General features: G+C 45.0%; 72 protein-coding genes and 2 tRNA genes (2 of these 74 only partly in view). 28 read left to right on the top strand and 46 right to left on the bottom strand.

What is annotated here, in order from left to right:
* The 41 genes from AACT42_RS04135 to AACT42_RS03935 all read right to left on the bottom strand — a co-directional run.
* Positions 1 to 946 carry the 5' portion of a hypothetical protein gene (locus tag AACT42_RS04135; RefSeq protein WP_094133594.1) on the bottom strand. It extends 413 nt beyond the left edge of the window, so the window shows 946 of its 1359 coding nt (coding positions 1-946); its start codon is at positions 944 to 946; its stop codon lies off the left edge, out of view.
* An 8-nt stretch (positions 947 to 954) separates the two neighbouring features.
* Entirely contained in the window at positions 955 to 4482 is a 3528-nt protein-coding gene (gpJ, locus tag AACT42_RS04130; RefSeq protein ID WP_094133595.1) for a TipJ family phage tail tip protein, read from the bottom strand.
* A gap of 7 nt (positions 4483 to 4489) precedes the next feature.
* The gene (locus AACT42_RS04125; RefSeq protein ID WP_094133596.1) at positions 4490 to 5059 is read right to left on the bottom strand and encodes a tail assembly protein; all 570 of its coding nucleotides are present in this window, start codon (positions 5057 to 5059) and stop codon (positions 4490 to 4492) included.
* Complete coding sequence (locus AACT42_RS04120; protein WP_094133597.1) at positions 5049 to 5822, bottom strand: C40 family peptidase; 774 nt, start codon at positions 5820 to 5822, stop codon at positions 5049 to 5051. Before AACT42_RS04120 ends, AACT42_RS04125 begins: the two co-directional genes overlap by 11 nt.
* Positions 5822 to 6556 carry a phage minor tail protein L gene (locus AACT42_RS04115; RefSeq protein ID WP_094133598.1) on the bottom strand — a complete coding sequence of 245 codons (735 nt, stop codon included), beginning with the start codon at positions 6554 to 6556 and terminating at the stop codon, positions 5822 to 5824. Before AACT42_RS04115 ends, AACT42_RS04120 begins: the two co-directional genes overlap by 1 nt.
* Positions 6553 to 6909 (bottom strand): phage tail protein, encoded by a 357-nt coding sequence (locus AACT42_RS04110; protein ID WP_094133599.1) that lies wholly within the window; start codon positions 6907 to 6909, stop codon positions 6553 to 6555. Before AACT42_RS04110 ends, AACT42_RS04115 begins: the two co-directional genes overlap by 4 nt.
* 8 nt (positions 6910 to 6917) lie before the next feature.
* Entirely contained in the window at positions 6918 to 7328 is a 411-nt protein-coding gene (locus tag AACT42_RS04105; RefSeq protein ID WP_094133600.1) for a hypothetical protein, read from the bottom strand.
* Positions 7328 to 10300 (bottom strand): tape measure protein, encoded by a 2973-nt coding sequence (locus tag AACT42_RS04100; protein ID WP_094168069.1) that lies wholly within the window; start codon positions 10298 to 10300, stop codon positions 7328 to 7330. The genes AACT42_RS04105 and AACT42_RS04100 overlap by 1 nt, the downstream gene beginning before the upstream one ends.
* Positions 10301 to 10364: 64 nt before the next feature.
* A complete protein-coding gene (locus AACT42_RS04095) occupies positions 10365 to 10691 on the bottom strand; it encodes a hypothetical protein (protein WP_094183098.1) in 327 nt (108 codons plus the stop codon).
* A 10-nt stretch (positions 10692 to 10701) separates the two neighbouring features.
* Entirely contained in the window at positions 10702 to 11403 is a 702-nt protein-coding gene (locus AACT42_RS04090) for a phage antirepressor KilAC domain-containing protein (RefSeq protein WP_094134062.1), read from the bottom strand.
* Positions 11404 to 11714: 311 nt separating this feature from the next.
* On the bottom strand, positions 11715 to 12314 hold the full coding sequence (locus AACT42_RS04085) for a DUF6246 family protein (protein ID WP_094134061.1): 600 nt from the start codon (positions 12312 to 12314) through the stop codon (positions 11715 to 11717).
* 36 nt (positions 12315 to 12350) lie between these two features.
* Positions 12351 to 13088, bottom strand: a complete 738-nt coding sequence (locus AACT42_RS04080; RefSeq protein ID WP_094134060.1) for a phage tail protein — start codon at positions 13086 to 13088, stop codon at positions 12351 to 12353.
* Between the two features lie 9 nt (positions 13089 to 13097).
* Entirely contained in the window at positions 13098 to 13460 is a 363-nt protein-coding gene (locus AACT42_RS04075; RefSeq protein WP_094134059.1) for a phage tail termination protein, read from the bottom strand.
* Positions 13453 to 13914, bottom strand: coding sequence for a hypothetical protein (locus AACT42_RS04070; RefSeq protein ID WP_094134058.1), 462 nt, complete (start codon positions 13912 to 13914; stop codon positions 13453 to 13455). Before AACT42_RS04070 ends, AACT42_RS04075 begins: the two co-directional genes overlap by 8 nt.
* Positions 13915 to 13922: 8 nt before the next feature.
* The gene (locus AACT42_RS04065) at positions 13923 to 14189 is read right to left on the bottom strand and encodes a hypothetical protein (protein WP_094134057.1); all 267 of its coding nucleotides are present in this window, start codon (positions 14187 to 14189) and stop codon (positions 13923 to 13925) included.
* Entirely contained in the window at positions 14189 to 14509 is a 321-nt protein-coding gene (locus tag AACT42_RS04060; RefSeq protein ID WP_094134056.1) for a hypothetical protein, read from the bottom strand. The genes AACT42_RS04065 and AACT42_RS04060 overlap by 1 nt, the downstream gene beginning before the upstream one ends.
* A 3-nt stretch (positions 14510 to 14512) precedes the next feature.
* Entirely contained in the window at positions 14513 to 14917 is a 405-nt protein-coding gene (locus AACT42_RS04055; protein WP_094134055.1) for a DUF7370 family protein, read from the bottom strand.
* A 66-nt stretch (positions 14918 to 14983) separates the two neighbouring features.
* Positions 14984 to 15292, bottom strand: a complete 309-nt coding sequence (locus AACT42_RS04050) for a hypothetical protein (protein WP_176429105.1) — start codon at positions 15290 to 15292, stop codon at positions 14984 to 14986.
* A gap of 10 nt (positions 15293 to 15302) precedes the next feature.
* Positions 15303 to 16382 carry a major capsid protein gene (locus AACT42_RS04045; protein ID WP_094134054.1) on the bottom strand — a complete coding sequence of 360 codons (1080 nt, stop codon included), beginning with the start codon at positions 16380 to 16382 and terminating at the stop codon, positions 15303 to 15305.
* A gap of 14 nt (positions 16383 to 16396) precedes the next feature.
* On the bottom strand, positions 16397 to 16825 hold the full coding sequence (locus AACT42_RS04040; RefSeq protein WP_094134053.1) for a hypothetical protein: 429 nt from the start codon (positions 16823 to 16825) through the stop codon (positions 16397 to 16399).
* An 11-nt stretch (positions 16826 to 16836) separates the two neighbouring features.
* Positions 16837 to 18159 (bottom strand): hypothetical protein, encoded by a 1323-nt coding sequence (locus AACT42_RS04035; protein ID WP_094134052.1) that lies wholly within the window; start codon positions 18157 to 18159, stop codon positions 16837 to 16839.
* Positions 18160 to 18177: 18 nt separating this feature from the next.
* Complete coding sequence (locus tag AACT42_RS04030; RefSeq protein ID WP_202599519.1) at positions 18178 to 19107, bottom strand: phage head morphogenesis protein; 930 nt, start codon at positions 19105 to 19107, stop codon at positions 18178 to 18180.
* On the bottom strand, positions 19073 to 20452 hold the full coding sequence (locus AACT42_RS04025; protein ID WP_094134051.1) for an anti-CBASS protein Acb1 family protein: 1380 nt from the start codon (positions 20450 to 20452) through the stop codon (positions 19073 to 19075). The genes AACT42_RS04030 and AACT42_RS04025 overlap by 35 nt, the downstream gene beginning before the upstream one ends.
* Positions 20452 to 20679: a hypothetical protein gene (locus tag AACT42_RS04020; RefSeq protein WP_094134050.1), complete on the bottom strand. Its 228-nt coding sequence runs from the start codon at positions 20677 to 20679 to the stop codon at positions 20452 to 20454. Before AACT42_RS04020 ends, AACT42_RS04025 begins: the two co-directional genes overlap by 1 nt.
* 3 nt (positions 20680 to 20682) lie before the next feature.
* On the bottom strand, positions 20683 to 22119 hold the full coding sequence (terL, locus tag AACT42_RS04015; protein WP_094134049.1) for a phage terminase large subunit: 1437 nt from the start codon (positions 22117 to 22119) through the stop codon (positions 20683 to 20685).
* On the bottom strand, positions 22094 to 22585 hold the full coding sequence (locus tag AACT42_RS04010) for a DUF2280 domain-containing protein (protein ID WP_094134048.1): 492 nt from the start codon (positions 22583 to 22585) through the stop codon (positions 22094 to 22096). Before AACT42_RS04010 ends, terL begins: the two co-directional genes overlap by 26 nt.
* Positions 22586 to 22616: 31 nt before the next feature.
* Positions 22617 to 23228, bottom strand: coding sequence for a putative metallopeptidase (locus tag AACT42_RS04005; protein WP_094134047.1), 612 nt, complete (start codon positions 23226 to 23228; stop codon positions 22617 to 22619).
* Positions 23229 to 23551: 323 nt separating this feature from the next.
* Positions 23552 to 24022, bottom strand: a complete 471-nt coding sequence (locus tag AACT42_RS04000) for a lysis protein (protein WP_161441948.1) — start codon at positions 24020 to 24022, stop codon at positions 23552 to 23554.
* Positions 23970 to 24560, bottom strand: coding sequence for a lysozyme (locus AACT42_RS03995; protein ID WP_303396165.1), 591 nt, complete (start codon positions 24558 to 24560; stop codon positions 23970 to 23972). The genes AACT42_RS04000 and AACT42_RS03995 overlap by 53 nt, the downstream gene beginning before the upstream one ends.
* On the bottom strand, positions 24547 to 24738 hold the full coding sequence (locus AACT42_RS03990) for a hypothetical protein (RefSeq protein ID WP_094134045.1): 192 nt from the start codon (positions 24736 to 24738) through the stop codon (positions 24547 to 24549). Before AACT42_RS03990 ends, AACT42_RS03995 begins: the two co-directional genes overlap by 14 nt.
* A gap of 181 nt (positions 24739 to 24919) precedes the next feature.
* Positions 24920 to 25330: an antiterminator Q family protein gene (locus AACT42_RS03985; RefSeq protein WP_094134044.1), complete on the bottom strand. Its 411-nt coding sequence runs from the start codon at positions 25328 to 25330 to the stop codon at positions 24920 to 24922.
* Entirely contained in the window at positions 25327 to 25632 is a 306-nt protein-coding gene (locus AACT42_RS03980) for a nuclease domain-containing protein (RefSeq protein WP_094134043.1), read from the bottom strand. Before AACT42_RS03980 ends, AACT42_RS03985 begins: the two co-directional genes overlap by 4 nt.
* Complete coding sequence (locus AACT42_RS03975) at positions 25629 to 26108, bottom strand: hypothetical protein (RefSeq protein WP_094134042.1); 480 nt, start codon at positions 26106 to 26108, stop codon at positions 25629 to 25631. Before AACT42_RS03975 ends, AACT42_RS03980 begins: the two co-directional genes overlap by 4 nt.
* Positions 26109 to 26115: 7 nt before the next feature.
* The gene (locus AACT42_RS03970; RefSeq protein WP_094134041.1) at positions 26116 to 26577 is read right to left on the bottom strand and encodes a DUF1367 family protein; all 462 of its coding nucleotides are present in this window, start codon (positions 26575 to 26577) and stop codon (positions 26116 to 26118) included.
* Positions 26555 to 26917: a hypothetical protein gene (locus tag AACT42_RS03965; RefSeq protein ID WP_094134040.1), complete on the bottom strand. Its 363-nt coding sequence runs from the start codon at positions 26915 to 26917 to the stop codon at positions 26555 to 26557. Before AACT42_RS03965 ends, AACT42_RS03970 begins: the two co-directional genes overlap by 23 nt.
* Before the next feature lie 20 nt (positions 26918 to 26937).
* The gene (locus tag AACT42_RS03960; RefSeq protein ID WP_141193271.1) at positions 26938 to 27213 is read right to left on the bottom strand and encodes a hypothetical protein; all 276 of its coding nucleotides are present in this window, start codon (positions 27211 to 27213) and stop codon (positions 26938 to 26940) included.
* Between the two features lie 5 nt (positions 27214 to 27218).
* A complete protein-coding gene (locus AACT42_RS03955; protein WP_094134038.1) occupies positions 27219 to 27425 on the bottom strand; it encodes a hypothetical protein in 207 nt (68 codons plus the stop codon).
* Positions 27422 to 27946 carry a hypothetical protein gene (locus AACT42_RS03950; RefSeq protein WP_141192823.1) on the bottom strand — a complete coding sequence of 175 codons (525 nt, stop codon included), beginning with the start codon at positions 27944 to 27946 and terminating at the stop codon, positions 27422 to 27424. Before AACT42_RS03950 ends, AACT42_RS03955 begins: the two co-directional genes overlap by 4 nt.
* Positions 27894 to 28793, bottom strand: coding sequence for a hypothetical protein (locus AACT42_RS03945; protein ID WP_094134036.1), 900 nt, complete (start codon positions 28791 to 28793; stop codon positions 27894 to 27896). Before AACT42_RS03945 ends, AACT42_RS03950 begins: the two co-directional genes overlap by 53 nt.
* 6 nt (positions 28794 to 28799) lie before the next feature.
* The gene (locus AACT42_RS03940) at positions 28800 to 29261 is read right to left on the bottom strand and encodes a YmfL family putative regulatory protein (RefSeq protein WP_094134035.1); all 462 of its coding nucleotides are present in this window, start codon (positions 29259 to 29261) and stop codon (positions 28800 to 28802) included.
* A gap of 19 nt (positions 29262 to 29280) precedes the next feature.
* Complete coding sequence (locus AACT42_RS03935) at positions 29281 to 29541, bottom strand: helix-turn-helix transcriptional regulator (protein WP_094134034.1); 261 nt, start codon at positions 29539 to 29541, stop codon at positions 29281 to 29283.
* Positions 29542 to 29657: 116 nt separating this feature from the next.
* Here AACT42_RS03935 and AACT42_RS03930 point away from each other — a divergent pair, with 116 nt between their 5' ends.
* The 3 genes from AACT42_RS03930 (at position 29658) to AACT42_RS03920 (ending at position 31499) form a co-directional block, all read left to right on the top strand.
* Positions 29658 to 30320: a LexA family protein gene (locus AACT42_RS03930; RefSeq protein ID WP_337247233.1), complete on the top strand. Its 663-nt coding sequence runs from the start codon at positions 29658 to 29660 to the stop codon at positions 30318 to 30320.
* 63 nt (positions 30321 to 30383) lie between these two features.
* Positions 30384 to 30902, top strand: a complete 519-nt coding sequence (locus AACT42_RS03925) for an Ail/Lom family outer membrane beta-barrel protein (protein ID WP_094134032.1) — start codon at positions 30384 to 30386, stop codon at positions 30900 to 30902.
* A 408-nt stretch (positions 30903 to 31310) separates the two neighbouring features.
* A complete protein-coding gene (locus tag AACT42_RS03920; RefSeq protein WP_094134031.1) occupies positions 31311 to 31499 on the top strand; it encodes a hypothetical protein in 189 nt (62 codons plus the stop codon).
* A gap of 12 nt (positions 31500 to 31511) precedes the next feature.
* Here AACT42_RS03920 and AACT42_RS03915 read toward each other — a convergent pair whose 3' ends face one another.
* Positions 31512 to 31730: a hypothetical protein gene (locus AACT42_RS03915; RefSeq protein WP_094134030.1), complete on the bottom strand. Its 219-nt coding sequence runs from the start codon at positions 31728 to 31730 to the stop codon at positions 31512 to 31514.
* Positions 31731 to 32468: 738 nt separating this feature from the next.
* Here AACT42_RS03915 and AACT42_RS03910 point away from each other — a divergent pair.
* The 23 genes from AACT42_RS03910 to AACT42_RS03800 all read left to right on the top strand — a co-directional run bounded on the left by AACT42_RS03910 (position 32469) and on the right by AACT42_RS03800 (position 44354).
* Positions 32469 to 32915, top strand: coding sequence for a hypothetical protein (locus AACT42_RS03910; protein ID WP_094134029.1), 447 nt, complete (start codon positions 32469 to 32471; stop codon positions 32913 to 32915).
* A gap of 308 nt (positions 32916 to 33223) precedes the next feature.
* Positions 33224 to 33298: transfer RNA gene (locus AACT42_RS03905), tRNA-Lys, on the top strand.
* A 4-nt stretch (positions 33299 to 33302) separates the two neighbouring features.
* A tRNA-Arg gene (locus AACT42_RS03900) sits at positions 33303 to 33379 on the top strand.
* 66 nt (positions 33380 to 33445) lie between these two features.
* A complete protein-coding gene (locus AACT42_RS03895) occupies positions 33446 to 33772 on the top strand; it encodes a hypothetical protein (RefSeq protein ID WP_141192822.1) in 327 nt (108 codons plus the stop codon).
* A 139-nt stretch (positions 33773 to 33911) separates the two neighbouring features.
* The gene (locus AACT42_RS03890; RefSeq protein ID WP_094134027.1) at positions 33912 to 34298 is read left to right on the top strand and encodes a hypothetical protein; all 387 of its coding nucleotides are present in this window, start codon (positions 33912 to 33914) and stop codon (positions 34296 to 34298) included.
* 11 nt (positions 34299 to 34309) lie between these two features.
* Positions 34310 to 35128, top strand: coding sequence for a phage recombination protein Bet (gene bet, locus AACT42_RS03885; protein WP_094134026.1), 819 nt, complete (start codon positions 34310 to 34312; stop codon positions 35126 to 35128).
* A gap of 2 nt (positions 35129 to 35130) precedes the next feature.
* The gene (locus AACT42_RS03880; protein ID WP_161441949.1) at positions 35131 to 36873 is read left to right on the top strand and encodes a lambda-exonuclease family protein; all 1743 of its coding nucleotides are present in this window, start codon (positions 35131 to 35133) and stop codon (positions 36871 to 36873) included.
* A 39-nt stretch (positions 36874 to 36912) separates the two neighbouring features.
* Positions 36913 to 37173 carry a hypothetical protein gene (locus tag AACT42_RS03875; protein WP_094134024.1) on the top strand — a complete coding sequence of 87 codons (261 nt, stop codon included), beginning with the start codon at positions 36913 to 36915 and terminating at the stop codon, positions 37171 to 37173.
* Entirely contained in the window at positions 37163 to 37357 is a 195-nt protein-coding gene (locus AACT42_RS03870; protein ID WP_094134023.1) for a hypothetical protein, read from the top strand. Before AACT42_RS03875 ends, AACT42_RS03870 begins: the two co-directional genes overlap by 11 nt.
* Complete coding sequence (locus AACT42_RS03865; protein ID WP_161441950.1) at positions 37354 to 37518, top strand: hypothetical protein; 165 nt, start codon at positions 37354 to 37356, stop codon at positions 37516 to 37518. The genes AACT42_RS03870 and AACT42_RS03865 overlap by 4 nt, the downstream gene beginning before the upstream one ends.
* Positions 37511 to 37720: a hypothetical protein gene (locus AACT42_RS03860; protein ID WP_094134022.1), complete on the top strand. Its 210-nt coding sequence runs from the start codon at positions 37511 to 37513 to the stop codon at positions 37718 to 37720. Before AACT42_RS03865 ends, AACT42_RS03860 begins: the two co-directional genes overlap by 8 nt.
* 14 nt (positions 37721 to 37734) lie before the next feature.
* Complete coding sequence (locus AACT42_RS03855) at positions 37735 to 38346, top strand: hypothetical protein (RefSeq protein ID WP_094168046.1); 612 nt, start codon at positions 37735 to 37737, stop codon at positions 38344 to 38346.
* Between the two features lie 33 nt (positions 38347 to 38379).
* A complete protein-coding gene (locus AACT42_RS03850; RefSeq protein WP_094168045.1) occupies positions 38380 to 38673 on the top strand; it encodes a hypothetical protein in 294 nt (97 codons plus the stop codon).
* Between the two features lie 11 nt (positions 38674 to 38684).
* Entirely contained in the window at positions 38685 to 39335 is a 651-nt protein-coding gene (locus AACT42_RS03845) for a phage N-6-adenine-methyltransferase (protein ID WP_094168044.1), read from the top strand.
* Positions 39332 to 40156 (top strand): DNA adenine methylase, encoded by an 825-nt coding sequence (locus AACT42_RS03840; RefSeq protein ID WP_094133466.1) that lies wholly within the window; start codon positions 39332 to 39334, stop codon positions 40154 to 40156. The genes AACT42_RS03845 and AACT42_RS03840 overlap by 4 nt, the downstream gene beginning before the upstream one ends.
* A complete protein-coding gene (locus AACT42_RS03835; RefSeq protein WP_094133467.1) occupies positions 40153 to 40578 on the top strand; it encodes a hypothetical protein in 426 nt (141 codons plus the stop codon). Before AACT42_RS03840 ends, AACT42_RS03835 begins: the two co-directional genes overlap by 4 nt.
* The gene (locus AACT42_RS03830) at positions 40575 to 40913 is read left to right on the top strand and encodes a hypothetical protein (RefSeq protein WP_094133468.1); all 339 of its coding nucleotides are present in this window, start codon (positions 40575 to 40577) and stop codon (positions 40911 to 40913) included. Before AACT42_RS03835 ends, AACT42_RS03830 begins: the two co-directional genes overlap by 4 nt.
* Entirely contained in the window at positions 40910 to 41503 is a 594-nt protein-coding gene (locus AACT42_RS03825; RefSeq protein ID WP_094133469.1) for a hypothetical protein, read from the top strand. The genes AACT42_RS03830 and AACT42_RS03825 overlap by 4 nt, the downstream gene beginning before the upstream one ends.
* Entirely contained in the window at positions 41500 to 41703 is a 204-nt protein-coding gene (locus tag AACT42_RS03820; RefSeq protein ID WP_094133470.1) for a hypothetical protein, read from the top strand. Before AACT42_RS03825 ends, AACT42_RS03820 begins: the two co-directional genes overlap by 4 nt.
* A gap of 11 nt (positions 41704 to 41714) precedes the next feature.
* On the top strand, positions 41715 to 42485 hold the full coding sequence (locus AACT42_RS03815; RefSeq protein ID WP_094133471.1) for an MmcB family DNA repair protein: 771 nt from the start codon (positions 41715 to 41717) through the stop codon (positions 42483 to 42485).
* Complete coding sequence (locus tag AACT42_RS03810; protein WP_094133472.1) at positions 42482 to 42796, top strand: hypothetical protein; 315 nt, start codon at positions 42482 to 42484, stop codon at positions 42794 to 42796. Before AACT42_RS03815 ends, AACT42_RS03810 begins: the two co-directional genes overlap by 4 nt.
* A 189-nt stretch (positions 42797 to 42985) precedes the next feature.
* On the top strand, positions 42986 to 43210 hold the full coding sequence (locus AACT42_RS03805; RefSeq protein WP_094133473.1) for an excisionase: 225 nt from the start codon (positions 42986 to 42988) through the stop codon (positions 43208 to 43210).
* Positions 43200 to 44354 carry a phage integrase Arm DNA-binding domain-containing protein gene (locus AACT42_RS03800; RefSeq protein ID WP_094133474.1) on the top strand — a complete coding sequence of 385 codons (1155 nt, stop codon included), beginning with the start codon at positions 43200 to 43202 and terminating at the stop codon, positions 44352 to 44354. Before AACT42_RS03805 ends, AACT42_RS03800 begins: the two co-directional genes overlap by 11 nt.
* A gap of 179 nt (positions 44355 to 44533) precedes the next feature.
* Here AACT42_RS03800 and AACT42_RS03795 read toward each other — a convergent pair whose 3' ends face one another.
* The 3 genes from AACT42_RS03795 to AACT42_RS03785 form a co-directional block, all read right to left on the bottom strand.
* Entirely contained in the window at positions 44534 to 44734 is a 201-nt protein-coding gene (locus tag AACT42_RS03795; RefSeq protein ID WP_010316942.1) for a DUF4250 domain-containing protein, read from the bottom strand.
* Between the two features lie 69 nt (positions 44735 to 44803).
* The gene (locus AACT42_RS03790; RefSeq protein ID WP_088721129.1) at positions 44804 to 45484 is read right to left on the bottom strand and encodes a hypothetical protein; all 681 of its coding nucleotides are present in this window, start codon (positions 45482 to 45484) and stop codon (positions 44804 to 44806) included.
* A gap of 70 nt (positions 45485 to 45554) precedes the next feature.
* Entirely contained in the window at positions 45555 to 48029 is a 2475-nt protein-coding gene (locus tag AACT42_RS03785; protein WP_094168043.1) for a sensor domain-containing phosphodiesterase, read from the bottom strand.
* Positions 48030 to 48409: 380 nt separating this feature from the next.
* Between AACT42_RS03785 and AACT42_RS03780 the strand changes: the two genes are divergently transcribed.
* A complete protein-coding gene (locus AACT42_RS03780; RefSeq protein WP_237666848.1) occupies positions 48410 to 50044 on the top strand; it encodes a S1 family peptidase in 1635 nt (544 codons plus the stop codon).
* Between the two features lie 213 nt (positions 50045 to 50257).
* Positions 50258 to 52564 carry a YgiQ family radical SAM protein gene (locus tag AACT42_RS03775; protein WP_094132089.1) on the top strand — a complete coding sequence of 769 codons (2307 nt, stop codon included), beginning with the start codon at positions 50258 to 50260 and terminating at the stop codon, positions 52562 to 52564.
* A 44-nt stretch (positions 52565 to 52608) separates the two neighbouring features.
* Here the strand turns inward: AACT42_RS03775 and AACT42_RS03770 are convergent, their stop codons facing one another.
* Positions 52609 to 52947, bottom strand: partial view of a DUF3833 domain-containing protein gene (locus tag AACT42_RS03770; protein ID WP_094132082.1) — the 3' portion only. Its footprint extends 189 nt past the window's final position; 339 of the gene's 528 nt are visible here — the last part of the coding sequence; the start codon falls outside the window, past its right edge; the stop codon is at positions 52609 to 52611.

The following is a 52947-nucleotide window of genomic DNA, read 5'->3' as shown; positions in this document are numbered from 1 at the left end:
GCGCGTTTTGTTCGGTCTGCGATGATAGCTGCTCAACGAGGATAGATTTCTCTGAGACAAGCTGTGCATTTTCATCAACGCTCAATTTTGCTGCCGAAACTACTGTTCGATCTTGTGATGTTGCAAGCGCATCTTGCTCAGTCTGCTCGGCTTTCTGCGTTGCTGTCTGAGCCGCTTGCTGTGCAAGCAGTTTATCTTCGCTAGCTGATTGAGCATTTAAAGACACTTGCTGCGCTAGCTCGGAAACTGCTGTTCGATCTTGTGATGTTGCAAGCGCATCTTGCGCAGTCTGATCAGCTTTCTGCGTTGCTGTTTGGGCTGCGGTCTGAGCCACTTGCTTATCTTCGATAACGGTTTGAGCGTTAGATGATACTTGCTGAGCTAACTCTGATACTGCCGTTCGATCTTGTGACGTCGCTAAAGCATCTTGCTCAGTCTGCTCCGCTTTCTGCGTTGCCGTCTGAGCCGCTTGCTGTGCTAACTGCTTATCTTCGCTAACAGTTTGGGCGTTAGACGATACTTGCCCTGCGTATACCTCAACATCCTCCTTCATTTCTTGCGTATAGTTAGCACTGGATAGAGCGCTAGCTGCGCTTTGCGATGCTTCTTTTGCTATTTGTTGAAGTTGAGTTACTAGGACCGGGTCAGGGTCAGTTGACGATGTAGCAAGCAATGTGACTAAGTCGATTGTTTCAGGCAGTTCATTACTGACAGAAACCGTCCCTAGTTGTGAAAATGCACTATCGTTCTCATATCTTACCGATATAAGATGCTTGCCGAACACTAGTCGAAAGTCGTAACTTCCGTCAGGCAGCGTTCTTTCTGATGCTTTTGCATTTTTTGTCGTGTTACCGTAGTTTATTTTTGAAATTATCATAAATTCAGAGTTGGGCTGAATTATGTCTGAAGGGCCAACAGAGATACCCTTTATTTGTATTGATGACATTTTATCTCCTAAATCGCCAGTCCACTTACAGAAGCACCCGTGCGAAATACAGTTACCGAAAAGTCATAGGCAAAATCTTCATTTGAGCCCAAGGGTGATGAAGTGAAAATGACACTTGACCCAGAGCCAGAGTTAACAAATCCAATATTAAATCCAATGGTGAAATCCCCACTCGCTCCCGCAGGTATCTGAAATGATGCGCCTTGGGGCAAAATAGTCCTACTCACGTTGCCGGGGTAAATTTTTAACCCGTTCATCAAGCAAATGTATCTATCAATGAGGTTTCCGTTATTGTCTCTAATGTACGTCTCTCCATTGAATTGTGCCGTTGTTGATTCTGATATCCTTATATTTCCATCAACCCTGCAAGTTCTATCAAATGGCATTGCTTTGGGAATATTTACTTTTATAAGCGGATAATCTCTATAGGCGACAACCGTTGCGGTTTTCTTTGGGAACTTAAATGTGTCGGATGAAGTAATATCCCCTTCGAGCTGTTCAACATAAACTTTTCCATGAAACTCACCACCAGAGGCATATACAACCCCGCGAACCGTAACATTGTTTAACTCAGCATTACCGTTTTTGCCAAATAGCCAGCCATCAAGCCCTTGCTGATAGTCTGTTGACTGCAAAGTGTCAGTTATCTTTGCGAAATCAATAGTTGCATCGCCGATTATCGCGCTGTTAAGAATTGCGGTGTCGTTAACAGTGTCGAAAATGAAAGGGGCATGTAATTCGCCGTTTAGCTTGGTCAGGAAAGCGATAGTGTCAGCCATGAGAAGAATCTCAGATCGACTCGTTCCGTCTGCATTTATCGCAGCGCCAAGCCCGATACCGGACTGAACGACCCTTTCGTCCTGTCTTACTTGGGTTTTTACTTGCCAATTTGCCCTTATTGAGCCATCCAGTTCCTCGACCGTCTCTTGACTTTGCTCTACTTGAGCGCCTAGGCCGTCAAGTTCTTTAGCTAAACTCTGAGCAAGCTGCCCTCTTGTTATCTGCTCCTCAAGATAATCAAGGATGCTAGATGCGTCACTTGACGTTCTTCCGTACACGCCAAGTTGAGTTGACAGAGGATACCAGCCGCCAGATTCGCCATTTTTATCTATAAGTCTCGCCCAGAACCATCTTTCAGTCCCGTAACCAAGCCCGTTCAGTGTGAATGATGTCGCAGGATATGGCACTGAAGCAATGACACTGCTTGAAGAAAACCCCGCAACGGTTCCCGATCTGATTTCTACGTGTGAAATAATGTTCGGAGTCGAGGGGTATTTCCAATTAAGCGTTATGGCCATAACTTCGCTTTTTGTTGTAAGCGAGATTAGTGACGGTGGACTTCCAACCAAACCACTTAATACTGTTTCGTCCGAATAGGCCCAAAGAGATGGCACATCGAGAGAGTTTAGCGCCCTTACTCTGACTAAGTATTTTCCTGAGTAAATATCACTTATTTGTACTGTTCTTGTGCCTGATCTCGGGATAGCGACCCAATCGCCATTGTCGCGCTTCCACTGAGCATCGTACTGAACTGCGTACTCAGGGGCATCCCAGCTTATCTCTGCGTTCTGCCTAGTTGTTCCCTGCTTAAATACATTAAACTGAGTTATTTCTATATTACTTGGCGCGGTTTGAGTTCGGGGAGGTACCACAGAAACAGGAAGCGGTTCAAGCCTTACACCCGAATCAATTGCAGCAAATTTACCGGGATGATGAAAGACGCACGAAACGCTAAACGTAATATCATCGGCTTCCTGCACTGCAATAACACGCGCTTGCTGAGTAACAAGATCATCCGCATCAATCGACCAAACGGATTGACTTGCTGGTATCTCAGAAAAGTTAGGTGAAACCGTGATCTTACGCTCATCAATCGCCGATATTGATCTGGTTTCTGATTTTCCGCTGGGCAAGTTAACAGTTAGATTGTCCCCGACTTTGGCAGGGTTATCACGGTCTGCAACAATGGCGTTAATCTCTGCTGAGCGAATGCGGCCACCGATGTGACGACCCGCTCTATTTCTATCAGCAACTTTAATGATTGATCCCGGCTGAGGAATAACCCCATCCAAACCAACGCTAAAAGCAGCGCCTCCCGTTTCCATGCGTGATGTGTAGAGCAAATAGAGCCCAATGCGCTGAGCCTGTCCGCGAGAAGAGCAACCGAAAGCAATCACTTCGGTTTTACGAATGCCGTATCTTGCTATGCCGTCAGAATCTTCAACAACTTCTACTTTTGATTTGTAGAAATTGTCCGGATCATTGTAAGAAACAAGGGCAACTGTTTTGCGAGTGTTTAAGTCAGAACCTGAATACTCAAACAGCCCATCTATGACGTTAGCGTTGGTGTATGTATAAACCGGATCGCTTGGCATATCAGCAACTGGAACGACTTGACTATCAGCGTAGTAAGCCATGCCACGGAACACGCTTGATAAATCGTTAATCACGCGCATCGCATCTTGAGCTGACTGGATAAAACAGTTACATACAAAACGAGGCTCTAATCCGCCCATGCCGTCGTCAACCATCTGATCGCAATAGGCCGCTATTTGATAAAGCGCATAGCGATCAACAGTACTTACATTGATATACTCTCCAAGCCCATAAAGGTTGTTGGTTAGCATGTCAAAAAATACCCATGCAGGATTATTGCTGTATGCGTTTTTAAACGAGCCGTCCCAAGTTCCGTTGTAAGTGCGAGTTTCGGGATCGTAGTTAGAAGGAACGCGAATGACGCGCCCTTTCCAATGATAAGCACGAGTTGGGATGCTCTGGAATTGCTCGGCGTCAATCTTTAAGCCGATCAGCGCGGTCATTGGGTGCCTGAATTTGCCGTCAATCACCTCTGCATATGAATTAACGTAGATTGCGTCTTGAATCGTAGTGCTTGATGCTTCTGGTGTTAATCGTCGCACCCTTACTCGCCAAGCGTTACCGTCTGGCAAATCAATTCTGTGCGTTCTTGTATAACCATTGACAGTCTTACCGTCAAAACTTGCGTTAACTACGGTTTCAAACGAGCCACCACCAATCGCCAAGTCAATAGCGTAATCGACTTTGTAGCCAACTCGGTCACCTGCGTTATCACCAGAGTCGAGCGTTGCGAGTAGCGTAGGAACATTAACGCTAACTCTTACCGCAGAAAGCTCAGATCCTGTAACTTGCTGAATCCAAGGCATTGGTGTTGTCACTTCGGTTCCAACGGATACAACATTGACAGACGCAGGGAATCCAGCGATGTGATCTTGGTCAATCGTGCCGACTCGATAATCCGTTTCTACGCGACTGAAGTTTAGCGAGCCGTCCTCGTTTTGAATCGGTGTGCCATCAAGGTAAATATCACGAAGCGGCTGATCTGGATGTAACGGGCCAACTACTTCACCGTTACTGATCACGTCTAAAATCGCGGCATAAGAAGTATTATGCAAGCTATCTGGTGACTCAACCGGAGTGCGGGAGTTGCTTCCGCCCTTGCCACCACCGCCAGATCCAACGACTTTAAAGCCGCCTTTTCTTTGTTCGATTTTTATCATGATGCGCCTACTGTTGATCTTCCGAATACATATCGCCTGAAACGGTTATGGAACCGACGATCATCTCGCCGTACAGCACTGGAATAGGGTTGCCTTGTGCTGTTAAATTAACGGGGCCATTGAAGTTATAAGACGCGCCGTTATCTACTTCAGTACCTGTGTTGCCCTCGGGGATCTTGGTTAAATACTGAGCCGCACCACCGACAGCCAAAGCAAGCCCTGCAGCAAATACTTGTGCTGCGTAAGGCCCAGACCAGTAAGAAGCCACCATGAGAGCAACACCAGCTACAACTTGAAAGCCTCTGCCAGACCCCGCAATGACCGGAGCGATTCGAATATCTTTATTTCCGGCTAGTGCACCTAACGCTTCTTCACTAATGTTTTCTTTGCCGATAAAGATGGCATACTCAATGCCTTTATCTTTACTCTCCATCATTTCTTGTTTAAAGCCGGGAACCATAGCGCAAAGCGCGGATGCTGCCTCTCTTGGGCTGTTGCAAACAAACTTATGAACACGGCCAAACTTAGCACCTAGCTTTCCGTATAATCGGATTGTTCTTGGTTTTTCATTTTGCATCTTTATGTCTCACTATCATTCGAGTTATGTCTTGCCAGTAGCCAGCGTAAACGGCTCTCTCTGAGAGCCTGGGCATCGGGTGATGTAGTAAAGCATTTAGCACCGGATGGAGATCCGGCTGAGTTTTTAGCTGTGCATCACCGAGATATATCCCTCCGTGATTAGTTCTCTCACTGCGATACTGCATCAAGATGAGATCGCCATATTTCGGTTCATCAACTTGGTAAAAACCTGCCTTGTCTAAGTTGTCTAGATAAAGCTCTTGATTACCCCCTTTCTGCCACCAAAAATCCTCTCTCTCAAATTCAGGCAGTTCAATGCCTAACTCTCTTGAGTAAAAGTCTTTGACTAGCCCGTAGCAGTCCAATGAGCCGTGGAAGAACTCACGCCCAACTAGCGGGGCAACATAGCCTGATGGTTCAAAGCTGTGCCATTGCCTGACGCAGGGCTCTAAATCTCCGGCATCAAGCCCAACAGCAACGATATGCCAAGGCAATTGCGTTTGCTCGCAGCTAACTAAGTCCGCTTCTGACGGGTAAGCGTCACGGTCAATGTGCGAGTGAACAACCGAAAGGATTTGGCCCTCATCTTCTGCTAGCGCGTAATCCTCCGCAGACATGCGAAAATCAAGATTGTGATCGGCGATGTTTCGACATGGGATATATTTTTGCTTCCCACCAACGGCAATAATCAACCCGCAGCACTCTCGCGGGTAATCTTTCAGCGCGTGTTTCTCGATAGCTTTTTTGATGTGTGCTTTCATTAGCTCAACCTGTCTGCTGATGGGAATGATCCGTAACTCAATGGTGAGTTTTCACCAAACCGTTTTTTGCAGTCCGATACTCGACCGCCGCATTTGTCCAAGGATGGGTCCGCTACTTGATTGCCATCTTTATCAAAATAGTTTGTGCCGGTATAACCGCATCCAGCCCCGCGATAACCGCCGTAACCGGATGAATCCATAACAAGCCAGCCGCAAACGTTAGCAATAACCTGTCTGCGCGGAAGCTGAACCCCATCAAGTGACATAGGAGAAGCCAAGACAAAAGAAACCACTTCCGGTGTCTCTCGCTCCTTCTGACTGACTATCCACGTTTCAACAGGGAAATGCTCATCTGGATCGGCTGTTGGGTTAACCCCACCGAAGTTTTCAGCATCGAGGTATTTGGCAAACGTCCTATGCCTGATTAGCTTTGCGCCCACCAAATCATCGAAAGCTAGACAGAGCGCAGTGACCACACCAGTAACCTTATTACCATCACCATCTTCGCCGATGTTCCCGACTGACAATGACGGGTTAGGCTGCTGCATTTCGCCCGTTCTTTCAAAGTTTGACGCCTCAATCGCCCACGGATAGTAAGTATTACCCTGCCAAATGATCTCTTTGTGGTCGTAGTTATGAAATCGCTGAACATCACCGCCTAGCTCTGTCATATCTAGCTCATAAAGCGTGACTAGGTTACCTGGTGTTAGCTTTTGTACGTCTGCTAAAATCATGGCTCATGCCTCTGAACGAATGTGCAAGAAAGCGACCAAATCCCCGTTTGCCTTGCGTTATGTGAAATGTTGTCTTTGCTGTAACCTCGGCACGTCCAGAGCAACATATCCCCTTGGTAATCTTTCGGTGACCAGTAAAAAGGGAGGTAGCCTTGGTGAGCATCAATAAAATCCATGATCGCCTTAATCTTTTCGAAATTGCCTTTGAACGTTAGGGAGTAGCTATCGCTTTTCGTGTTGATGCCATCGCCAACTTCTTGAGCGTAGCCATCCCCAAACTGAGCAGAGAGAACCCGAAAAGAAGAAGACCCCGCAACTTCAAGTAACGGGGTCCATTCGAATATCTGGTGCATAATTGCCTCTATTTCTGCTTGTGCTGCCACTTATCATCATTGGCGCTCTCAACACATAAAATTAAGTCTTGGGAGTATTTGTACAGTTTGTTGATAATATTCCTTGTGGCGTTAGCGTAATGCTCAGTTGCTTTTTCTGGCTCGCTAGGCCACTCCTTAGAAAATTCATCATTAAAACGTGAGAAAATAGAATCAATCAACGGATCATAATCACCTGCATAGTTCGCTATTGCTTCGTTTAATTCTCGCCAAACTACCCCGGTCATTTCAATGTGATCGCGTATTTTTCTTAATGTCCCAAAATGATCCATTTGATGGAAGTGACGATGGATATCATCCAATAGTGGCTGTTGAGCTTGGTCAAATTTAAAGACGATATTTTGAATGTCTCGCGCTTGGTTTAGCTTAATTTTTATCATTATCTCTTGCCTTTCTGAAGGTATTGCCAGATAGAACCGCCTTGCCGCATTTCTTTGGAAATCCCTTGCTTAACGGCTTGCTGTAATGCTTTGCCAAGTTCTCCAGCTTGCTTGTCTCCATCACCACTGACTGAGCCGTCAGTGTTAATAGTGATGTAGTTGGTTACAGTCATCCCACCTCCGCTGGCGTCTTTATTGCTAACAACTTCGCCGCGAGTATTTGGCAGCATGTATTGCTGTCCGTTAGCAGCGTTAAATACTTCTGGCGCACCGTTCTCGTTAATTCGGTACATGCCATTTTCTTTAACTGAGCCGCCGTACAAGCGACCGCCAGCGTAAGAAACTGATGCAATTTGACTAGCAAGGTTAGCTCCAGCCGCAGAAATCGTCGCCATGTTTGCAAATTTTTGAGCAGGGGTTAACGCCGTAGGATCGGCCATTGCCTGAGAAATAGCGCTAGTTAAATTCAAAGCCGCCTGTGATATTGCGAAACCTTTGCTGATCGCAAATATTGCCCTATATGCATTGCTGGATTCACCCCCAAATGCATAAAGCATGTCAGCCATACCGCCAAATAACTTAGCTCCAGAAGATAAAAGTACATCATTCTTAGCTTGTTCAATTTGAGCCATTCTCGCGCTATGCTCTTTTGCCATGCTTTCCTGAAGAGCTTGATAACCGCCAACGACCTCTATTTCGCTTCGTTTAGCATCCTCAAGCCTTTTCAGTTGGTTTTGGTATCGCTTATTCTCTTCCTCTTCCTCTGCGGCATACCGAGAATATTGATTATCAAAAGCTCCCCCAGATAGCGGGGAGACATTTCCACGAATGTATTTGGCTGGGTCTTCTCCGAACTTAGCCTTTTCTTTGACTTTAAATAGCAAATCTGACAGCTCTTTAACTCGCTCTATTTGCTCCGGCGTTGCATAGTCATTCAAGCCAAGTAAAGCCTGTGCCTGAGCTAGTTCAGCGCCAGATAAGGCTGCAATCTTAAGCTCCTTTTCAAGATCTTTAATTGCATCTTGATTGTCGATAGCTTGGTCTAGGTCAAACAACTCACCAGAAAGTCTTTTGATTTCATCGCCATACTTTTCAATTTCCTTACTATCTAGCCCTGACAGCGCCATTGCTTGGGCAAGCTCACGTCCTTCCAGTTTTGCTAGCTTTAAGCTTTCCGTTAGCTTATCAACGGCTTTTTGCCCATCGCTTGCACCAGAAATGCCGCCTTTTGGGTCTGGCTCACCATTTGATGATGCTTTTTTTCCTGTGCTTCTTTCGGATATCTCTCCGTCTATTTCAGCTAGCCTTTTGGCAAATAAGGCGCGTTTTTCTTGCTGCTGCTCAATGAAAGCATTTTGCTCTACCAATTCTTTTTTGTAGGCTTCGGTGCGTTTGTTTTCTTTTTTTAACCCTTCTTCGCTTAACCCAAATACGCTATCAAAGCCGCCAGTTCTTCCAATGGGTCTTTCGATTAGCTTTTTTAGATCCTCAACTCTTTTTTCTGCTTTTTTTATCTCACTTTCTGTCGAGTCCATGTTAAAGAGCTCGTCAGCCACTTGCATTCTTCTTAATTCAAGTGCTTTGTCGCCAAGCTTTTCTACAGACTCAGAAAGCAAATCGGTTGGTTCTTTAGCTTTTTTTGTGCTAGTTGCAAACGCCGTCACTGCAGATGCCGCCAAAAACAAAACGCCAACAGGACCACCAAGAAACATCATCGCAGATCTAAGTCCGGTCATCGCAATGGTGCCAACGGTAGCAACTCGGTTCATGTTTGCTTGAGCGACAGCATGAGCATTTGTCGCCGTAATAGCCGCTGCCCTTGCTGCGGTTAGATTATTTATCGCTACTGTGTGCGCATAAGTTCCCACCTTGGCTGCTGTTGCGTCTGCTTTTGCAGTGGCAAGCACAGCCATAGCCGCTTGCTTTTCTACCGCAGCTCTACGCAATGCAGCTTGAGCCGCTAGCTTATCTGCTGCATTTTTCTTTACTGTTGCCGCAATGCCTTCAACTTGTTTTTGAGTGTATAGCGCCATTGCACCAAGCAACTTACCAGTGATCACCGCAGCAGTGGATACAGCAATAACTTCAACTGACTTGATAACACTGGCCATGCCTTCGGCGTCTTCGGAAAACTCAAGAACGTAGTCAGCCGCTTTAATTACGCCCTCGGTGAATGACTTGATAGCGCCAGTTGATTGCTCAAACTTAACAAGTATCGCAGTTAGCGCGTTCTCAACCCTTACACCAGCATCCGTCATGTTATTTGACATGTCCTGCGCCGCTTTAGCGTTTTCAGTGAGAGATTTTCTTAAACCTTCGGTAAGCTGATCGGCTGTTAATTTGCCCGCTGCACCAAGCGCCCTAACTTCTGCACTAGTTTTTCCCGATGCGGTTGCAATATCGTTAATAACCGATGGAACAGCAGAAACAATGGTCTCCCACTGATCGGCAGCCACTTTCCCAGTGTTAACCGACTTGGTAAATGCACTAATGGCGGCATTTGCGCGATCCATTGAAGTAGCGTTTTTTACAAACGCATAAGACATCGAGTCTTGCACGTCCATGGCTTGCTGTGTTGAGTAGCCCATGCTGCGTAAGCTATCGGCGGTTAGTATGTATAGCTCTTGAGCTTCGGATAGTCGGCGGTAAGTTCCGTTTGAGGTTTTGAGCAAACGCTTTTGAACTTCCTCAAACTCCGCAGTGCTGCTGGTTGCCATTTGAACGCGCTCAGACATTTCTTGATAAGACTGAACGAGGTCGGCAGCTTGGCGCAATGCGGCAGCAGCAATAACAGTTTTAATTACAGTAGCAAGCTTGCTAAACGATGAGTTTAATTGCTTTGTTTGACCGTCTAGCTCTTGCATTTCTTTACTTGTTGTATTTAAAGAAACACCTAGCTTTTCAGATTCATCAAGTGCCTTTTGAGTTCTTGCGTCTACTGTGTAATAGACTGTGCCAGCGTCAATTGCCATGTTATCTCCGAGCAATAAAAAACCCCGCCGAAGCGAGGTTAAATTTATAATTTTATTGTGGCTACTATCTAAAATTGAAGTTAACTAAATCCCATTGTCTCAGGCTTTTCTCATAAACAACTTCAACATCATATTCTGTTTTTACCATGACGCCGAATCCGTTTTGGGATTCAACATAACCCAATGACAGGTAGCGACACTCTCCTATTTTTTTTGTTATATTCCCATTAGAATATCTAGGGAATTTTGCGCTACTTGGAGACTTGAGGTGGTCTTTTATTAGCCTTGTGCCCGCAATGTAAGCGCCCATCTCATCGTTACAATAATCATGATCTTCGCAACCAGTTATAAAAAACAAAGATGTTAATAATAAAATAATAAATTTATTCATGATGATAACCTCAAGCTGCCGTTGCTTTTAGAATGCCACAGCTAATTAACTTTCTAATTAACCACTGTTCACCCTTTCCTGTAATGAGCGGCGTGTGAGAAATTCTAGTCTCTCCGTTCGCTTCATAAGTTCCTTGCTTTACTTGGAAATACCCGCGATCAATTAATTCTTGGAAAGGCAGGTTGTGTCTCTGTCCACCAGTCATTAAGACTTTTATTTGACGAAGAATTTCAAATATCTTTTTAGGGCCAAGACCAACAGCTTTAGCAAAGCCACCCAACGGCACGCCTTTACCTGCCGATGCGATCCGATCGGCAAAATCAACTTTAGGAGCGGCGATAGCAAGTTGCTTTTGCGCCTCTTCGTTTTGCTTTGCTAGTTCAGCAGCAAGGAGCAAAGCTTCCGGCAGAGTTTGAGGGATTTTGAATTGGTTGGCTTCTTCGAGTTCTTGCCAGCGATCTACAAGACGAGCTGTAAATTCTGGTGATAGTTGAGCCACGACGATGTAACTATCGCGCTTGTTCACATTGTATACAGTTAGTGGTCTGCCGCCTTGTGCTCTGGGGTTTTCCTGCATTGCAGTAAAACCAATTACACCTGAATTCTTCATCCTCTCCATGGAAATCTTCACATTATCGTGACGACTTCCGGTCAACTCCGCAATCTCGCGGCTACTCATGGTTAGATTTTGGTCGTATTTAATCATATTCATGATTGTTTCCTTCTATGAAATATTAAAGAGCGTGCCCCTAACGCTTTTGGTCGGTATTACGCTTTGAAAGCGATCGATAAGGACAAGATCTATCTTAATTTCATAACACTGGTTATTCAACCAGTTTGGCGATCATTTATTAACCGCCAGAAACCAAAAAGCCCGCATAAGCGGGCTAATCGGGTGACGAACCGACCAAGGCAACGTCACGAAGGTAACAACCAATGAATATAATTCATTAGCTTGTGGGCCACGACCAAGCAACCCACAACAAAATACTACCTCAAACTGGTCTATTTCGCCAATCCGATTTAATGTACGGATTCACGCTTACGCTGTATTTTCTCGAACCATTCCATCGTTGCTTCATGCTCATCTTTAGTAGGCGCTTTACTGCCTGGCTCTTTGCTTTCTTGCTGAGGGAATTTGGCCCTTAGCGCAGCAACAAGAGAGGTCATTGTCATAGCCCACGCTTTATCTTCCGGCATGTTTAAATGAGCCATAGCTAGGGCGACATGATCTTGCGCTTTGAATTCTGTTACATAGTCACTTTCTTTATCTTTGCGCTTTATCGGCCCTTGCGTTCCGGTAATGCCATGTTGCATCAGACTTCTTGCAATCGCCAGAATGTCACTCATATCAGCCGCTTTCTTGACGTACTTTCTTCGCTCGTTTAGATAGCCAAACACATCCGATAAATCATCTTCACAGCAACTATTGATAACTGATAACGCTTCTCTAAACTGCTTCCAGCGCATTTTGCTATCTGAGAACTCGCTCATAATTAGCGCGTAGGACTCTAGTATCTCTTTCGGCGAGCCAATTTGAGACATGGCGTAAAGCGATGGCCTTAAGACAAATGTATTTCCTTGATGGTGAACCCCGATTTCGCCTATTTCCGTTAGTATCATGTTAACTCCAAGCCGCCCGAAGGCGGCAAGTTAAAGCTAAGAAACAGTAACGGTAACAACGTCATTAATAAGCGTGTTTGACGTTGACTTAACTGTGATTGAAGCAGAGCCAGCAGATACACCAGTGACCACGCCGTTCTGATCAACCGTTGCGATTTCTACGTCATCACTTTCATAGACAACGCCCTGTGGCGCGTTAGTTGGCTCAACAGCTACGGCAATCTTACGTGTAGCACCAACAGCTAGAGCGATAGTTTCTGGGAACGCTGAAACCGACACAACTTCTGGCGCGTCAGGATCTGGCGTATCTTCAACAATCAAACCGAATTCCGATGCTGTTGCTGATGCTTCCATGCTGTAAGTCACCACGTCATCATACTGAGCTGAGCGACTTAGCGTTGAGAACAGCATGAAGCAGGTAAATGTAATATCTGGGAACGTCATTCGCATCCATACAACCGGCTGTCCACCAGTGGCGACCGGATTAGCAACGTGCTTACTGATTTCGATTAAGTTAGCTGATCCAGCGCCAGAAGCCTTGCATACACCATCACCTGAAATAGTTAGCGTTTGGAATGTTGCCAAGTTTTCACGAAGCGCACCGACAGAATCACCGTCTGTTGCATCGGTTGTGTCCCACGACAAGTTAAACTCTTTTGTCCGAAGCGAACCGAACACTTTCCATTGGTTTGATGCTGGCAGCAAGTCGCCGCAGCCGATAGCGTACTCAAGGACGACGTCACGACCAACGTATTTTGTTTTATTACAAGCCATTACGGCCTCCTAATATATGATTTGAAAATCGACAGAGACCCATGCTCTGTTTTCTGTTGTGTAACCCGGTCCCGCAGGTTCGGATAGCGCTCTAATAGATGCAGCTCCGCATGGCGGCTCTGAATCAATAGTAAGTTGAATAAGTTGATTTACGTGATTGATTAGTGCGTGAGCTTGATGTCTTTCGCCTCTGGGGCCGACAAGCAAAACTTTGAATCGTGGGCGCCTAATATCCATATCAACAGCAGCGCCGCCCATGCCATAGATGGCGCAAACAAAGCCAAGGCTTTCATTGTCTACCCACTCACCGACTGAGTATTGATATTCATAGCCAAGCGCGGATTCAATCCACTCTTTAAATTCGCTATACACGGTATGCCCTCTCTAGCATTAAAGGAATTTTTGGCTGCAACTCGCTAAAAGCCTTGGTTAACCACTTAGGCTCAGCATCAGGATCCCAGTAATTTCCAGTAAGAGACCCACCACCAAATTCGACTACTTGCCGAGGGCCAAACGCAGATTGATTCCCTGTTTTGCCGAAATGTGATCTTGGCATTCCCTTGAGCGTTCCTGGCATCTCGTGCACCGCGCCTGCGTATTTGGCGGTATAACCTGTCGTGCCATGTGTTCGCCCCGCTGAATGTGCTATTTGTGGCGCGTACTGGCTGTTAGCTAGCGTCCCAGTATCCATAGGCGTCATTAGCTGAGCTAAAGCCCCGCCCTCGCTGAGTATTGTGTAAACCGCTGCCTCAGTTCTTACTTGATCAACGTCCTTAGAGAACATGGTAAACTTTTGCTTAACCCTGCTTATGTTCTTTACACTCATAAGTTCACCTATAAGTTCACCTGAAAAACCATTTGACCTTGATCTTGAAAGACAGCCACCGACTTAACGCCGTTTAACTTCCTGCCGTGCTGGTCGTGAACTAGGTAGCTTCCGTTCGGCTTAAGCACGGCGGTTAGCTCAATTTCGGTATCTGGTAGCGATTCAGGGCGGTTTAACAAGCCCTCAAGATTTCTTATTAATTCGTCTCTTGGATCTTCGTCATGATCATCAAGTAATCGGTCAATTGCTGCTTTAATAACTGCTTGTGCATTCATCACGTCACCACTTTGTAGTCAGGAGCCTCGCCAAACGGACTCATATCCCACTCTGTCTTCGAGCGGATTTTCTCCCAGTTTGAATGTCCATTAAGCTGAATCATGTCGAGATACTTTGGCCTAGCGTCTTCTGTGAATATTTCGTGCCTCGACACAAACTCTTTCCCCTCTGCATCGGTCATTTGCTCTGACTTTGCCGTCCAAGTGCACGCTATCTCATACTGTTCGCCATAAGTTATTTCTTGCGTCCATTGGTCGAAACCAATGAACGGCTTAACTTTTGCTGTGTTCGTGTAACTCCACGCTGCTGTGCTCGACATCCATTACCCCTTATGCATGCAACCGCCTCTTGAAACCCATAGACCTGCAAAGTTGTTAACGGTCGGGTCAGGCGGGATGAGCTCACTAGTACAGCCATGCTTATCTAAACCGCGAAGCAGGCTTAATTGCCCCTTCCATCGATCGGCGAACGCTTTGTACTTAAAAGAACGCGAAGACCCACTAGGTGCCGTCTGGCTTGATATGGTTTGGTCTGACTGTGCATAAGCAATCAATGAGATTAAGTAGCACTGAATAAGCAAAGCGGTATTCACTGTGTAATGTTCGCTTAAGCAATCGCTTACCGAGTTAGCCATTTCAACCCAGCCATCAATGATAAAATCTGGCGTATCATCCACTTTTATCCCTTGCGACTTTAAATACTGCTTTGCTTGTTCTGATGTGATCATGTTGACCTCAAATAAAAGCCCCGCCAAAGCAGGGCATTAAAAAAGCCGCTCATTTCTGGCGGCTTGCTATTTATTGGCTGGTGCCTTTTTATCGGCGGTAGCTTCTGGCGTTGCGGGAGTTAACTTTCCTGCTTCTTCCTTTGCTTGCATGATAATTTTCTCCGCTTCTGCGTTGGCTTCTTCAATGATCTTAGCTGCCAGTGCTTCCGCTTCTGAAATCATTCCTTCAAGATCAGTATGAGACAAAGACCCTGATTCTTCACCTTCCAGTTCAACAGGTCGAACATTCGACTTTAGCGAAGGATGAAGCTTTTCAAGTTCAATGATCTGGCCTTTTTTGACCCCATGCCAAGGGATTTCAACGATATATTTCATTTCTATCACCTTAGTCCATGTTTGCGCCGTAGATAACACCAGAGCGACCCGCGCCATCTTTCTTAACTTGCATACCCATTGCACCCATAATTTGGAAGTTATAGTTGCTGTTGGGCATTGGTCGAGGAAGAGGGGTAACGCCTGTTGTCATACCAATCAGTGGGGTTAACGTTGACTGCTTACGCTCATAACCTAAGAACTCATTGCCTTGTAGCGCGTAGGTCTTGCGGAACTCTCCGACAAAGCCAAGGTACTGAGAAATAGCTTGCTGAACAGTGCCAAGCATCGTGCCATTAACGATATAAGGCTGTTGCAAATTGGCAGCAATTTGCGGAGAAATCCAAACCACATCGTATTTAGTGACGTAGTTAGCTTCCGCAGTCTGGCCGAATGCACCCTTGGTAAAGAATGCAATTAACTGCTCAGGCGTAGCCGTAGTAAGGTTGATGTTTGCACCGCCACCGCTAGCGCCTAAGTTGATTTTCTTAGTGTTGCGGTGATTTCGTAGACCTTGGCCCTGCTTGCCATCAACAGTGATCGTTGACTTGCCATCTAGCGTATAGCTGACAAGGTTCTTGTTGTAGACTTCCATCTTTGCAGATTGAGAATCAAGAACCAAATCGATACCAACGCTTGATAAGCCAGCAGCATGACGCCAGTTGACACCATAGCCAGCCAGAAAGATTGGCACAGGGTCACCGTCAGAATCGTAATCGGTGTGATCGAAGCTAAACGGCGCTTGGCCATCGATAGTGATTGCAACGTCTTCTGCAATACCACCAGCTAAGTTATAAGACTTAACTGTCTTACCAATTGGCAGCGTGGTTTGAATTCCCAATAAATCATTAAGAATTTCCATGCCGATAGTTTCGTCACGCATCTGAATGATCTGGCTGTCGATTTCTTTCCAGAAGTCGCGCAAGTAACCTTCGGCGGCGTTGGCCTGTAACATATCCTGTGTCATGTAAGCGCGGTTAGCAGCAATCATCGCTTGCTGGTTCGCGCTCATCATGTTTCGAGTAGCCCACAAATCAGCCCAGTGACCTTGCACGTTGCGGTTTGCAGCTAGAGTTTCACGAGTAAAGAACATTCATTTATCTCCAATTATGCGCTAACAGCAACGCCAGCACGAAAACGAACACGAATGAGATCGTCGCCAGTTAAAGTCACTTCATCTTGACTGTAACCGATAATCACGTCCGTACCTTCGACGCCGATTGCACCCTTGCCAGCGGCACCAAGCTTAATCGGAGTATCTTTTTTGTATTCACCAGCAGGGCAGAGTACAGCTAGTTCGCGCCCTTCTTCTACATACTCAGCGACCGCAGAGTTATCAACAGGCACAGCCTGAGAAACGCCTAAGCCTTGATGCGAAGCTGGATGAACAAGATAAATACGGCCAGCTAAAGCAGTTGCAGCGGCGAATTTATCTGATGCGTTAATGACTGCGAAAGTGCCAGGCAGTAAAGCCGCAGCAACAACGCGAGTTTCAGTGACGGACTTGCCGTCTAGGTTAATACGACGATAGCGCATTGCTCACATCCTTATTTGAAGTATTCGTCTGCCGCTGGTGCGCCAGATTCAGGTTGTGTAGTTGCCGAGTTAGGCGCGAGAGGTGTTGCATTGCCGAGCTTTTTGAAAACTTCATCAAGCGCATCGCCTTGCAGTGAGTTAGCAACAACTTCGCCAAACTCTTTCTTGACCGCTTCACGCTTGCGCGCTTCTTCTGCATCGTGATTAGCAGTAAGCAACTTAAGACGCTCTTCTGTATTTGCTTGCAGTTGATCAACTTTTTCAGAAAGCGGATTGATAGCTTCGGCAAAGTTAGCGGCCAAGCCTTTACCAATCTCGCTGATTAGTTCTTGTTTCTCTTCTGTTGTTAAAGGCATGTCGCCCTCCTGTTCGTTGGTTGCAATCTCTTGCGGTTTAAAAATTGATTTGAACTTGTTTACAGCAACGGATACCCACGATTCAGTTCGCTGAACCTCGGTACCGCTGTCGTCAAAGATGATTTTTCCGCTCTCGGATTTATATCCGTAGACTTTAGCGCTGCCGCCGTTGGTGATCACGATGGCTTGTGATGAGGTAAAATCTGCAATCCAAGCGTACTGATTGTCGCCGGACGCGAATTTCTCTTTAGCGGCTTTTTCAAGTCGATTCTCAAGCTCTCGAAATGACTCACCAACAAGAACACCAGCGTTAACATTTAGCGGCTTAAGCGGAGTAGCTAAGTCAGCATTAACCATCAAGCCCACGCCCTGCTCTGGCGTTGCTGCGCCGACTTCGTGAAGTAGTATTGCGTCATGATCAACAGCTTTAATGTCAGCAACCCATTTAGCGCCCATTTGTGATTGCTCAGCGTTTGGCTCTAGCTGGTCGAGGAAAACAGCAATACTAGTATGGATTGGAGGCACATCATCCCCGCGCTCGATAGCCTCCACGCGCTCGATAAGCTCTTTGCCCTTCTCGCTTTGATTGGCAACCTCGATATCAACCCACTTTTCAACGTAAACGCGATTACCGGACTTCTTAACATTACGGTTCCATGCGCCGACATGCCCTTGGTTGATGCCTTCGGGGCTGAATGCAGATATGAATTGACCGTCAAGCGTTGGGTGACCAAGGGGCGCAAGCGTCCCCTCGATACCTAGGTAGTGCTTATCGATTTGCTCTGCTGTATAAAGCCCGTCATTCATCACAACGTTAGCCGGCAGCGTGTAACTTGGTAAAACCCAGTGTTCACGACCGTTATACGTTTCGCGTCTAATTGACTTGCTGTTAACTTGCGTTGTGACGTTAACCTGAATACATGATTCACGATTTGCCAGCGATGAGTTAACAACAAGTGAGACGGTTGATTTTTTCATTATATCTCCTGCGCTGCATCAGTGGCAGCATGAGCATTTTTGGTTAGTTGACAATCTTGACTTAGAGAGCATCTTTCTTGCCCTATCAAGAATTGTGTCGTTTATTGGATTGCCGTTCTCATCGACAATCACTGATATGGTCACACACTTACAGTTAATTGAATTAGAACCCTCGGCGAACCATTCTCTAGCTTCTTCGATAGTGAATAGCTTTCCGTGTCTTGCTGCGTGATTTGGTCTTGTTGTTGGGGATAGCGCGGAAATGTGCATGAGCATAGTTTTAAAGCCGTACCGCTCTTGCGCATCTTCTGACTCGTCCCACCGAGCGCGCCGCAATGCCGTATTTATCTCGGTTCTCGCAATGCGATTTGCTCTTCCCTGTTCTAGCCCTGCTTTTTGCTGTAGAGCTTTGGCAACATCTCTCGGGTTTAACCCTCTACCAACGCCATCCGCGAGTATTCGCGCCATGTCAGCTTTAACTTGACCGCTAAAGCCTTTCATTTCCTCGAACACCCGAGCGCGAACTAAGGCAATGCGGTTTCGATAGGGCTCGCTTAGCAATAAGCCACCCAAGCTTTCTTTGTCAGCTAGATAAGAAACCGACTGCGCCGCCAAGTTAGCAAACTCTTGAGCTGTACCGCGCTGATAAGCAGTAGACACATAAGCGCTGTAAAACCAGAGGCTATCCTTACCGCCTTCAAGTAATATCGAATCAATTAGCCGCTCTCCCTCGCTCAATATTGAATTAAGCAAGTAATCATCAAGCTGATAAGCGTACTTCTTGTTAACAACTGGCTGGTTTGGTATTCGTTCTAGCAACCTTGCGTATTGCTTCCCGATTTTCTTAAGCTTGAGCGCGAAACTGTTCATTGCTCCGCGCTCTAACTTGTCCGTAGCCGCAGGGTCTTTGATGTTACGTGGCAGGATTGGCGACTTCGGTTTCTTCATCTTCTAAATCATCCGGATCGTTATCTGGTAGAGGGTCGTCATTGCGCGGCTCATAACCCGCCTCGGTTCTGATTTCGTTATCATCAAAAACAGCTTCGCCACTAACCAGAGCCACGTTGTTGATATCAGACATAATCTTGGCATTTGTTAGCTTCTCTAACTTGCTGTCTTCCCTTAAATCGTCCCAAATGACAGTAAAGTCAGCAGGCTTAATCGAACCTAAAGAAACAAACTTATCCACCAGCTCTTCAAGCTCATCTGAAATCCCCATCTCTCTTCGAGACTGACACCGAGAATTAAAATACTTGTTGTCTTCCGTGCTTGAGCGTTCAGCTTGCTGATTCCCAACCAAGATCCGGCTTGGGATATCAACGGATGACGCAAAGGTTTGTAAGTTAATGTCGTAAGTTGGAGTGGGATCAGGTACGTTCGCAACAAGTGGCGTTACCGAAGCACCTTGGGTAGTCATTAGAACGTCGTTGCCTCGGTTGACCTCTAATGCCACCTCGTTGAATTTGTCTTGCAAGTCACTAACGCTAACACCGTACATCGAAGCCAAGCTTGTCAAATCAACTTCTTTGTCAAAGTTGATATTGAGCTGTCTTGCTGCGTTCTTTAGAAAAGACTCGCCGGAACCGCCTTCCACTTTCTCGATGTTGACCAGTGCGTTGTAGCCGGGCTCAAGAAATCCGATAGCATCAGCCGTGTAATCGCCAAGGATGAATAGACGATCTGGATGAATGTCGAAATTCTTACGAGCGCCATTGGGTAAAGTCCCGGTGTAAGTCCACATTGTGACATCACCATAGTTTTCACTATTGATGTCAATTTCATACGTCTTTGGCTTTATGCTGTTAGCCCAAACCGCTTGAACCTTTTGAACTCCCTTGCCTTTAACAACTGGCTCATTCCACTTTTTGTTGTCTCTAAAGTAGATAAGAACGCCGGAGTATCGACCAACGAGCCTGCGCTTATCTGCTTCCGCAAGCGCTTTCCAAAAACGCTTATCGAAAAGACCTTTTAATGATTTCTCCCAGCTCGTCTCAGACTTGGATTTATCTTTATTCTCGCCCTCGATGATTTCAGGGAAAGACGACCAACATTTAGATATCAACTTAGTGACAGCGGAGAAGGCCAAACCACCACGGCGATATGCGCTGTATAAATCGGCAAAGCTTAAATCACTCTTCCAGCCGTATTCGCACCACGCAGACGACCGCTTATGGTCCATACCCATACCGTTTTGCATCAATGCCATTCTTGATTGGGCGATAGAGTCATAATGATTGTTGTTAGCCATGAGCTTAACAGCGTGATTGACTGCTAGTTGTAGTTTATCGGTCATTATGAATATTCCGTCCGTTCAAGTACGCACCGCTTACCGCTTGGCTCGTGCAGCGTTTTAGATGCGTCATAGATAACTTCTACAGTGGATAAATTTGGGTCACGCCATAGCATGATCTCGCTAGCCGGATAAGTATTAACAGCCGTTTCTCTTGCGCACGTTATGCAACGCGCACGAACAAGCAGCGCAACCGAGCCGTCACGCGCTTTTACTTTGAATAAAGCCATGGTTTACCTTAAACGTTTGGGGATCATGAGGCCGATAGCGCTAGGAATAGCAAGCTTATTAAAAGCGCCACTGCTTGCGTCGATTTGGTCTTTGTACTTGCCGACGGGGAACGTCTTCATCTCGTTAATGAAATCATCGTTCCAGTCTCCACGAACAAGTTTGACGTTACCGGCTTCAACTTGAACTGCGAATGGTTCTGCGCGAACCGCTTTATCACCAGTTGGCCTTTCTGATTTGATTGTGAATCCGGCTAGATTTCTTATCGTGCTTTCTGCTGACTCTTTACCGCCAGAGCCCGGCTCTTGCTCTATCCATACGTGAGTGCCAATTCCATCTTGATTTGCGACAGCTTTAATCGATGCTTCACGCTTGGTTGACCCCCACTGTCCGCGAGTCACATTCTGAACGTAGTAGATACCATCTTCGCCAAGTCCCATTTTGACACCAGCGGTATAAGCTCCACCGCCTTCCGTTCCAGCCTTATCCCAATAGCGAATGCTTTTTACTATTCGAGGGTGAGAATCAACTATCTCAACTTTTTGCCAATCAAAGAAACCACCACCTCTTGGCGCTGGCCTTTGCTGAAACTGTCCAGCAACAGCAAAGGAGCCCATGACTTTTTTGTCACGCTCAACAACATCACGAGGGAACCGTTCAGGAAAAAGCAGCTCACCCTCTTCTGTGCGGGGATCTTTAAATCCAATGCTTGTTACGCATCTATTTTCAACTTCAAACTCCATGGGTAAGCAAAGGTGCTCATAACCAAAGTCGTTTTCTAGTATTAATCCAGATACGTCATATTCATGCAGCCTTTGCATAACAATGGCAATAATCGATGAGTCTGGGTTGTTGAGTCGCGTTGGTAGCGTTTCTTGGAAAACTCGCAAAGCCGACTCTCTTTTCAAATCGGATAGCGCGGCCTCAACGCTGTGAGGGTCATCCCAAGCAACCCTGTCGCCTCTTCGCCCCGTCATGCTTTCAACGGCACAAGCCTGACGAAACCCTGTTTTTGTGTTCTCGTAGTAGGTCTTTTGGTTCTGATCGCCAGTCAAGCCAATGGGCCATCTTTCCTTGAACCAATCAGAGGTTACCAATCTACGCATTTTTAGCGTATCTCGAACCGCTAATCCTTGCTCATGACTGGCCCCAATAAACCTTATGTGGGGCATATTCATTGGCCCCCACTCCCAAGCTGGCCAGAATACGGAAACCAGTGTTGATTTCATTGTGCCAGGTGGAATGTTTATTAGTAATCGAGTTATTTCCCCTCTCGTTGCCGCTTCAAGATGCTCACAAACCGCATCAACGTGCCATCCATGCTTATAAGGCTGTCCGGGCTCGATAACATGCCAAGCTCTACGGACAAATGCAGACAAAGACCTAGAGCAAAGCTCCTTCTCTATCTCGATTAAGTCATGTCTCGTTAATTGTGGATGCATTAAGTAGCTCTTCTAGTGCGCCCGTTGACAGCTTGGAGGCGTCAATCGTTGGCCTAGGCGTCATTGAGCCGTCAGGGGATGTGTGTTCAAGCTTTTGCTTGTTCGTATAAGAATCGCCGCACTCTTTAGCCGCTTGTTCAATCAACTGAGCGGTTAGATTGTAGTTTCTCATGTTCTCAGCCTTGGTAGCCATGCGGTCGAGCGCTCTTAATCGATAAGCTTTATTTGCGATTGGTATGTCAGATATCTCTACCTGAAATCTCTCTCTTGTGACATTGAACAGATCAACCCACTTGTGCGACAGTGACTTACCAGCAGCTTTTGTTGGGTCGTATGATTGAATTTGCTGTCTAGTTAGGCTTAGGCCAAATTGTTCTTTGACAGATGATGAGACTGTTTCTAGAGAGTCGTAACAAGCCAAGGCTTGCACGATAAAGGCTTTGGCCTCGTTGTTTAGTGCAGCCATAAAATTATTACCGTATATGTCAATCTATCGTTTAAGCCAGTTTCATCATGCAGGTTCCGCACGATCTAGCGATGTTTACTTTTGCAACCTCTGGGCTTTCTTTTGCAGCAGAGATTAATTCTTTAACGTCTTCACTTGGGCCATATCTTCGGACAACGCCAAAGAACTCTTCAACGTCATGACCTCTTATGCCAAGTTTTGGTAATCCGTCTTGGGTGAACTTGGGAGCGCCGAACTCATCAAGCTGTTGTGCAATGTGATAAAGCTCGTGTTCTACTAATGCGCAAAATTCCACATCCGAACAAGCGGAACAGTACTCAGCAGATAGAGTGATAATGAACTTGGGGACATGACCGAACCACTCAACCATCTGTTGTTCTGCTCTGGCCTTTTGCCAGCCACCAGCGCGAAACATTACCTCTTCACATTGACCTAGGACTATCCGTCCCTTTTTCTGGAATGAGCTTGATGCCCACATGAACTTAATATCTGCATCGATTAAGTGAGAGTGGTCTGGGTTATATAGCTCTCCATCTGGATTGATGATTTGGCTATCTACCCACTTTCTCACCTCTTCTGCAGGCTCTATTTTGGTGTAGATGTGGAATTCATCCGTCATTGAGCTTGGGGGATTTGGTCTCATTTCTACACCGTACAGAATAAATAACTGGTTTGGTTTATACAGACCCGCGATTCGCCGAGACCGTAGCGATTGAATATCTATATAAAACTCTAAAAATGACACTCTTGAATGATATTTTTAGAACTTTATAAAATCGCATAACTAGCAATGCTTATCAGCATGACTAATCACACTTGCAGCTTACCTGCCAGCAAGATAGTTGCGGAGAAACCAAAAGCCCTTCGGTAGCGAAAGGAAAGGCTCTTAGCGTCTCCATGGGAGATTCTTAAATGAATTGCCGCGCTTACGCAGGTTCATGTCTCTTTTGTGCCGCTTGTTCTTCTTCACTGGTTCACCATGCATTGAGTTTTGATATAGCTTTGCAGGTACTTAATCTGCTGCTCGCTATCTACAATCATTCTTCTGAGATGTAGATAATCTTCTCTAGCTGTTTCGCTAAATTGTTGGGCTTCTGCATTGCCCACGCCTCCGGTGGTAGTGGAGGCGGACACTGGTTTAGGACAACTTGCTTTGACGAACACCCGGCTAGGGCCAGCGCGAAGCTGATCGGCAAGGCGATTGATTTCATCGTGCGCACTATTTAACTCCTTGGCTGATTGATCGCCAATCTCAGCGAGCATTTCAATGCGCTTGCTCTGCTCCTCTTGAGACTTAACATAGCCATCTATCTTTAGATTGGCTTCAGACAGCTTATTCTTAGCGCTGTCTAACTCCGCCGTTTTAACGCAAAGAAGCAATGAGCTAGCGATAAGCGAAAGAACTAGCACTGCCAGCGCTATAAACTTCATACGCATAAACATCAGCTCCTTTATCTTTAAGATCTATGTATCGTTTCATTCTTAAATCAACAGACTTAAAGGCGAAGCTGCAAACCTCTTCTTCGATGTCTCGCCTAGTCATCAAACCTTTCCACTTTTGACCGCCGGCATATACCCATCGTTTTAGCTCACCGCAAGCGCCTGTCATGTCGCCAGAGTTAAGCTTATTAAGTAGAGTTGAGCGAGAGAACGCGCCCACGCCAACGTTGTAAGTAAAAGAGTAAAGAGCTGCTTTGGTTGGCTCTGGGAGTGCGGGTTTAATCATCGGAAGTATTTGTCGCTCGATCTTCTTTAAGTCTCGATGTAAGAAGTATTCACACTCTTCTTTTGTGTAAACCTTCCCCTCGATAACATCTGGCCCTGTAGTGCCGTAGCAGACGGTAAGCACACCAACGACATCTCGATACGGAATATATTCTATTCCTTCAAGCGGTTTTATCATTGAAACCGCAATCGCAATGGCACCAGCGCCAGCAGCGATGAGCGACCGCGTAATGTTATTAACTTTGCTCATTGCCAAATTCCGCTTTAAACCGCTTCTTCTGCCAGTAATTATTTATCCACGCAGTTAACAACATACCGACTAATGAGATGATAACTATGTAACCATCCGTTGATACCCCACCAAAGAAAGCCATTAAACCGTTCCACCAGTAAGACATGGAGCTGGAGATTTTTTCATTCATACGCATGCCCACCCCCTACCGGAGTGCCCTTGTTCTTAAAGTTAACTGACGAGAAAAAGAAAAAGCCCGACATAAATGCCGAGCTTTGTTTTATTTGATAGCAGCGAAACAGTGCAGCCGCCGTAGCTTTGATACTGTCAGACTATGACAAAAAATTCGTAACGAATAGGGTTATTTTTGAGTTTTTTTATTCTGCGCTTTCAAATTTCATTGATAAACCAACACCTTCCTGAGCGGCTAGCGCACCCTGCACAAATGTTTCCATGAGCATGAGCGCGTTACGCACTTTCCCCTCTGAACATTTTTTCTTATCTGCTTTGGTAGCTCTGCGCGCTATCTCACAGTTATTCATACCGTACACGTAACTCAAGATAAAAAACGTCATAGGCCTCGGGTTTTTCTCGTCATGCATCTTCAGAACGATTTTATCTACAACAGCTGCTTCTTCATCAGTGAGAGTTTCATAGTATGGCTTGGCTTCTTTGGGTAGAACGTTTGACATACCAGGTGCTTCTCGATACCAATCACAGTCAATGTTGTTGTTGCTCCATGCGCCCCACGCTCGCAATATTTTTCTAGTCGTTCTTAAGTCTCTCATTCAACCACCAACATCCCTTTTTCAATGAGTTTTTCCTGAGTTTCTTCTAACGCTCTAAGTTCTTCATATGCGAGCTGATCTTTGGTGTAATCTGAGTTAACTCTGCTATCGATTACGTCATGACAGGATGAGCAAGCATAAATACCGAAATAATCAGCGCACTTAATGCCCATCCCCCTACGCTTTCCTATGTGAGCAAATACCGTAGTCTCAGGATTGAAATTGCAGATACCAACTAGGCGAAGCGTGCAGTCTTCGCCTTTGGCGGATTTAAGTATTTTTTTGCTTCTGGCCAGAGTCATAATTCATCAATCCCCTTGTAAACATCATCAAGATGGCCTCGAATTTCCATGCGGCGCAGTGCGCTATACATGTAAGAGCGTTCAGCGGAGTGATTGCCGACAAATGGCTTGTTGTAGTCGAAGTATCCGTTGTCAGGCCAACCATGTACTTTGCGAATTTGCTTCTCTGTCGCATAGAGCAGCCCCCAACCATGAGGAAGTTCATCGACGCTGATCAGGCCTTTTGGACATAGATAAAAACGCCAATCGCCCATGCCTTTTTCAGGTTCTTGCCTGAACCACTTCTTTGAATCTGCGAGGAAGTCAGACCTTGATACCTTTACCTCAATCAAGCATGTTGATGTGCCGCTAATTCCGAAAGCATCTGGCTGTTCACTGGTTGGCGCAAAGCGATCGTCGAAGACCACATTGAACCCGTTATTTTTTAAAAACTGAGCTGAGCGTCTGCATAGCTCATCGTGTTCTTTACTTGACATACCGACCTCAAAAGCTCATCAATTGATTGACGGCATTATCAAGCTGGCGCTTGTCTTCAAATACCGTGTTTAATACTTTGTTCCAGATAACATCAAGAACCTTCGAGTAAACCTCCTCAAACTGAGGATCATCCATGCTTGCAAAGCTGATTGATTTGGCTTTTACCTTGACTGAGCCGTCAAGGTTATAAGTTACCTCTCTGAACCCAGCCAATATCGTCACTTGCTCTCTGAATACATCGAAATTCTTAACCGCTTTAAACCCTCGCCAGTCCGCTTCTGGCGGATTCCAGTACTCAAAACCAAGATTGAGAAGTGCGAAAAACTTACGATGAAATAGCGGATTGCGTTTCTTGCTATACTCGCACTCAATAAGCGAACCAAGCGGGATCTTTCTCATCAGCTCAGAATCATCGGTACCGAGCGGCTTAAATCCACCCATGTCTTTAACGAGATGTAAAGTTGCCATTATCACCCTCGCTTTTATGATTTTTCAGAATCTTCTCGATAACCGATAGCGCTTGGCCGCTCGTTACCATTCCGGTAGTGAACCTAAATACTTTCCAGCCCATAGCCGTTGCAGTGTTATATTTCTCGCAATCAGCTTCGTAGCCTTTCCCGCGAGTATGGCGACCCTTGGTATAAACCCCACCCTCGATTTCGATGGCAATCATTAAATCGGGATAGGCAAAGTCGAAACGCCAGCGGCGCTTGCCGCATGAGCCTTTGAATCGGAACTCAGACTCAGGAACGCAAAGCCCAAGGCTTTTTACATGACTGATAAATATCTTTTCTCCAACACTAGGCATGGCTTTCTCCATGGCGATATTCACTCATAACAGCACCGCTCAGTTGTAAAGGCTCGCTTATTAATCTCAATGATCTTTGCCATTTGCGGCCCCACTGGCGTTGTTAGATAAACGCCTTCAAGGGCGGCTTGAAAAATCAATATGCAAGTCTCATCGATCTCTTTGTGAGTTTTAATTTTGAAAAACAAATCCACCATCCAGCGCCAAACGCAGAACAAGCCGTAATAGGCCAGCACGTTAAAAAACGTAAGGCTCTCGATTTGGCGCTGCCAATCTAGTAAAAATTGCTCTGCCATTTTCATTAACCGTTAATCAACTCAAGCGATGCAATCTCACTAAATTCGTCACGGTGAACTCTAACCAACTGCTTGCCGCCATTGCTTAAATACTTGCGCAGCGTTCCACGGTTAACAGCAAGCTTGATGGCCGCTTGAGATTGATTGCCACGAAAGAAAATCATTGCTTCGTGCAGAGTGGTTACTTCGATTTTTTCTGTTTTAATGATCATTGGTCGTTACCTTTTGGTTGTTCACTGTGAGTGTTTTTATTGCCCATTTGAGCAATGCGATTAAAGATTGAGCCTTGGCGGTACTTACTAGGATCTGGCGCTCCGTATTTCTCCCTTGCGATATCCGTCGGCATAACAACCGAGCTAGGCGGCAGTGCTGGTACGTCTTGCGGAATCTGTCCCGCTGAGAACCGCTCAACCCATTTGTTAAATACTTTCTTGAACGCTTTCTCATCCTCGCCGATCGGCTTGCGTCTCACGTTTGCATGAACCGCATCCGCGAAAACTAAGCGCTCAAACTGGTTAAGCGGTTTTTCTTTGCTCATGAAGCGCTCAAAGCAACCGGCAAAATCAAAACCGATGTTCTTGCAAATGCTGATGAACTCAGAAAGCACAGGAGGCCAGCCGCTTGCAGAATCAATCAACACCTTGGCAACGCCTTTACGGATCTGTTCAACCGTCAACACGCTAATCCCCTGCTCCCATGTCGCCGGAAGCGCTTCGAACGTCCATTTGTTCATAAACGCTTCCCGAAACTTGGTGTTCACCCAATCCGCCACCGTCAACTGGATTGATTTCCCGCTCGATCGGTGTGGAAGCATGTCCGTATTTGGCAAGCAGCCGCTCGTTGTAGGCTTCGATTGCGTTTGGCTTGTGGCCAGATTCATTAGCTCTTGGTTGATTTTCTTCATGTGGGTCGTTCCATCGCTCGTTGTTCAGGTACGTGGTTGCATGCAGCTTGTCGAAGCCGAATTGCTTTCGCTTGATACGTTCAGAAACATCGCTAACCAGCATGTTGGTAAATTCACTCGCGGTTAGGTTTTGTTTTTTCAAAGCGGATTTGAATGATTTCAGTGCGCCCTGCTTGTTCGCTTTGGTTGGGTAGGTTTTCCAAAAGGTTTCAAATTCAGGAAAATCCAAATCACTTTTTTGTTTATTTTTATTACTACCAATCAGTACTTGTTTATTATCAGTACTTATTAGTGTCGGCTCAGCCAGATCTGGGTTAGCCTGATCTGGGTTAGGCGTATTTGGCTCATCCTTATCCGTGTTATCCGTATCTGGCTTATCCGTAATAGGGTTATCAAATACTGTGTAATCAACGGTTCCATCAGAGTGTTTATTGGTAGATATAAACCCTTTGGTCTTCAGTTCTTTTAGAATGCTGTAGATACCATCCCTGCCCGTTTTCTTAGCTGTTCCAACAGTGACTTTTTCCAACTGACTAGGACTAATAGACCAGTTATCTGGTTTTGATAGGATGTAGGAAAGCATCCCCATTGCCTGAAATGACAGCAGGTTATCTTGATAAACTGAGTTAGAAATCACGCTGTAATTTCTTTCTCTTCTTGCACGAATAATGCTCATAGGTCGTTACCTTGCTTTGTAAACTTTGATCGTCGCTAGTTTGCTGGCGATAATCTTCGCAGCCGCTTTGATAGCGGCAGCCTTGATAGCCTTAGCTTCTTTGCTGTCGATCATCTGGTCATCTGCGAGAGCTTTTGATATTTCGACATTGACTTCACCAATAGCCGCCATTTCACCGATCTGAATTTCGCTGAGCTCTTCTTGGTCAAGTTCGAATTCACCAAGAGGAATGAATAAACCGCCACGCAAACTTGCACGGTATTGCGCTAAAACGTAGGTTCCTGCATGCAGTTCCATTGCTTCAAGATCTTCATCGTCGAAGAACAGGCAACCGTTACGCTCGTATAGCTTGTTGTTGAAGGTGGTTTCAGACATCCCAATAGCGCCAGCTAAAGCACCGCGACCACCTTTGGTGTGTTTGATGATCTCTTTGACGACTTCTTTCTTGGATTCAAAAATAGCTAACATAATCAATGATTCCTTGTAGTTACGCAGTTTTATCGGGTGCGGTAGTATTTAGTTGTGGTTCAGAAGAAGCGTATGTTTTTGGGTTTGGGAAAACGTCTTGGAAAGTGCATTTCGCACCTAACTCGTTAAGGGCATTAACAATCTTCCAGCATTGAATAAAATCTGGTTTTCGTCTTCCAGACTCGTAGTGATAAACAGCCGATGGTTCGGTTCCTATCAGGATGGCAATGTCTTTTACCGAGATATTTGCCTCCTCCCTCGCTATTCGAATTCTTTGCATTTCTGGGCCTCTTTTTTATGTTCGCATAGTGTACATAGTGTACACCAACCTTGCAATAAAATATACGTTTTGTGCGTTGAGTGATTTTGTACAATTTGTATATTCATGGAATGAAAATGAATTGGACCGATCTGGTTAAAGCCAGGCTAAAAGAAACAGGCATGACTCAGGAAAGACTCGCTGAATTAGTTGAAGTAACTCCAGGAGGAATGGGTCATTGGCTGAATAAAAGGCGCGAGCCCTCTCTAAATCAGATAGCCAAAATATTGAAGGCTGTTGATCTGGACTCGCTAACACTTCACTCGGACGGAAATCTTGAATACCCAAATCATGCTTGGGCAAATGTCTCTAGCGTTACTGAGCCAGTTAGACCTTATCTCCGTGCTTTTCCTGTTCTTAGTTCAGTGCAAGCTGGAGCTTGGACAGAAGCATGCGAGCCATACTCAATCAGTGAAATAGATCAGTGGTATGAAACAACTGAAAAAACAAGCGGCCGCTGTTTCTGGCTAAAAGTCGAAGGTGATTCGATGACATCACCATCCGGCCTTAGCATTCCTGATGGCGCTTACGTTCTTGTAGATACAGAGCGTGATTATCAAAACAAATCTCTAGTGGTCGCGAAACTAATGGACGTAAACGAGGCCACGTTTAAGCAAATTATCATTGATGCAGGTCAGCGCTATCTAAAACCGCTCAACCCTAACTACAAAATGATCCCAATCAACGGGAATTGCCGAATCATAGGCGTGGTAGTCGATGCAAAAATAAAGCTATTTTAAAACAGCCAAAAATTAAGGTAGTATCTCGACAAAATAAAAAAACAAGTTGCATAAGGAAAAATAATGAAATCAAAAGTTTTAACAGCAGCGGTACTATTTGCGTTATCGGCATCCTCTTTCGCGGATGAGAAGGAAGCGCCGAGAAAGCCAGTCGTGTCCATTGGCATTGTTCAAAGCTCGATTGAAGTTGGTGACTACGACTTCCCTGACGATGCTTATGGCTTCAACTCTAAATACCGCACTGAGGTGAATAATTCGTATGGCATCATCAGCTCGGTAAGCTACAGCGGCTTAAGTAAAACCTATTTTGGACAACGCATTAACCTAAGCCAATTTTTGATCACTGTTGGCCCTACATTCCGCGCGAGCGATCGCATCAGCTTTTATGGCTTAATCGGCCTAGGAATGGGATACATAGACACTGGCCGAGGTGATGATAATGAGAACTCTTTGGCGCTAGGGGCTGGCGCGCAATTCGACATCACCGATGAAGTTGTGTTTGACATTTCTTACGAAAAGGCTAGCTACTCTGGCGGCATCGATGTCGGAACATGGTCACTAGGCCTAGGTTACCGCTTCTGAAGCGAACAAAACTCAAACTAATCAAACCCCGCAATTGCGGGGTTTTTTGTTGCACAAATTATGAGTTCTTAATCACATTGCGTATATTTCAAAAAAATAATGTACATTCCGTATTGACAGCAATATGTACGAAACGTATATTTAACTCATCCAAGGCACAACGCCTTAGCTCTTTAACAATTTGCGCCATGAACGATTACCAACCATTCGGAATAGCCGGATAGTTGGAGGTCACACCGAGCATCATCCACGGTGGAAATGAATTGGATGCGAGAGTCACGTTTGGCAGTCAAGAGAAATACATTGCCATTGAGCACAACGTGCGTTCGTGACTCAGGATAACCGCCCTTTTTAGGGCGATTATCAAAGCGTCTTTTTTAAGGCGTTTTGGTAATTATTGGAGGGTTTATGAAAGATGTAGGTTTGTCGCTTCACATTTGGCGAGCAATTGAAGCTCAGGCAAAAGCAGTCGCTGATAATTTAGACGTTGACGGTCTTAATAAGATCGGCAAAGAGAACGTTGAGAGCGTTAACGAGTTTGAGCTAAAGCGATTGAGGATCCTTATTCGACAGCTAGAGGAAGAAAGCCCGAATTAACGGGCTTTGGTGTTAGTTTTTATTTAGTGCTGATTCTATCTTATCTGCATATTCAGAAAGACTAGACATATGTCCTTGTAGCCTAGCGCCGGTACTTGATGTGGTTAAATCACTTTTGATTAATTCCATTGCGGCAAAAACTGCAATAGCGCGTTTAGCTCCCTTGTCTTCTGATTTTGAGTAGACCAAGGCTGTACTAGTTACTAGGTTAATTGCTGAGTTATCACTCATTGTTTTATTTCCTTTTGTCTGTGGAAACAAAAACATACCAGTTTCTATGTCTGTGGAAAGTCGTAGAGATCACGTTGCTGGGCGTGAGTAAACAAGCCAGCGTAAGCTAAGGACAGCGTAACCCTTGAAGGCACCCCAACACATCGAGTAGATATCCAGAGTTGTTTTTTATTCACCGCATTTTGAGATTAACCCTTAAATTCATTAATGATCTGTCATGAGTGCTTTTTAATGGTGAGGGTTAATCTTCAAAGTGTGTGTGCATGCTTAAAGACGGGTAAATCGAAGTTGATCACGTAATCCGCGCCAATTATGTCTGATTGGAAGCCGTATTCTTAAGTTTCTATCCGCTTAAGACGTTGAAGGGCGGCTAAATGACAACGGAATGTGCTGGGTCTTCCTTGCCCAGTGAGCATTATGACGGCGGGAAAGACCGCGAGATAATGGGAATTCATTGCCGAAACTCTAAATGAGCATGATGGACGTGTGATTCGAAGCCAGCAACGAGAAGGGCTTGGTCTAAATTGTACAACCCATGGTGGGGAATGAGTCAACCTGACACATCGGAAAGACGGTGCTTTTGAAAGCGGTCTGGCGCGTGACTGTCTCGCACGACTGGCTAAAAAGATGCTCTTGCGTGGTGCGACATGCTTTGATTGTCTGGGTGAGTGCTTCTGAGTTCACCGCCTCGCCAGACCGCTTTCAAAATATAAACATTACGGTTTTATGAGGTACTTCATGAACGTTGATTGGAAATATTTTAGCCAAACCAAAGGCTACAAATCTCTGAAAGAAGCGTACATGAGAGACGCTAGAAGGGCTGGAAAAGAAACTCGACCAATGCGCAATAAGGAAGAGTTTTATAAAAAGTTCCAGTGGGTAATAAGCCGTTGCATTCACTATGGGCAAGCATTAAATAAACAGCCTTGGGATGTTCTTGAAGAATGGGAATCTAAGCGTGATTACTGGTGGTTGAACTATTACCAAGAGTCAAATCAGCCAAAGATTCGCCCTGAATCAATATCAAAAAAACCAATGCACATCCGAGGCATTAAGAAGTATTACAAGAATGGTCGTCTCCCTGACTCAAACACAAGAGTCAACCAACGAATTGGCGATCACCTTAGAAAGCAAAGAACAAAAAAACCTAGATGGACAGAAAAGCGAAAAAGTCTAGGTTATTAACCGAATCTGTAAGTTAGAACCTCGAAGGGAAAACGCTCATTTGGGTGAACAGGTAGAGCTAAGTAACCCTGTTGTGAGCAAGTACCAGATTGGCTGGGGAAAAGCATCTTAACTCTAATAACGATGTGCAATATCCGCCTTGTGTAGACCGAGTAAACCGATACCAGAACACACCTTCTCGCTAACGTGATTACAGTTGTTCTAACAGGGTGCTGGTATCACCTATTTTTAAAGCGGTTTGAGTCACCTAAATGGTCAAACAAAAATAGCTAGCTCTGACAACCTAGCGCAGACCGCTTTCAAAATACGCAAGTTTAGCTCAGTGGTAGAGCGAATGACTTTTAATCATCAGGTCGTCGGTTCGATTCCGTCAACTTGCACCATTTTGCCCCGTTAGCTCAATTGGACAGAGCATCGGATTTCTAATCCGAGGGTTACAGATTCAAATTCTGTACGGGGTGCCACTTCCGAGTAACGACCAATCTACCCCGCCAATGTGCGGGGTTTATTTCACCAGATAAAAGGTAACGATGATGAACGATGAAACTGTAACTTTGAAAAAGCTAACTCGTTGCGGCGAATGCAATCGATTCAAAAATGAAGCGTCTCAAAAGAAAGTTGGCGATCAGGTCGAGTATATGGATGTGGTAACCAGCCGCAAAGGAAGTCAGTTCACATCAAAGAAAGGAAAAATTATTTCCATTGGCATCAACTCAGTAGTAGTTAAAGGTCGCGGACGCTCTGGTGAAGTAAGAGTGCCAATTGATGAACTCAGAGATCCAGATGGAGCAACATCTGTGTCGGCAGTCATGTTTGGTGAATGCTGTTGCAAGCCAGAAACCAAAAACCCCGCATAAGCGGGGCTATCGGGGAGTGGGTAACGACCAAGAAACACACTCCAACCGCCTAAGCGGCTAAAGGTAACGACCGATAAACACTCAGCTCACCAGTCAGCAAGCCGCGACCAAACGGCTTGCTCATCGAAAGGATACATAAATGAATATTCTTAGTCTAGTGCCAGAAAATGAAGAATCCGCGCTGAACGCTTATATCGACAAAGGAATTGTCCGCATTAAGTCAAACCGAGAGTTTTGCGGCCTAACTATCACCAGCTTTGTGGACTGGATGTTTGAGCAGGATTTACCTCGTCGTATGGTTGTTGGCCTTGTTCGTGAAGTAATGGCAACACAGTTTGATCCTCAAATGAGTAGCCACAAACTTATTCCGCTTGAGAACTTCCAAGACAATTTTTGCGATCTTCTAAATCAGTTCATCGAAGAAAACAAAGTAAAAATAAAAGATGGATATGCAGCCGAAAAGAAGCACCAATTCGAAAACGACCTAATCACTCAATTTGAGCAAATCCAACTATCTAATTACTGAGGTAACGACCAATGAGTAACATTGCACCATTTCAGGAGCGGCTCCCTGCAGTTGCACAACGTGGAATAGATGAATCCACTTGGTCTGCACTAACTAACTCCATATTCCCTGGCGCTCGTGAAGAATCGATAATTATGGCTGTCGATTATTGCACATCTCGCGGTTTGGATATTCTATTAAAACCTGTCCATTTAGTACCGATGAGCGTTAAAGATGCTCAAACTGGCAAGCATGACTTCCGCGATGTGGTTATGCCGGGCATCGGGCTTTATCGCATCCAAGCAGATCGCTCAAAAACTTATGCTGGTGCTGATGAGCCTGAGTTTGGTCCAACTATTACAGCTAATTTAGGTGGTAGTGATGTTTCTTACCCAGAATGGTGTAAGTACACGGTCCATAAGTTAGTTGGTAACAATATTGTCTCGTTCTCAGCTAAGGAATACTGGATAGAGAACTACGCGACAGCTGGTCGAGATACACTAGCTCCAAATGCTATGTGGAAAAAGCGTCCATTCGCTCAGTTAGCCAAGTGTGCGGAAGCGCAAGCACTTCGAAAGGCATGGCCTGACATTGGTCAAGCACCAACAGCAGAGGAAATGGAAGGAAAAGAGTTCGTTCCAAACGAAAAAGACATCACGCCTCAAAAATCTCTTCCAACTCAAGCCACCTACTACTCACAAGCTGATTTTGATAAGAATTTCGATAAATGGAAAGCTGTTATCGAGTCAGGTCGAAACACACCAGAACGCATCATTTCTATGGCTGAGTCAAAAGGCAAGATGACAGACGAAATGAAAGCAAAAATTAAGCAGATTAATAAGGAGCAATGATCATGAAAGTATCAAACGTTAAGTTTCACAACGTTCAACAAGGAACGCCTGAGTGGCATGCTCTACGCGAGTCTGTTGATTTCACTGCTTCTGAAGTTTCTGCGGCTCTTGGGTGTTCACCATATAAAACACGCGATCAGCTGATGCATGAAAAAGCGACCGGAATTAAACCAGAAGTATCAAGTTACCAAGAAAAGATATTCGCTGATGGTCACCGCTTTGAAGAGTTTGCTCGAGCAATTCTAGAAAACCGCTTAGGTGAAGAATTGTACCCGACGACCATCACTGGTGAATGTGGTGGACTTACCCTACTTGCTTCGCTTGATGGTTTAACCATGGATGGTGTTTTAGCTTTTGAACACAAGTCACCAAATAGCAAAGTGGTTGCTGCTATCCATGCTGAAGAGCTCGATGATCACTACAACTACCAAATGGAGCAGCAGCTTCTCCTATCTGGTGCCACATCATGTAAGTTCGTTGCTAGTGACGGCACAGAAGATAACTGGAACGAGCTTGACTACAAGCCAAACAAAGCACTCATTAAGAAAATGCTTGCAGGTTTAAAACAGTTCAAAGACGACTTAGAAGAATACAAAATCAAGCTTGCTAATGGTGAAGTTTCTCAACAATCTAAACCTGAAGTCGTTGCAGAAGTCATTCAAGATTTACCCGCTGTTACTTATAAAATGAACGGCCTTGCGATCATCAGCAACCTAGATGAGTACAAAGCCAAAGCGCTGGAACTGGTCGAACAGTCTAAGAAAAAGCTAGAGACAGACCAAGATTTTGCCAACGCAGAAAGCATGGTGAAGGTGTTCAAATCCGCCGAAGATAAACTCGGCCTAATGTCACAGCAAGTTCTCGGTGAAGTGGAGAGCATTGATAGCTTCGTCAAAGATCTTGGCTTTATCAGCGAAAACATCCGCCAAGCGCGCCTCGCCTTAGATAAACAGGTCAAATCTCGCAAAGAAGAGATCAAGGCTGAACTGGTTATGAAGGCAAAGACTGAAATTCAAGCCTTAGTTGCTGACATGTCACAAAAATATAATGTCGGTTTTAACGTTAAGCATGACTTTGCTGCGGCCATTAAAGGCAAGCGCAACATTGAAAGCATGCAAAGCGCAATCAATGACGAACTGGCCAAGGCAAAAATTGCACTGTCTGAGCTAAAAGATATCGCGCAAACCAACCTAGATACCGTTAATCAGAATAGCGAATACCGCTTCTTATTTAACGACTGGGGGCAAATCGCCTTTAAAGCACCGGAAGACTTCGCAACGCTCGTTAAACTGCGTATTGCCGAGCACAAAGATGCCGAAGAGAAACGCCGTCAAGCAGAGCGCGACCGCATCCGCAAGGAAGAAGAAGCCAAAGCGCAAGCCGAAGCCGAGCAAAAAGCGGAAGCGCTGCGCAAAGAGCGAGAAGCGGAAGAGCGCCAAAAGGCCCAAGCCCTTGCTCAGCAGCAAGCGAAAGAATCTGCCGTTGATACTGCAATGACGGAAATGTCTAGTGTAAAAGCCACGCAAAGCCGACTAGAGACTGCCCGTCAAGTAATGAAGCAAGCAGAAACAGCTCCCGTCGCTTCTGTTCAGTACGCAGAGCGACCAGATGAAATGATCAGCTTAACCATGAAAGAGTACAACGAGCTAATGAGAAAAGCTGATTTACTCGATGCCCTATTCGCTGCCGGTGTTGATAACTGGGATGGATACAGCGAAGCCATGGCAATGGTTTCTGCGGCATAACAACAAGGAGCTTCGGCTCCTTTTTTATAGGTAACGACCATGGCAACAACTGTATTGAAACCTGCTGAAACACAAAAGACATGCGATATGTGCAACGAGGCAAAAAAACACTTCTTCACAAATGGAAGCGCGTCAATGGGCTATGTCCAATCTCAGTCTGACCGATGGGAAAAGACAATTGATATTAAATTGTCATCATCAATTCCATATCACCCTAGTGATGATATTTGCACCGATTGCGCCAAAAGCGCGATGGATAAAATCATCAAGAAAATCGAAGGTGAAGACCATGGGAAATAATCGGAAAGTTAAGGTTATTCATAATTGCGATCCAGTAAAATTTGAGCAGGATGTTAATTCCTATCTTGCCGATGGGTGGAAAGTGTCATCAACAAATTGCTGTGCGGCAATTGATAGTCATGAATATGACTTCGCTCCTGCTTTTGTTGCAATCCTTGTTTTTAATGGGGTGGAACGAATATGAGTGATGAAGACATCATCACCAACCTAACCAAAAAACTTAGCCAATCAGAAAGTGATAAAGCGGAACTCGTTTCTACTCTTAAATCTCTGCTGAATGGCAACCTATCTCGCAACTCTGTTTCAGATGCTAGAAAAGTATTGGAGAAATACAGCCATGCTTAAAACAAAACTCTCATTCACAGCCGACAAGATAACCCATCAAGGCGTTGAGGTAGTCGCCGAAGGGGTTCCGGTTGAAGATGTTATCAACTCAATCTCAGCAACGGATGTTGTAGAACATGTTGACCATGAGCTACTACTTAGCGCCATTGGTTACGAGAAAGCAGCGGCTTGGCTTGAAACCATGGGCTATATAACCATTTAAGAAGGTAACGACCAATGAGCATTACAAAAGGTTGGTTTTATCAAGTTAAACGCGGCGAAGAACACTATCAGTATGGGAAGCACCATCCTAGCTACGTGAATATCCTTGGGCAAAGATTCGGTAAATTAACAGTTATCAAGCAGGACGCGGGCAAAGGAGTTACTTGCCAATGTGAATGCGGAAACCTCCATGTTGAGAAATACACTGTAGATTTGCGTCGTGGACATCGTAAGAGTTGCGGTAAATGCAACAACCTTGGCAATCCTAAGTTTAAGCCTGAAGAAGATGCGGTAATTATCAAATGGGCTGGCATTAAATCTACTGAAGAAATTGCAGCATTAGTCTCTGAGTTTGGTTACCGCACAGCAACTGTTCCAACTATCAAAAATCGAGTTAAAACCATCAATAAGCATCGAGGTAAGAACGATAAGGTTTCCTTGCGTAGAAAGGGCGAGTTGTACCCGCATGCAAAGGGATCAGACCATGACGTTGAGCTTTGCCGCCGTTTATATGATGAGGGGCTTACACCTTCTGTCATCGCTGAAAAGATGGAAATGAGTCGTTCACACGTTAGTTCGATTGTTTATTACCACTCAAGAACTGAGCCAGCGTGCGGTTGGGGCTAGCTGTAATTACTTAAATAAGTGTTCGAGGGTGGCATGCTGTTTTACGAAAAACAAATTTCTCATTTCACAAACCGATACTCACATCTAAACACTCCACCGACCTTAGAACTCATTCATTTAGGCAAGCAAGCTGATAGTGAATACGCAATCTTCTTAGAAAGGCATCCACATTTAGGTAATGAAGTCTTGTTCTCTTATCCGTCAATGCTAGAGCCGCTAGGTTATTCGTATTGGAATAAGAGAATGACTAAAAGCGGTTGGCCTGCAGAGATTAGAGCATTTCCAAAAAAGAAGATTAAAGAGTTTGAGAAGAAACTGAAATTATAAGGTAACGACCAATGAACCAATACGCTCAAACGCTGTTAGAAATACAGCAACGGCCTTCTCATAAACTCCGAGAAATTGGAGATCAATGGGAAACACCAAAGGCTCTCGCGTGGGGCCTTTTTAGTACCTTCAATTCACGCCTTGGCTCTATCGTTCTCGATATCTTTGCGGACGATTGCAATGCCCTGCTTCCGAATTACTACACAGCCAAAGATAACGCACTGGCGAAAAACCTTGCTGATGATCTAAAGAAAATTGGCGGAAGTGCTGCATTTGGTAACCCTCCTTACTCGCGTCCGTTCATGGACGATGAGCAGTACATTACCGGAATGACTCACATTATTGATTGGTGCATCAAACAGCGCGATCAAGGTGCAAAAATCATACTCCTTATTAAATCGGCTACGTCTGAGAAATGGTTTACGGACAAAGCCGATTTTATTCAGTACATCGAAGGCCGAATCGGGTTTGAGGCTCCTAGTTGGTACAAGCCAGCAACGGACAAAGACAAACCAAGTTCGGCAGGCTTTGCTTCTGCTGTGATGATATTCGACCGTGAATGGCGATGGGAACGAAGACCAGTAGAGCGATTGAGCCGTGATGACCTACTCGCTCAAGGTAACGTTATTTTGCAAATGATAGATAAGCAGGTGGCGGTATGAGCAAAATCAAGTCACCTGTAATTCGATATCATGGCGCAAAGTTCCGTCTTGGGTCTTGGGTAATATCTCACTTTCCTGAACACAAGTGCTATGTAGAACCTTTCGGTGGTGCTGCAGGCGTACTTATTCAAAAACCACAATCTTACGCTGAAGTTTACAACGATCTTGATGATGACGTAGTAAACCTATTCCGTGTTCTTCGAGACCAAGAGTCAAACCAGAAACTCAGAGAACTATGCGCCTTAACTCCCTATTCACGCAAAGAATTCGAACTGGCATTCGAACCATGCAATGAACCTATAGAAAAAGCTCGTCGTATGGTGGTTCGTGCAACTATGGGCTTCGGCTCTGCTGCAACGACAGGTGGTACTACTGGGTTCAGAACTGATACTAAGCGTCAATACGCCACTGCAATGCATTTATGGCAAAGATATCCAGACAATCTCTCATTAGTGTGCAAGAGACTTCAATCGGTGCTTGTCGAGCATAAGCCAGCTATCGAGGTCATGAGGAAGCATGACGGTGAAAAAACTCTTCAATATCTCGATCCGCCATATGTGCCAGAAAGCAGAGTCAAAGGCAATCGCTATTATCAGCATGAAATGACCGCTCAAGATCACGAATCATTATTGAAATCGATTCTTGACCTTAAAGGCATGGTCATCATTTCCGGTTATGACTCCGACTTGTATAACGACTATCTGGCCAGTTGGAGAAAAGAAGAAAAGAGCGCTCGTATTTCTGCTGGTCGTGGAACTGGAAAACGTATCGAGTGTTTATGGATTTCACCCAATTGCGAAAGCAAAACGGAGGCAGCATGAACAAGCGTCAATTCAAAAAGCTTTGCAAACAAGCTGCCAATATCATGGTCAACGTGAGTGAGCATTACAGAGGCGAATTATTTTACTCAGATTCAAATGACGAGTTCCCAGAGATAGGCATGAAATACAAATGGGAACAAAACGCTATAAAGCAGAACTGGCGTGGCAAAGGTGAAGAGCCTGACATGCTGCCAAAAAGAATCGCTGGGTTTGGCTGTATATCTGGTTACTACGAACCAGAATGGGAAGATTGCGACGCTCTATCAACATTAATTAGGGCTGTTATTGACTCCTTCACGGACTGGGGTACGTGCGACGTTGGTAAGTGGCCTGAGAACCACTGCCCATTGATTCTCAAGAAAAGCCGTAGTCATGCGATTGCATACGCCAAAGTTAACCTCATTAAAACGGAGGTTGCATGAGTAACACAGACCAAAAGCTGCGAGAACTCGCCAAGCGGCATGCTGAAATATCATCAGAACTTTCTATTAATAACGATCAACGCAGCAAGGAATTAGCCTACTGCAAAGGTGCTGAAAGCGATGGTGGTTATTACGAAACTTGTTACGACATGGTTTACGACATGATGAAAGAAAGCATGGAGCAGAGAGAAGGCATCAGCTTTGATGAAATGCTTTCTAATTACGGTTGCCGTCACTGCAATTCCGCTCGAATCCTAAAGCGACACATCGGCAAGCTCAAACAAGAGCGCGGTCGCATCCATTCGGCAATTACTCAAATAGGTAAGACACTATGACTAAGAAACAAGTAGCGTGGACTGTTACTGATGAGTCCACACCTAAGGCATGTGTTGTTTTTCACCATCATGGTTTAGCCGCTAGACGCTTGGGTGCTGGAGAACTCGGAGAAGAGTTTGAATATCTTGAGTGTCGCCGCGCTCCCGAGTTCGATCACTTCGCAGAATCTGGAAAGGTTCCAACGCAAGCACTATTGGATGCTGGCTGGTGGTTTGAATGTCATCATTGCGGCAAGCGGGTTCCAGATGAAGACTTTCGACCAATCGAAGGGCTAGTTATCAAGGGGGATGTTGTTTACTGCAATGAAAAATGCAAGCACGGCCATGACAAAGAAGTTTCTGACCGAGATCTGAAATTCGAAGAATTCAAGGATAAGGTCAAATCTATGCGCCCTGATTTGGAGTTTACTGAATTTCAAGGTGGCTATCCATGGATAACTAATGTAGCAAAATTCACCTTTCCCGGAGCCAAATATGGCGGCAGCGTAAGAGATGATAAAGGTGATGGAAACATTAAGCTTTTCGTCGCGGGTGGCGATATGGATGCATGGAATACTTACGAAGAATCAAGAAAGGGCAAAGCGCTATGAACGACCCAATTATCTCAATCTCAGAACCTGCCGACATCGGTGATCAAGAAACGCTACGCGAATACGCTCTGCGCAAAGAAGCAGAATGCAACGAACTGCGCGAACGCGTTGCAATTCTACGTGAAGCAATCAGCGAAACTTGCATGATGAGTGATGCTGAAAAGGTCTCAGAAAATCTAGCTAATGCGCTTTTGGTTTAACGGGGGTCAATATGGATATTAAGCTAGGCTTGACCCATGACGAGCTTGCAAGCAATCTTGCTCGTCACTTGCTGAATGAAAGTCGCATGGTTTGGGAAAATATACCCGCCGGAAGATCTGGCTCTGTTCGTCCCGACGTCTACACGATAGAGAAAAGTTTTGCCAACCCAAACCCTATCTCTTATGAAATCAAAGTTAGCGTTTCTGACTTTCGATCTGACGTAACGAGTGCCAAATGGAAATCTTACCTAGACTTTTCCTATGGCGTTGTTTTCGCTGTTCCGAAAGGCCTGATAACTAAAAATGATATCCCTAACGGATGTGGCTTAATTACATTCAATGGAGAGTTCTGGAACACAGTTAAACGACCAACGCTTAACCCAGCCAAATTAAATGATGAGCTTTTAATGAAGCTGCTTATAGCTGGAAACCAAAGACAAACCCAGCCAGAAGTAATCGAGTGTAGAAAATTTGATGAATTTAAAAAGCACGACAAGCTTAGGAAGAAATTCGGCAAGGATATAGCGTCAAAGCTTAGTTTCATTGATGACTACCCAGAAATGAAAAGTCAGCTTTTTGAAATGCGAAAAAGCCTATCAAAGCTATTCAACATAGATATTGACCGATGGAACTTTGAAAGAGAAGTCGCTTATCACATTGAAAATCTTAAGGTCATGGCTAATGAGCACGAAAGGAAGAAAGCCATAGCCAAAGAGCTTGAACAAGCAAAGCGCCAGTTGGATTTTAGGTTTTCTCAAATCATAAAGGAATACACAGAATGAGCGATCCATACTGCACCGAAAATTACATGACATTCATTGTTGAAAACACCAACGGCGACCTACCATTTAATCCAAAGCTGATCGCCAACGGAAAGGAAGTGAAGGTTGTTGCGGCGTCCGTTTATCATGAGAACAATGTAAGTAGAAGATTGGCCCATTTACTCGGCAAGATATTATGGGATCACGATGATATTGATGCTGATTACCTTAACAATATTGGCTTCTCTCAAAATGATGCGTCTCAGTTATCTATGCAGATTGATGGGTTAGAGAATATAAATGCCCCGATTGGATGGGAAGATGAAAACTAACCCATCACACCGACCAAAAGGAAGCATGTGCGCCAACTGCAAAGGGTTAAGCAGCGATCATAAACATCAATGCCCTACACGAGATCAGTTCCGCACAATGCCAAAAACAGGACAGGACAGTGACGGCATGATTGTCGTCCGCTGCTCAAAGTTCGAAAGAATACAAAGGCAACGACCATAGGAGCACTTATGAGCGAATTTATCCCGCTTAAAGAATGGGCGATAAAGAAGTTTGGCTTCGCCCCTTGCGCCGCAACATTAGCGTCTTATGCAAAGAATCATCAAATCTATCCAGCGCCAAAAAAGTTCGGCGGTAAGTGGATGTGCCAAGCTGATGCGGAGTATTATGAACTCCGCCCTTTGTCGAATGTTAGCGACAACCCATTGGTAAGGAGAATAATCAATGGCAGCTAGACCAAGATCTTACAAAAATCATGTTGCCAATCTGTACCAAAAAACCGATAAGCGTAACGGTAAAACCTACTTTACCTATAAACACCCGATCACTGGAAAGTTTATCGGTCTTGGCTGCGACAGAGATAAAGCTTTTGAAGCAGCCAGGCAGGTGAATTTGATGATATCTGAACAACGCTTAGAGCAGCTTAATTTTATCATTCAGAACAATCAGAAGGCCGTTAAAGTTGTCGGGGTCTCTGCAAAGGCTTGGGTTGAAAAGTATCAAGCTATTCAGAAAGAGCGCGTCTCCACGGGTGAACTCACGCAATCCACGCTTAAAAACAAAGTTTACTTGTCGCAAATATTCGCTGATAGATTTGGCAGTGTGGGTATCAAAGAGATCACTACTAAAGATATTGTTGATGTGATCGATGAATACAAAGCCCAAGGTAAATCAGCCATGGCTGCGAACCTTAAAAGCCTGTGGATTGACCTGTACAAAGAAGCTCAATACGCCGGAGAAGTTGAACCGGGCTTTAACCCTGCCATCCACACCAGAAACATCAAGTTAAACCCTAAGCGCCAGCGTGTAAGCGAATCCGACTTATTAGAGATAATGAGCACGAATCTTTATCAGTCTAAGCAATACCTTCGCGTTGCAATGAAGCTGGCCATAACAACCGGATTAAGACGCGGAGATATTTCCGAGCTTAAGTTTAGTGATGTGAAAGATGATCACCTTTTTGTGTCTTTAAATAAATCCGGAGGCAAAACGAAACTTGCATTCCCGCTAACGCTAACCAACCCATTTTTAAATGAGTCGCTAGGCGACATTATCAAAGAATGCAGATCGAGCAGGATTGTATCTAAATACTTGGTTCACTCGTCCGAAAATGCAGGTCGGGCCAAAAGGGGCGATCAGATATCACTGTCAACGATAAGCAAGTCATTCATGTCAGCAAAAAGAGAATGCAGCCCAGCGGTCGCAGAGTCATCATTTTCTTTCCACGAGCTAAGGTCATTTGCTGAGCGAACATATCGTGATGCAGGTTACGATACAAAGCTAATACTCGGCCACAAACACCAGAGCATGACTGATAAATACAATGACGATCGCGCAGATAGTTACACGTACATCACCACACCAAAAGCGGCAAATTAGCCCGAGTTTTGGGGAATAATTTTGGGGGGATTTTGGGGAAGAAACTAAGCCATTTAAAAACAATAACTTAAAATTAAGCCACCTTGACGGGATCAAGATGGCTTAAACTATTCGTCGTGTCGACATGGCTATTTGAATGACAGTGCGGTTGGTTAACTGTCACTGCACGCTGCTTAGCACTAGCGTTGGTTCGCTTTAAATTGGTTGGTCAGTGGGTCGTATTGGTAACCTAAAACATCCAGCTTACCGACTACATTTTCTCTATCCATTTCATACATACTGGCAAGCTCTTCGAAGCTGTCACACTCTAAGCGTAGCTTCTCATTGACGATGCCAAGTAATATATTGCTATCAAAACGGCTGACGTTACTCAAATCCATGGCTCACTCCTATAGCAAAGAGACCACTAAAGACTAGCGGTAAAATTCGCACTAAATAGTGACCCAGGTCTAGAGATTAAACAAACCTTGAAAACAAATACTGGCTGCCAGCATCAATAACAAGGCTGCCGTTAATTGAATTTTCTCAGCGCTTTTGGCAAACAAGATATGCCAGCACCATACGATAATACCTGCGATCATGAAACCGAATGTCGTTAGCAACGGCAATGTTGCTTGAGCCAACGTTTCGTCATTTAACCCGTACGCGTGCGGCACAACGCATAAAGCGATCCCCATCGAGCAGAGAATGCCCACAACGGGTAGAACTCGATGGAAAGCTTGTAAACGCGAGCGCGCTATCGTTAGTAGAAGGTGCGAGAAACTCGCGCCCAACAAACCAACCAACAGCAACATGGCGATAGAAGCTGACCAATGACTCTGCTCTGATATCTGAATCGCGACATAAGCTAAGGCAAGGCCATTCGCCAAATACAGTGCCCATAACGGGCCTTCATCTCGAGTTTTCTTGGTTTGAACTTGTGAATAGAAATAGAAGATGGAAAAGACGACCAAAAAGGCTTCAATTTTTAGTGAAGCCACTGCCAACCAAAGCACACCAATGGCTGGCAATACGCGATGAATACGGCCACGTTGTCCAGGACAAATATCCCCTTTGACCAGTACTAACGTCAGTAAGATTTGCGCACCGAGCAGCATGGGTGAAAAAACAGAAAGTAAGGTTTGAATCATAATCTAAACATCATCTGGAAACATCTGGGCGCGATAATAGCAAAGAGTAAGCGCGGATGCCCAGAGAAGGTTACTGACTTTCGGCCAAATACCTCAGCACGTCCGCTTGAGTCAATAAGCCTTTGTAACGAGTGTTATCGACCAGTACCCATGGAAAATCATGTCCTTTTTCGATCAAATTCACCACTTGATTTAGCTCGGTGTACGCGTCAAGCTGAGTGAAATGAAATTTCATGATCTGACTCACGGGCTTACGCCATACGGCCGCTTCACGCGTGGTTTCAAGATCGGTTCCCATGTTCGGCGTCAGATATAAATTGAGTGAGGCCACATCGACGATGCCAACACACTCTCCTTGATTGACGACTGGCAGCACATCAACTTTAGTCGATTTAATATACTGATAAGCAAGAGAGATTGGCTCACTGGGATCCAAATGTGGTTTCCCCTCTTTGAACAGATTGAGCAAACAGTTGGGCTTTCGCTTTTGTTCTACTTTATCGCCCGAATACGCAAAACGATTACGATACTCCTTGGCCCGAACCAGTTCCTTAAGCGGTAGTGGTTTTGAAAAAATATAGCCTTGTATGTAGTCAATGCCCAATGATTTAAGCACCCAAACCTCATGCTCTGTTTCTACTCCCTCGGCAACCACTTTCACGCCGAGTGTGTGCGATAGCTCAGTGATCATTTTAACAATGCTGTACTTATTGCTGTTGACCTGAATGTCCGTGACAAACTCGCGATCTATTTTTAAATAATCAAAATTGCAATCGCTGAGGTAGGTAAAAGAGGAATAACCCGTACCGAAATCATCAATCGCAACCGTTACGCCGCGCGATCGAAGAGCATTAAGGGCATCAACCTGATGAGATTGACTATCAAAATAGGCGCTTTCGGTTAGCTCAATGGTGACTGATTGAGGCGTATCCGTGTAGCGATCAATGATCTCCATGGTATTGGTTAAAATCTGCGTCGCATCCATTTTGGTATTGAAAGAGCGGTTGATCGTTACCCCAACACCTTGGCCAAACAAGGTTTTTATCTTGGGTAAATCTTGCAAAGATAAAATACTGACACAACGATCAAGCTCGGCAATCAAATCCATATCTTCCGCGATACCAATCATTTCTTGCGTGGTAAAAGGTAAATCGGGCACAGGCTTAAAACGGCATAACGCTTCGAATTTCGCAATGTTCCATGTTTTAGTATCGACAATCGGTTGGTAGTGTATTTCCAATTCCTTCTGCGCAATCGCTTTGGCGACTCTGTCTTCCAAGTTTTTTCTACGTTTCACTTGTTGATGTATTTCACTGTGATAGAAACTGATGTTACGCGCTTCCCCTGCATGTTGTTCAAGCATTGCTTGCATCGCATGCGTCACCATTCGAGCTGGCGTTTTTGCATCGAACCCTAAAACAGACACACCAATTCGGCCATTAATAATCGCGGCGTGCGAGCTGGATTCGTTCTTTAACTCTTTCATAAAGCGACGGATCGCATGCTGGATGAGACGAAAATCTGTGTTTTTTTGGCACTCTGAACAACTCAAACTCACTAAATAAATATCTTTTCCCACATAGCCCACCAACTTAGCTTCTTTACAGCGCGCCAAAAAACTGGAAAGCATTAAAGTTTCTACATGGTGTCGATCTGATTCAAACGCAGGTTGAAAAGCCAAAACCATTTGTGTTTGGCCTTTGGGGTACTCCATGCAATATGTTTCGAGCAAGGCTTTAAACTTTTGTTCGGTAGGCAGTTGCGTCAAAAGATCGATATCCCCAAGTGCCGTATCGGCTACGCGGTGAAGATTATCGGCTAAATCAAGCGTCATCCCTACAAAGAACACTCGGCCATCTTGCAGTATGATTTTTTGAATAGTTAATTCTTGTGGTGCAACCAGCCCAGATGCCCGACGATTGAGAATGACACCGCTCCAATGATCTTTGGTGTTGATGTCATGCCACATCGATTGGTAAAACTCTTTGGAATGCTTGCCTGCATTAAATAGGTTGGCTTTTAATCCAAGTAGCTCATTTTGTTTGAAACCTGAATGCTGCTCAAAATAGTGGTTACAAGCCAAAACCCGCGTTTGATCGTCGGTTAGGATCAAACCATGATGTGTATTATCAAACACTCCTTCAAAAAGCTTGGCCACCTCTTGCAATGATTCCAATTTGAGCAGCGGTCGAATCGTACCTTGCAACTGCGTGAGAGAAGTACGCTCGATAAAAATCTCCACATAAGTTAACGCCTGATCCGAAATAACAAGGTTGCAATTTAAGGCATGGCTTTTGCCACTTTCAATCACATACTTGAAGCAGCGCTTCATCTCTGCAGCTTTGCTCGGCGTCATATAACGCAATAATTCTTGAATATTGGCTATCGAAACACGGGAATGAAGTAACGCATTCGCCGCTTTCAGATCACAAATAAATTCGGAAGTCGTTAGGTTAAACGACCAATCAATCGCATCATATCGAGCCACTGGCGGTTCTCGAAGCACTGCCTTTTCTCGTAGCTCTTGAGACTTCACCTGTGTCATATAGACTCCAACTCATTCAAATAATTGACCATTAATGGCACAGCATAGAGCAAAACTTAATCACAAGCCGTGAGTTAGCACTAATGATGTAAATGCAGTTGCTTATTTATTATTTTAGGCCAGACAAGCCATATAAAAAACGCCGAACATCAATACACCTCAAAAGGAGTAGCCTAGAACTATCGTAATCGAAAGAAAATAACGAACATAAAATGACCAATACGTTCGTTTTATAAGCTACTGAAATACATTAACTTGCCTTATTTGATTAATATATCTTGTCGATATGATAATTATTACTGATTGACGAGATTCATCAGCCCCTATATGGTACCGTTCCCACACCCAAGAGGTGCTGGAAAAACTAATCCGAGGTACTCATGAACAAACCCCTTTTTTCAGTCTCGCTAGGAGCGCTTCTGTTTACATCTTTTCAGTTCAGTGCTTCTGGAACGGAATCCGGAATATCAACTAGAATCATCAATGGAACCCCTGCTGACGCGGGTAACTTTCCCTTTATGGTTGCCTTACACTATTCAACTCTTAAAAGCTCTTTTTGTGGTGGCAGCTACTTGGGTGATAAGTATGTACTTACCGCCGCTCACTGCGTAGCAGGAAAAAACCCGCTCAATGCAGAGGATATTGAAGTGACGGTTGGAGCGTATGACTTACGTACTAATGCTGGTCGCCGGGTAAAAGTCAAACAAATCTATTATCATGAAGCTTATGATGATGAAACTCATGCTGACTATAACGAAAGATCCAACGACATCGCCATTCTTGAATTAGAAAACTCATTACCAATACAAGCAGTCACTCGCCCTAATACTGGTGCACTTGATACGCTAGCCGCTGGCACGGCTTTAGAGATAATTGGCTTTGGGGCAACGAGTTACAGCCAACTGTTGAATAAATCGAGCAATCCTTCTCAAATCTTGCGTAAAGCCGAAATATCGTTAATTGGTACTGCACAGTGCAGAACTTTGGGTGGCGGCTATTTAGATATACAAAATGATGCTTTTTGTGCGAGCAGTTACCCGCAAGATACCTGCCAAGGTGATAGCGGTGGCCCCGTTTTTATCAATGACGGCGGTAATTTTATTCAATATGGTGTCGTTAGTTGGGGGCGTGGTTGCGGCTTACAAGACGCGGCTGGCGTTTATGCCAAAGTCGACCATTTTAATGATTGGCTGACTCAAAGAACATCAAAGGTTTCTTTCCGACAATCTCAACACAAAAACGAGATTAAGTATGGGCTTCATACCCATCGCTTTAATTTTGTAAACGGCTCTGATGAGATTATTACCGCAAACAACGTCACACTGTCTCCAGCTTCTGCAAATATCACAGCCGAAAACTGTTCACAAGGCTTGGCTCCAAATAACTCATGTTATGTTGATGTTTCTTATACCATTGATTCAATGACACCAGCTGATGTGCGCTTAGAGATTGACACTAACAGCCCACTAAATTTAGGAACCGTCACCTCGTCACTAAAGCTCAATACGGTTCTACAACCTGCTTCAAAATCACTAGAGGGGTTAATTACCGTACCCAATAGCAGTCTTAGTGTGAATGTAAACCCTTGGCTAGAAGAAGATGGTTGGCTACGTTCTGCCATTATGAACGATAAAGCGAGATCGGTTTTGTTTCTTGAAAACGTCCCTAAAGGAAAAGTAAGTTTTGATTTCCAAGTCTCCTCTACTTTTATTTATGATTCCTTAATTGTGAAAGTGAACGGTAGCACTTACATAATCGAAGATGGTGAACGTAGTGGCAGCAGAACGTTATATTTGAATGAAGAAGTCAACGATATCCGCTTTGAATACGTAAAGACATCAAGCACACCAACCGGCAGTGATGCGGCTTACATCAAAAATTTGAAATATGAAAAGCCTTACTCCTTTACCTTACCCCCACTTTCAGGAGGTTCAGGCGGCGGTAGTACTGGTGGCATGACTTTATTGTCAATGTTGGCCGCCTTATTGATTCGACGTCGTTACATGAGCCACTAACTCTTGTCTAAAGGTCAACCCGTTTTATTACTGGTTGACCTTTTTACTATTGCTGCATCCTTCTTATCACATATCACTTAGTATCTCTCCGACACACTTACCACTCACTTTATTAATAATTTTCTTTATAAATAGAACACAAAGCCAATGTTCCGCTAGATACTACCAGTGCAAGTCGTTATAATGCGCGGCTCATTAATCAGAGGTCAAAATATGCACAGCAACGTCACTCCTATTCATCAATATAAAAAATACTGGGCAGAGTGCTTTGGAATCGCACCTTTCCTGCCAACCAGTAAAAAGGAGATGGATGCCCTAGGATGGGACAGCTGTGACATCGTGATCGTCACGGGTGACGCTTATGTGGATCACCCCAGTTTTGGTATGGCGATCATTGGCCGTTTACTCGAAGCGCAAGGCTTTCGCGTTGGGATCATTGCCCAGCCGCAATGGCAAAATAAAGACGCTTTCATGGCGCTGGGAAAACCTAACCTGTTTTTTGGCATCACGGCCGGCAACATGGATTCGATGATCAACCGCTACACCTCTGACAAAAAATTACGTCATGATGATGCGTACACACCCAATAATGAAGGTGGCAAACGTCCAGATCGCGCCACACTTGTCTATTCGCAGCGTTGTCGTGAGGCTTATAAAGATGTGCCACTGGTACTCGGTGGTATCGAAGCCAGTTTACGCCGCGTTGCCCATTATGATTATTGGTCAGACAAAGTGCGCCGTTCTGTGCTGTTTGATGCCAAAGCCGACATACTGCTGTTTGGTAACGCAGAGCGCGCATTGGTTGAAGTAGCGCACCGCTTAGCCAATGGCGATAATATCGCTGATATGACCAATATTCGCGGCACAGCCGTGAACCTGGCCACTGAGCCTGAACATTACACCATCATTGACTCATCACGTATTGAGAAACCGGGTAAAGCGTTTGTTCCTGTGAACCCTTACGCGGTGGAAACGCAGTGTGAAACCAATCAAGAAAAAGAAGCCGAAGCGAAGCCAATCACCATTCGTCCTTCTCGCCATGATGCCGCGACAACAGCGGTTCGTTTGCCTGCTTTTGAAAAGCTAAATAATGACCGGATTTTATACGCGCATGCAAGCCGTGTACTGCATTTAGAAACCAACCCCTACTCCGGCCGGGCGCTGATCCAGCGCCATGGCGACCGTGAGTTGTGGGTCAACCAAGCCCCGATCCCACTCACCACAGAAGAGATGGATTACGTGTTTGGCCTGAGCTACGCACGCGTGCCTCACCCTATGTATGGCAAAAGTAAAATTCCTGCTTATGACATGATCAAAACCTCGGTTAATATCATGCGCGGCTGTTTTGGTGGTTGTTCATTCTGCTCGATTACCGAACATGAAGGGCGCATTATCCAAAACCGTTCGAAAGAGTCGATTTTGAATGAGATGGAAGAGATCCGCGATAAAGTTCCCGGCTTTACTGGAACCATTTCGGATTTGGGTGGGCCAACGGCGAACATGTACCGTTTAGGTTGTAGTGATCCTAAAGCTGAGATGAACTGCCGCCGCCCATCGTGTGTTTTCCCCGGAATTTGCCATAAGCTCAATACCGACCACAAACATACGATTGATCTCTATCGTGAAGCGCGCAAAGTCAAAGGCATTAAAAAAGTGATGATCGCCTCTGGTGTGCGTTATGACTTGGCGATTGAATCTCCTGAATATGTACGTGAATTGGTCACGCATCACGTAGGAGGCTATCTCAAGATCGCCCCAGAACATACCGAGAAGAATCCGCTCGATCTGATGATGAAACCGGGTATGGGCACCTATAATCGCTTCAAAGAGATGTTTGAGAAGTACAGCGCTGAAGCAGGTAAGAAACAGTACCTCATCCCATACTTTATTTCCGCGCATCCCGGTACGGAAGATGAAGATATGCTCAATTTGGCACTGTGGCTAAAATCAAACAATTTTGAGTGTGATCAGGTGCAGAACTTCTATCCATCGCCAATGTGTAATGCAACCGCGATGTATTACTCAGAGACTAACCCGCTCAAACGTGTGAAATACAAAAAACGTGAAGAAGTGACTGTCGCGAAGGGGGAGCGTCAACGCAGGCTGCACAAAGCGCTGTTACGCTACCATGACCCATTAAACTGGCCGATTATCCGTGAAGCCTTGATCAACATGGGTAAAAAGCATTTGATTGGTGATAAACCTAACTGCTTGGTGCCTGCGAATGATGTGGATGCACTCACGCCTGCGCAGCGTCGTAAATCTGGCCGTCACGGAGCGAACCGTTTTGCGACCAAACACACCAAAACTCAGCCGGGTTTTGACGCTCTTAACCCGCGTAAAGAGAACGCTACTTCACCAAGTAAATCGCCAAACAAACCACGCGCTAGCAGCGCGACAGACAACGGTAAGAAAAACCAAGGCGGCCCATCTAAACCTGCACACTCTCGCCCGACAAGTAAAGGCAAACCGTTTGCTCAAGCCTCTAAGCCAAGAGCGCCACGCGCAGAACAGAGATAATTCCAAAGCCATATGATCAGCACAATAAGGCTCCGAAAGGAGCCTTATTGTTTTTCAAAGAACAGCGTTAGTTTACCGACCTCGATACCAAATTTTTTAATTTTAGTCAGGTTAAACACCCGCTTTTCATCTTGCCGATAAAGCCAGTCGTCAAAGGTAACGGTTAGCGTAGAATCACCATAAGGTAAGGAAAAATCATATTGCCAGCGCAAGGCGTTACCTACTTCTTCACCTTGGGCTTGGCCTAATACATCATCCGCTTGACCGATATATTTTCCATCAGCAAAACGTTCAATCACCCATACTCTTTGGCTTTTTTCACCATCATCAAAATTGAAGTCTTCAACCAAAGTAAGTTTATTCCCCTCAACTGTTCCGTCGAT

Source organism: Vibrio sp. V15_P4S5T153 (genome assembly GCF_963874485.1).
Lineage (GTDB): Bacteria > Pseudomonadota > Gammaproteobacteria > Enterobacterales > Vibrionaceae > Vibrio > Vibrio anguillarum.
Note: the sequence above shows the minus strand (reverse complement) of the source record. Positions and strands in the feature narration are given on the sequence as shown.

What these genes read in the sequence shown, in the direction of transcription:
- AACT42_RS03945 (WP_094134036.1), bottom strand. Translation starts at nt 28,793, where the DNA reads ATGAGCATTATTCGTGCAAGAAGAGAAAGAAATTACAGCGTGATTTCT.
- AACT42_RS04100 (WP_094168069.1), bottom strand. Translation starts at nt 10,300, where the DNA reads ATGGCAATTGACGCTGGCACAGTCTATTACACAGTAGACGCAAGAACT.
- AACT42_RS03975 (WP_094134042.1), bottom strand. Translation starts at nt 26,108, where the DNA reads ATGTCAAGTAAAGAACACGATGAGCTATGCAGACGCTCAGCTCAGTTT.
- terL (WP_094134049.1), bottom strand. Translation starts at nt 22,119, where the DNA reads ATGCATCCACAATTAACGAGACATGACTTAATCGAGATAGAGAAGGAG.
- AACT42_RS04110 (WP_094133599.1), bottom strand. Translation starts at nt 6,909, where the DNA reads ATGCACCAGATATTCGAATGGACCCCGTTACTTGAAGTTGCGGGGTCT.
- AACT42_RS03830 (WP_094133468.1), top strand. Translation starts at nt 40,575, where the DNA reads ATGAGTAACACAGACCAAAAGCTGCGAGAACTCGCCAAGCGGCATGCT.
- AACT42_RS03815 (WP_094133471.1), top strand. Translation starts at nt 41,715, where the DNA reads ATGGATATTAAGCTAGGCTTGACCCATGACGAGCTTGCAAGCAATCTT.
- AACT42_RS03925 (WP_094134032.1), top strand. Translation starts at nt 30,384, where the DNA reads ATGAAATCAAAAGTTTTAACAGCAGCGGTACTATTTGCGTTATCGGCA.
- AACT42_RS03985 (WP_094134044.1), bottom strand. Translation starts at nt 25,330, where the DNA reads ATGAGAGACTTAAGAACGACTAGAAAAATATTGCGAGCGTGGGGCGCA.
- AACT42_RS03820 (WP_094133470.1), top strand. Translation starts at nt 41,500, where the DNA reads ATGAACGACCCAATTATCTCAATCTCAGAACCTGCCGACATCGGTGAT.
- AACT42_RS03940 (WP_094134035.1), bottom strand. Translation starts at nt 29,261, where the DNA reads ATGTTAGCTATTTTTGAATCCAAGAAAGAAGTCGTCAAAGAGATCATC.
- AACT42_RS04020 (WP_094134050.1), bottom strand. Translation starts at nt 20,679, where the DNA reads ATGGCTTTATTCAAAGTAAAAGCGCGTGACGGCTCGGTTGCGCTGCTT.
- AACT42_RS04070 (WP_094134058.1), bottom strand. Translation starts at nt 13,914, where the DNA reads ATGAGTGTAAAGAACATAAGCAGGGTTAAGCAAAAGTTTACCATGTTC.
- AACT42_RS04025 (WP_094134051.1), bottom strand. Translation starts at nt 20,452, where the DNA reads ATGACCGATAAACTACAACTAGCAGTCAATCACGCTGTTAAGCTCATG.
- AACT42_RS04035 (WP_094134052.1), bottom strand. Translation starts at nt 18,159, where the DNA reads ATGAAAAAATCAACCGTCTCACTTGTTGTTAACTCATCGCTGGCAAAT.
- AACT42_RS04030 (WP_202599519.1), bottom strand. Translation starts at nt 19,107, where the DNA reads ATGAAGAAACCGAAGTCGCCAATCCTGCCACGTAACATCAAAGACCCT.
- AACT42_RS03835 (WP_094133467.1), top strand. Translation starts at nt 40,153, where the DNA reads ATGAACAAGCGTCAATTCAAAAAGCTTTGCAAACAAGCTGCCAATATC.
- AACT42_RS03800 (WP_094133474.1), top strand. Translation starts at nt 43,200, where the DNA reads ATGGCAGCTAGACCAAGATCTTACAAAAATCATGTTGCCAATCTGTAC.
- AACT42_RS04120 (WP_094133597.1), bottom strand. Translation starts at nt 5,822, where the DNA reads ATGAAAGCACACATCAAAAAAGCTATCGAGAAACACGCGCTGAAAGAT.
- AACT42_RS03825 (WP_094133469.1), top strand. Translation starts at nt 40,910, where the DNA reads ATGACTAAGAAACAAGTAGCGTGGACTGTTACTGATGAGTCCACACCT.
- bet (WP_094134026.1), top strand. Translation starts at nt 34,310, where the DNA reads ATGAGTAACATTGCACCATTTCAGGAGCGGCTCCCTGCAGTTGCACAA.
- AACT42_RS03870 (WP_094134023.1), top strand. Translation starts at nt 37,163, where the DNA reads ATGGGAAATAATCGGAAAGTTAAGGTTATTCATAATTGCGATCCAGTA.
- AACT42_RS03795 (WP_010316942.1), bottom strand. Translation starts at nt 44,734, where the DNA reads ATGGATTTGAGTAACGTCAGCCGTTTTGATAGCAATATATTACTTGGC.
- AACT42_RS04050 (WP_176429105.1), bottom strand. Translation starts at nt 15,292, where the DNA reads ATGAAATATATCGTTGAAATCCCTTGGCATGGGGTCAAAAAAGGCCAG.
- AACT42_RS03915 (WP_094134030.1), bottom strand. Translation starts at nt 31,730, where the DNA reads ATGAGTGATAACTCAGCAATTAACCTAGTAACTAGTACAGCCTTGGTC.
- AACT42_RS03840 (WP_094133466.1), top strand. Translation starts at nt 39,332, where the DNA reads ATGAGCAAAATCAAGTCACCTGTAATTCGATATCATGGCGCAAAGTTC.
- AACT42_RS04065 (WP_094134057.1), bottom strand. Translation starts at nt 14,189, where the DNA reads ATGAATGCACAAGCAGTTATTAAAGCAGCAATTGACCGATTACTTGAT.
- AACT42_RS03970 (WP_094134041.1), bottom strand. Translation starts at nt 26,577, where the DNA reads ATGGCAACTTTACATCTCGTTAAAGACATGGGTGGATTTAAGCCGCTC.
- AACT42_RS03910 (WP_094134029.1), top strand. Translation starts at nt 32,469, where the DNA reads ATGAACGTTGATTGGAAATATTTTAGCCAAACCAAAGGCTACAAATCT.
- AACT42_RS04080 (WP_094134060.1), bottom strand. Translation starts at nt 13,088, where the DNA reads ATGGCTTGTAATAAAACAAAATACGTTGGTCGTGACGTCGTCCTTGAG.
- AACT42_RS04125 (WP_094133596.1), bottom strand. Translation starts at nt 5,059, where the DNA reads ATGCAAAATGAAAAACCAAGAACAATCCGATTATACGGAAAGCTAGGT.
- AACT42_RS03805 (WP_094133473.1), top strand. Translation starts at nt 42,986, where the DNA reads ATGAGCGAATTTATCCCGCTTAAAGAATGGGCGATAAAGAAGTTTGGC.
- AACT42_RS03880 (WP_161441949.1), top strand. Translation starts at nt 35,131, where the DNA reads ATGAAAGTATCAAACGTTAAGTTTCACAACGTTCAACAAGGAACGCCT.
- AACT42_RS04010 (WP_094134048.1), bottom strand. Translation starts at nt 22,585, where the DNA reads ATGGCTGCACTAAACAACGAGGCCAAAGCCTTTATCGTGCAAGCCTTG.
- AACT42_RS03965 (WP_094134040.1), bottom strand. Translation starts at nt 26,917, where the DNA reads ATGCCTAGTGTTGGAGAAAAGATATTTATCAGTCATGTAAAAAGCCTT.
- AACT42_RS03860 (WP_094134022.1), top strand. Translation starts at nt 37,511, where the DNA reads ATGCTTAAAACAAAACTCTCATTCACAGCCGACAAGATAACCCATCAA.
- AACT42_RS03955 (WP_094134038.1), bottom strand. Translation starts at nt 27,425, where the DNA reads ATGATCATTAAAACAGAAAAAATCGAAGTAACCACTCTGCACGAAGCA.
- AACT42_RS03850 (WP_094168045.1), top strand. Translation starts at nt 38,380, where the DNA reads ATGCTGTTTTACGAAAAACAAATTTCTCATTTCACAAACCGATACTCA.
- AACT42_RS03895 (WP_141192822.1), top strand. Translation starts at nt 33,446, where the DNA reads ATGATGAACGATGAAACTGTAACTTTGAAAAAGCTAACTCGTTGCGGC.
- AACT42_RS03980 (WP_094134043.1), bottom strand. Translation starts at nt 25,632, where the DNA reads ATGACTCTGGCCAGAAGCAAAAAAATACTTAAATCCGCCAAAGGCGAA.
- AACT42_RS03890 (WP_094134027.1), top strand. Translation starts at nt 33,912, where the DNA reads ATGAATATTCTTAGTCTAGTGCCAGAAAATGAAGAATCCGCGCTGAAC.
- AACT42_RS04060 (WP_094134056.1), bottom strand. Translation starts at nt 14,509, where the DNA reads ATGTCGAGCACAGCAGCGTGGAGTTACACGAACACAGCAAAAGTTAAG.
- AACT42_RS03995 (WP_303396165.1), bottom strand. Translation starts at nt 24,560, where the DNA reads ATGAGCAAAGTTAATAACATTACGCGGTCGCTCATCGCTGCTGGCGCT.
- AACT42_RS03920 (WP_094134031.1), top strand. Translation starts at nt 31,311, where the DNA reads ATGAAAGATGTAGGTTTGTCGCTTCACATTTGGCGAGCAATTGAAGCT.
- gpJ (WP_094133595.1), bottom strand. Translation starts at nt 4,482, where the DNA reads ATGATAAAAATCGAACAAAGAAAAGGCGGCTTTAAAGTCGTTGGATCT.
- AACT42_RS04115 (WP_094133598.1), bottom strand. Translation starts at nt 6,556, where the DNA reads ATGATTTTAGCAGACGTACAAAAGCTAACACCAGGTAACCTAGTCACG.
- AACT42_RS04000 (WP_161441948.1), bottom strand. Translation starts at nt 24,022, where the DNA reads ATGCGTATGAAGTTTATAGCGCTGGCAGTGCTAGTTCTTTCGCTTATC.
- AACT42_RS03855 (WP_094168046.1), top strand. Translation starts at nt 37,735, where the DNA reads ATGAGCATTACAAAAGGTTGGTTTTATCAAGTTAAACGCGGCGAAGAA.
- AACT42_RS03845 (WP_094168044.1), top strand. Translation starts at nt 38,685, where the DNA reads ATGAACCAATACGCTCAAACGCTGTTAGAAATACAGCAACGGCCTTCT.
- AACT42_RS04105 (WP_094133600.1), bottom strand. Translation starts at nt 7,328, where the DNA reads ATGATAAAAATTAAGCTAAACCAAGCGCGAGACATTCAAAATATCGTC.
- AACT42_RS03865 (WP_161441950.1), top strand. Translation starts at nt 37,354, where the DNA reads ATGAGTGATGAAGACATCATCACCAACCTAACCAAAAAACTTAGCCAA.
- AACT42_RS03780 (WP_237666848.1), top strand. Translation starts at nt 48,410, where the DNA reads ATGAACAAACCCCTTTTTTCAGTCTCGCTAGGAGCGCTTCTGTTTACA.
- AACT42_RS03935 (WP_094134034.1), bottom strand. Translation starts at nt 29,541, where the DNA reads ATGCAAAGAATTCGAATAGCGAGGGAGGAGGCAAATATCTCGGTAAAA.
- AACT42_RS04085 (WP_094134061.1), bottom strand. Translation starts at nt 12,314, where the DNA reads ATGATACTAACGGAAATAGGCGAAATCGGGGTTCACCATCAAGGAAAT.
- AACT42_RS03785 (WP_094168043.1), bottom strand. Translation starts at nt 48,029, where the DNA reads ATGACACAGGTGAAGTCTCAAGAGCTACGAGAAAAGGCAGTGCTTCGA.
- AACT42_RS03950 (WP_141192823.1), bottom strand. Translation starts at nt 27,946, where the DNA reads ATGAACAAATGGACGTTCGAAGCGCTTCCGGCGACATGGGAGCAGGGG.
- AACT42_RS04055 (WP_094134055.1), bottom strand. Translation starts at nt 14,917, where the DNA reads ATGATCACATCAGAACAAGCAAAGCAGTATTTAAAGTCGCAAGGGATA.
- AACT42_RS03990 (WP_094134045.1), bottom strand. Translation starts at nt 24,738, where the DNA reads ATGCGTATGAATGAAAAAATCTCCAGCTCCATGTCTTACTGGTGGAAC.
- AACT42_RS04095 (WP_094183098.1), bottom strand. Translation starts at nt 10,691, where the DNA reads ATGAATAAATTTATTATTTTATTATTAACATCTTTGTTTTTTATAACT.
- AACT42_RS04045 (WP_094134054.1), bottom strand. Translation starts at nt 16,382, where the DNA reads ATGTTCTTTACTCGTGAAACTCTAGCTGCAAACCGCAACGTGCAAGGT.
- AACT42_RS03790 (WP_088721129.1), bottom strand. Translation starts at nt 45,484, where the DNA reads ATGATTCAAACCTTACTTTCTGTTTTTTCACCCATGCTGCTCGGTGCG.
- AACT42_RS04090 (WP_094134062.1), bottom strand. Translation starts at nt 11,403, where the DNA reads ATGAATATGATTAAATACGACCAAAATCTAACCATGAGTAGCCGCGAG.
- AACT42_RS03875 (WP_094134024.1), top strand. Translation starts at nt 36,913, where the DNA reads ATGGCAACAACTGTATTGAAACCTGCTGAAACACAAAAGACATGCGAT.
- AACT42_RS03930 (WP_337247233.1), top strand. Translation starts at nt 29,658, where the DNA reads ATGAATTGGACCGATCTGGTTAAAGCCAGGCTAAAAGAAACAGGCATG.
- AACT42_RS04040 (WP_094134053.1), bottom strand. Translation starts at nt 16,825, where the DNA reads ATGCGCTATCGTCGTATTAACCTAGACGGCAAGTCCGTCACTGAAACT.
- AACT42_RS03810 (WP_094133472.1), top strand. Translation starts at nt 42,482, where the DNA reads ATGAGCGATCCATACTGCACCGAAAATTACATGACATTCATTGTTGAA.
- AACT42_RS03775 (WP_094132089.1), top strand. Translation starts at nt 50,258, where the DNA reads ATGCACAGCAACGTCACTCCTATTCATCAATATAAAAAATACTGGGCA.
- AACT42_RS03960 (WP_141193271.1), bottom strand. Translation starts at nt 27,213, where the DNA reads ATGGCAGAGCAATTTTTACTAGATTGGCAGCGCCAAATCGAGAGCCTT.
- AACT42_RS04005 (WP_094134047.1), bottom strand. Translation starts at nt 23,228, where the DNA reads ATGAGACCAAATCCCCCAAGCTCAATGACGGATGAATTCCACATCTAC.